Source organism: Polaromonas sp. P1_E3, assembly GCF_056405935.1.
The window spans coordinates 1-56,372 of sequence record NZ_JBFUBD010000003.1 but is presented as its reverse complement, the minus strand read 5'-3'; the positions used below and the strand labels follow the sequence as shown (position 1 = coordinate 56,372).

The 56,372-nt window shown below is 63.2% G+C and carries 50 protein-coding genes (1 of these 50 running past the window's edge); 24 read left to right on the top strand and 26 right to left on the bottom strand.

Annotated features, from left to right (window positions below; genetic code table 11):
- Both AC1D0Z_RS01350 and AC1D0Z_RS01345 read right to left on the bottom strand, forming a co-directional pair.
- A protein-coding gene (locus tag AC1D0Z_RS01350) for an aldose 1-epimerase (protein ID WP_477656450.1) crosses the window boundary here: on the bottom strand, positions 1-821 show its 5' portion. The gene continues 106 nt to the left of window position 1, outside the view; the window shows 821 of its 927 coding nt (coding positions 1-821); it begins with the start codon at positions 819-821; its stop codon lies beyond the left edge, outside the window.
- A gap of 80 nt (positions 822-901) precedes the next feature.
- Positions 902-1,780 carry an SMP-30/gluconolactonase/LRE family protein gene (locus tag AC1D0Z_RS01345; RefSeq protein WP_477656493.1) on the bottom strand — a complete coding sequence of 293 codons (879 nt, stop codon included), beginning with the start codon at positions 1,778-1,780 and terminating at the stop codon, positions 902-904.
- A 187-nt stretch (positions 1,781-1,967) separates the two neighbouring features.
- Between AC1D0Z_RS01345 and AC1D0Z_RS01340 the strand changes: the two genes are divergently transcribed.
- Complete coding sequence (locus tag AC1D0Z_RS01340) at positions 1,968-2,780, top strand: SDR family NAD(P)-dependent oxidoreductase (RefSeq protein WP_477656449.1); 813 nt, start codon at positions 1,968-1,970, stop codon at positions 2,778-2,780.
- Between the two features lie 189 nt (positions 2,781-2,969).
- Here the strand turns inward: AC1D0Z_RS01340 and AC1D0Z_RS01335 are convergent, their stop codons facing one another.
- On the bottom strand, positions 2,970-3,929 hold the full coding sequence (locus AC1D0Z_RS01335; RefSeq protein ID WP_477656448.1) for a LysR substrate-binding domain-containing protein: 960 nt from the start codon (positions 3,927-3,929) through the stop codon (positions 2,970-2,972).
- A gap of 104 nt (positions 3,930-4,033) precedes the next feature.
- Here AC1D0Z_RS01335 and AC1D0Z_RS01330 point away from each other — a divergent pair, with 104 nt between their 5' ends.
- From AC1D0Z_RS01330 to AC1D0Z_RS01285, 10 genes are all read left to right on the top strand, one after another.
- Entirely contained in the window at positions 4,034-5,485 is a 1,452-nt protein-coding gene (locus tag AC1D0Z_RS01330; RefSeq protein ID WP_477656447.1) for an aldehyde dehydrogenase family protein, read from the top strand.
- A gap of 53 nt (positions 5,486-5,538) precedes the next feature.
- Positions 5,539-6,504: an ABC transporter substrate-binding protein gene (locus AC1D0Z_RS01325; RefSeq protein WP_477656446.1), complete on the top strand. Its 966-nt coding sequence runs from the start codon at positions 5,539-5,541 to the stop codon at positions 6,502-6,504.
- A gap of 65 nt (positions 6,505-6,569) precedes the next feature.
- Positions 6,570-7,640, top strand: a complete 1,071-nt coding sequence (chvE, locus tag AC1D0Z_RS01320; RefSeq protein ID WP_477656445.1) for a multiple monosaccharide ABC transporter substrate-binding protein — start codon at positions 6,570-6,572, stop codon at positions 7,638-7,640.
- A 129-nt stretch (positions 7,641-7,769) separates the two neighbouring features.
- Positions 7,770-9,278, top strand: coding sequence for a multiple monosaccharide ABC transporter ATP-binding protein (mmsA, locus tag AC1D0Z_RS01315; protein WP_477656492.1), 1,509 nt, complete (start codon positions 7,770-7,772; stop codon positions 9,276-9,278).
- A 149-nt stretch (positions 9,279-9,427) separates the two neighbouring features.
- Positions 9,428-10,651 carry a multiple monosaccharide ABC transporter permease gene (mmsB, locus tag AC1D0Z_RS01310; protein WP_477656444.1) on the top strand — a complete coding sequence of 408 codons (1,224 nt, stop codon included), beginning with the start codon at positions 9,428-9,430 and terminating at the stop codon, positions 10,649-10,651.
- 55 nt (positions 10,652-10,706) lie between these two features.
- Positions 10,707-12,233 (top strand): sugar ABC transporter ATP-binding protein, encoded by a 1,527-nt coding sequence (locus AC1D0Z_RS01305; RefSeq protein ID WP_477656443.1) that lies wholly within the window; start codon positions 10,707-10,709, stop codon positions 12,231-12,233.
- Positions 12,226-13,281: an ABC transporter permease gene (locus AC1D0Z_RS01300; RefSeq protein ID WP_477656442.1), complete on the top strand. Its 1,056-nt coding sequence runs from the start codon at positions 12,226-12,228 to the stop codon at positions 13,279-13,281. The genes AC1D0Z_RS01305 and AC1D0Z_RS01300 overlap by 8 nt, the downstream gene beginning before the upstream one ends.
- 35 nt (positions 13,282-13,316) lie before the next feature.
- On the top strand, positions 13,317-14,321 hold the full coding sequence (gene yjfF, locus AC1D0Z_RS01295) for a galactofuranose ABC transporter, permease protein YjfF (protein WP_477656491.1): 1,005 nt from the start codon (positions 13,317-13,319) through the stop codon (positions 14,319-14,321).
- 10 nt (positions 14,322-14,331) lie between these two features.
- A complete protein-coding gene (locus tag AC1D0Z_RS01290) occupies positions 14,332-16,065 on the top strand; it encodes an IlvD/Edd family dehydratase (protein WP_477656441.1) in 1,734 nt (577 codons plus the stop codon).
- Between the two features lie 50 nt (positions 16,066-16,115).
- The gene (locus AC1D0Z_RS01285; RefSeq protein WP_477656440.1) at positions 16,116-17,045 is read left to right on the top strand and encodes a dihydrodipicolinate synthase family protein; all 930 of its coding nucleotides are present in this window, start codon (positions 16,116-16,118) and stop codon (positions 17,043-17,045) included.
- Between the two features lie 87 nt (positions 17,046-17,132).
- On the opposite strand, the gene AC1D0Z_RS01280 is transcribed toward AC1D0Z_RS01285, so the two are convergent.
- From AC1D0Z_RS01280 to atzF, 8 genes are all read right to left on the bottom strand, one after another.
- A complete protein-coding gene (locus AC1D0Z_RS01280; RefSeq protein ID WP_477656439.1) occupies positions 17,133-17,864 on the bottom strand; it encodes a GntR family transcriptional regulator in 732 nt (243 codons plus the stop codon).
- On the bottom strand, positions 17,861-18,241 hold the full coding sequence (hpxZ, locus tag AC1D0Z_RS01275) for an oxalurate catabolism protein HpxZ (protein ID WP_477656438.1): 381 nt from the start codon (positions 18,239-18,241) through the stop codon (positions 17,861-17,863). Before hpxZ ends, AC1D0Z_RS01280 begins: the two co-directional genes overlap by 4 nt.
- Entirely contained in the window at positions 18,238-19,674 is a 1,437-nt protein-coding gene (locus tag AC1D0Z_RS01270) for an AtzE family amidohydrolase (protein WP_477656437.1), read from the bottom strand. Before AC1D0Z_RS01270 ends, hpxZ begins: the two co-directional genes overlap by 4 nt.
- The gene (locus AC1D0Z_RS01265; protein WP_477656436.1) at positions 19,671-19,880 is read right to left on the bottom strand and encodes a DUF4089 domain-containing protein; all 210 of its coding nucleotides are present in this window, start codon (positions 19,878-19,880) and stop codon (positions 19,671-19,673) included. Before AC1D0Z_RS01265 ends, AC1D0Z_RS01270 begins: the two co-directional genes overlap by 4 nt.
- Positions 19,881-19,884: 4 nt before the next feature.
- Complete coding sequence (locus tag AC1D0Z_RS01260; RefSeq protein WP_477656435.1) at positions 19,885-20,706, bottom strand: ABC transporter ATP-binding protein; 822 nt, start codon at positions 20,704-20,706, stop codon at positions 19,885-19,887.
- 151 nt (positions 20,707-20,857) lie between these two features.
- Positions 20,858-21,700 (bottom strand): ABC transporter permease, encoded by an 843-nt coding sequence (locus tag AC1D0Z_RS01255; protein WP_477656434.1) that lies wholly within the window; start codon positions 21,698-21,700, stop codon positions 20,858-20,860.
- Positions 21,697-22,716, bottom strand: coding sequence for an ABC transporter substrate-binding protein (locus tag AC1D0Z_RS01250; RefSeq protein WP_477656433.1), 1,020 nt, complete (start codon positions 22,714-22,716; stop codon positions 21,697-21,699). Before AC1D0Z_RS01250 ends, AC1D0Z_RS01255 begins: the two co-directional genes overlap by 4 nt.
- A gap of 51 nt (positions 22,717-22,767) precedes the next feature.
- Positions 22,768-24,468, bottom strand: a complete 1,701-nt coding sequence (gene atzF / locus AC1D0Z_RS01245) for an allophanate hydrolase (protein WP_477656432.1) — start codon at positions 24,466-24,468, stop codon at positions 22,768-22,770.
- A gap of 249 nt (positions 24,469-24,717) precedes the next feature.
- On the opposite strand from atzF, the gene AC1D0Z_RS01240 reads away from it, so the two are divergent.
- From AC1D0Z_RS01240 to AC1D0Z_RS01215, 6 genes are all read left to right on the top strand, one after another.
- Positions 24,718-25,425: a haloacid dehalogenase type II gene (locus AC1D0Z_RS01240; protein ID WP_477656431.1), complete on the top strand. Its 708-nt coding sequence runs from the start codon at positions 24,718-24,720 to the stop codon at positions 25,423-25,425.
- A 56-nt stretch (positions 25,426-25,481) separates the two neighbouring features.
- Entirely contained in the window at positions 25,482-27,713 is a 2,232-nt protein-coding gene (locus tag AC1D0Z_RS01235; protein WP_477656430.1) for a malate synthase G, read from the top strand.
- A 515-nt stretch (positions 27,714-28,228) separates the two neighbouring features.
- Positions 28,229-30,772, top strand: coding sequence for a DUF1631 family protein (locus AC1D0Z_RS01230; RefSeq protein WP_477656429.1), 2,544 nt, complete (start codon positions 28,229-28,231; stop codon positions 30,770-30,772).
- 95 nt (positions 30,773-30,867) lie between these two features.
- Positions 30,868-31,686: a fused MFS/spermidine synthase gene (locus tag AC1D0Z_RS01225; RefSeq protein ID WP_477656428.1), complete on the top strand. Its 819-nt coding sequence runs from the start codon at positions 30,868-30,870 to the stop codon at positions 31,684-31,686.
- Between the two features lie 178 nt (positions 31,687-31,864).
- On the top strand, positions 31,865-32,302 hold the full coding sequence (locus AC1D0Z_RS01220; protein WP_477656427.1) for an OsmC family protein: 438 nt from the start codon (positions 31,865-31,867) through the stop codon (positions 32,300-32,302).
- A 33-nt stretch (positions 32,303-32,335) separates the two neighbouring features.
- Positions 32,336-32,614 (top strand): hypothetical protein, encoded by a 279-nt coding sequence (locus AC1D0Z_RS01215; RefSeq protein ID WP_477656426.1) that lies wholly within the window; start codon positions 32,336-32,338, stop codon positions 32,612-32,614.
- Between the two features lie 19 nt (positions 32,615-32,633).
- Here the strand turns inward: AC1D0Z_RS01215 and AC1D0Z_RS01210 are convergent, their stop codons facing one another.
- A complete protein-coding gene (locus tag AC1D0Z_RS01210) occupies positions 32,634-32,969 on the bottom strand; it encodes a hypothetical protein (protein WP_477656425.1) in 336 nt (111 codons plus the stop codon).
- 122 nt (positions 32,970-33,091) lie between these two features.
- Positions 33,092-34,543, bottom strand: a complete 1,452-nt coding sequence (locus tag AC1D0Z_RS01205) for a zinc-binding metallopeptidase family protein (protein ID WP_477656424.1) — start codon at positions 34,541-34,543, stop codon at positions 33,092-33,094.
- Between the two features lie 204 nt (positions 34,544-34,747).
- Between AC1D0Z_RS01205 and AC1D0Z_RS01200 the strand changes: the two genes are divergently transcribed.
- Genes AC1D0Z_RS01200 through AC1D0Z_RS01190 form a run of 3 tightly spaced genes read left to right on the top strand, consistent with a single transcriptional unit; the run spans position 34,748 to position 37,255 of the window.
- Complete coding sequence (locus tag AC1D0Z_RS01200) at positions 34,748-34,969, top strand: 4-oxalocrotonate tautomerase (RefSeq protein WP_477656423.1); 222 nt, start codon at positions 34,748-34,750, stop codon at positions 34,967-34,969.
- A 14-nt stretch (positions 34,970-34,983) separates the two neighbouring features.
- Entirely contained in the window at positions 34,984-36,459 is a 1,476-nt protein-coding gene (locus tag AC1D0Z_RS01195) for an MFS transporter (RefSeq protein WP_477656422.1), read from the top strand.
- Position 36,460: 1 nt separating this feature from the next.
- Positions 36,461-37,255: a class II glutamine amidotransferase gene (locus AC1D0Z_RS01190; RefSeq protein WP_477656421.1), complete on the top strand. Its 795-nt coding sequence runs from the start codon at positions 36,461-36,463 to the stop codon at positions 37,253-37,255.
- Between the two features lie 46 nt (positions 37,256-37,301).
- On the opposite strand, the gene gshB is transcribed toward AC1D0Z_RS01190, so the two are convergent.
- The 3 genes from gshB to AC1D0Z_RS01175 are packed head-to-tail and all read right to left on the bottom strand — an operon-like array spanning position 37,302 to position 40,565.
- A complete protein-coding gene (gene gshB / locus AC1D0Z_RS01185) occupies positions 37,302-38,267 on the bottom strand; it encodes a glutathione synthase (protein WP_477656420.1) in 966 nt (321 codons plus the stop codon).
- On the bottom strand, positions 38,264-39,511 hold the full coding sequence (locus tag AC1D0Z_RS01180) for a benzoate/H(+) symporter BenE family transporter (protein ID WP_477656419.1): 1,248 nt from the start codon (positions 39,509-39,511) through the stop codon (positions 38,264-38,266). Before AC1D0Z_RS01180 ends, gshB begins: the two co-directional genes overlap by 4 nt.
- 55 nt (positions 39,512-39,566) lie before the next feature.
- Positions 39,567-40,565 (bottom strand): LysR family transcriptional regulator, encoded by a 999-nt coding sequence (locus AC1D0Z_RS01175; protein WP_477656418.1) that lies wholly within the window; start codon positions 40,563-40,565, stop codon positions 39,567-39,569.
- 166 nt (positions 40,566-40,731) lie between these two features.
- On the opposite strand from AC1D0Z_RS01175, the gene AC1D0Z_RS01170 reads away from it, so the two are divergent.
- Positions 40,732-42,183 (top strand): MFS transporter, encoded by a 1,452-nt coding sequence (locus AC1D0Z_RS01170; RefSeq protein ID WP_477656417.1) that lies wholly within the window; start codon positions 40,732-40,734, stop codon positions 42,181-42,183.
- On the opposite strand, the gene AC1D0Z_RS01165 is transcribed toward AC1D0Z_RS01170, so the two are convergent.
- On the bottom strand, positions 42,173-43,102 hold the full coding sequence (locus AC1D0Z_RS01165; RefSeq protein WP_477656416.1) for a DMT family transporter: 930 nt from the start codon (positions 43,100-43,102) through the stop codon (positions 42,173-42,175). The genes AC1D0Z_RS01170 and AC1D0Z_RS01165 overlap by 11 nt on opposite strands.
- Positions 43,103-43,158: 56 nt before the next feature.
- On the bottom strand, positions 43,159-46,197 hold the full coding sequence (gene uvrA, locus AC1D0Z_RS01160; protein WP_477656415.1) for an excinuclease ABC subunit UvrA: 3,039 nt from the start codon (positions 46,195-46,197) through the stop codon (positions 43,159-43,161).
- 212 nt (positions 46,198-46,409) lie between these two features.
- Between uvrA and AC1D0Z_RS01155 the strand changes: the two genes are divergently transcribed.
- Both AC1D0Z_RS01155 and ssb read left to right on the top strand, forming a co-directional pair.
- Entirely contained in the window at positions 46,410-47,642 is a 1,233-nt protein-coding gene (locus tag AC1D0Z_RS01155) for an MFS transporter (protein WP_477656414.1), read from the top strand.
- A gap of 54 nt (positions 47,643-47,696) precedes the next feature.
- Positions 47,697-48,188: a single-stranded DNA-binding protein gene (gene ssb / locus AC1D0Z_RS01150; protein WP_477656413.1), complete on the top strand. Its 492-nt coding sequence runs from the start codon at positions 47,697-47,699 to the stop codon at positions 48,186-48,188.
- Between the two features lie 76 nt (positions 48,189-48,264).
- On the opposite strand, the gene AC1D0Z_RS01145 is transcribed toward ssb, so the two are convergent.
- From AC1D0Z_RS01145 to AC1D0Z_RS01135, 3 genes are all read right to left on the bottom strand, one after another.
- Positions 48,265-48,654, bottom strand: coding sequence for a nuclear transport factor 2 family protein (locus AC1D0Z_RS01145; RefSeq protein WP_477656412.1), 390 nt, complete (start codon positions 48,652-48,654; stop codon positions 48,265-48,267).
- Between the two features lie 4 nt (positions 48,655-48,658).
- Positions 48,659-49,558 (bottom strand): MBL fold metallo-hydrolase, encoded by a 900-nt coding sequence (locus AC1D0Z_RS01140; protein ID WP_477656411.1) that lies wholly within the window; start codon positions 49,556-49,558, stop codon positions 48,659-48,661.
- 63 nt (positions 49,559-49,621) lie between these two features.
- Positions 49,622-50,260 carry a DsbA family protein gene (locus AC1D0Z_RS01135; RefSeq protein WP_477656410.1) on the bottom strand — a complete coding sequence of 213 codons (639 nt, stop codon included), beginning with the start codon at positions 50,258-50,260 and terminating at the stop codon, positions 49,622-49,624.
- 96 nt (positions 50,261-50,356) lie between these two features.
- On the opposite strand from AC1D0Z_RS01135, the gene AC1D0Z_RS01130 reads away from it, so the two are divergent.
- Positions 50,357-51,316 (top strand): LysR family transcriptional regulator, encoded by a 960-nt coding sequence (locus AC1D0Z_RS01130; protein WP_477656409.1) that lies wholly within the window; start codon positions 50,357-50,359, stop codon positions 51,314-51,316.
- A 110-nt stretch (positions 51,317-51,426) separates the two neighbouring features.
- Here AC1D0Z_RS01130 and AC1D0Z_RS01125 read toward each other — a convergent pair whose 3' ends face one another.
- The 5 genes from AC1D0Z_RS01125 to AC1D0Z_RS01105 all read right to left on the bottom strand — a co-directional run.
- Positions 51,427-51,888 carry a universal stress protein gene (locus tag AC1D0Z_RS01125; RefSeq protein WP_477656408.1) on the bottom strand — a complete coding sequence of 154 codons (462 nt, stop codon included), beginning with the start codon at positions 51,886-51,888 and terminating at the stop codon, positions 51,427-51,429.
- 136 nt (positions 51,889-52,024) lie between these two features.
- On the bottom strand, positions 52,025-52,978 hold the full coding sequence (arcC, locus tag AC1D0Z_RS01120; RefSeq protein WP_477656407.1) for a carbamate kinase: 954 nt from the start codon (positions 52,976-52,978) through the stop codon (positions 52,025-52,027).
- On the bottom strand, positions 52,975-53,973 hold the full coding sequence (argF, locus tag AC1D0Z_RS01115) for an ornithine carbamoyltransferase (RefSeq protein WP_477656406.1): 999 nt from the start codon (positions 53,971-53,973) through the stop codon (positions 52,975-52,977). Before argF ends, arcC begins: the two co-directional genes overlap by 4 nt.
- Before the next feature lie 41 nt (positions 53,974-54,014).
- Positions 54,015-55,223: an arginine deiminase gene (locus AC1D0Z_RS01110; RefSeq protein ID WP_477656405.1), complete on the bottom strand. Its 1,209-nt coding sequence runs from the start codon at positions 55,221-55,223 to the stop codon at positions 54,015-54,017.
- The coding region (locus tag AC1D0Z_RS01105) for a basic amino acid/polyamine antiporter (protein WP_477656404.1) at positions 55,223-56,372 on the bottom strand (1,150 nt) is incomplete at its 5' end. The genes AC1D0Z_RS01105 and AC1D0Z_RS01110, both read right to left, overlap by 1 nt.

Here is a 56,372-nt window from a genome sequence, read left to right as displayed (position 1 = left end):
TCAATGGGCTGTGTGATGGGCTCAAAACAAAACGCGGACCCCTGTGGTGGCCGGTAGACCAGGCAGAAGTGCTGCGCAGCACCGCCATCGCGTGCAAAGTCCGGCATTCGGGCCGTGACCTGCAGGCCCAGTTCGGGCCAGGCGATGCCGGCCTTGCCGCCCCAGCCGGTGTAGCCGTTGTCAATGAGCGGGCCGTTGGCCGGCGCGCCTTTGTTCAGGTCCCAGCCTGCCGGGAAGGTGGTGGTGTGCGCGACCGGCATCGGATCCTCAGCGCAGAGCCAGACCCCCTCTACCGGCGCGGTGATCCGCGTTTGCGGGGTGCGGGGGAACCAGGGATGCACGCCCAGGCCATACGGCAGTGGCGTAAGGCCCAGGTGGCGCACCTGCACCTGCTGGTCCAGCCCGCCCTCGACAAGCCGGAAGGTCTGCACGGCTTCGTAGTCATAGGGGTTGCCGTCAAAGCCCTGTGACACCAGTGTCATCACCAGGGTGTTGTCCTGCGGTTGCGAAATTTGCCAGGGCTGCAACCAGCCGTCGCCGTGGATGGGATAGGGTTCGCCCGCGCGGTTGAGGCGCATGGCGTGAAATTGCCCTTCATGCGTAAACCCGCCGCCGCTGATACGGTTGGACCACGGCACCATGGCGAATGAAGCGGTCTGGTAGAGGTCTTCCGTTTGACCATCCCAGGGCCGCCAGAGATCCAGCGGGCCTTGCGGGCGGTCCAGCTGCCAGGCGGCCACGCTGCCGCCGAGTGAAGGCACCAGCCCCAGGCGCTGGCCGGCATGGCGCAGCCAGACAACAGGGTGTGTGGAATCGGTCATGGAAGAACTTTCATGGCGGGATATTGAAGAACCAGGAATACAAGAACGTATGCGAACGTAAAGGAAGTTTTGTACAAAAGTCAGCCGCCAAACAGCCCGGCCGGCACACCGGGGCTGTCGATGGCCACCGCGAAAAGCCCGCCCGCCAGCGGCTGCGCGGCGAGCTGTTCAGCGGTGAGCCCGATGCGGGCGCTGGTGATGAAGAGTGTGCGCATGTCCGGCCCGCCAAAGGCACAGTTGGTCACCTGGCTTGCGGGCAGCGGTACACGGCAAAGCTCCTCTGCGGTGACCGGGTCGTGGCAGCTGACGCAGGCGCCGCCCCAGTGGGCGATCCACAGCCGTCCGGCGGCATCCGTGGTCATGCCATCGGGCACGCCGTCCTCCGTCGAAAAGGCCAGCCAGAGGCGCTTGTTGGACAAGGTCCCCGCCGCACCATTGAAGTCATAGGCATGGATGCGGTTGTTAACGGTGTCGTTGAAATAAAGTGTGCGGCCATCGGCGGACCAGGTGGGGCCGTTGGTCACGGCGAAACCCTCGTCATGCCGCGTACAATTGCCGTCTGGGTCATAGCGGTATAGCGCGCCCGTCGGGGCCAGACAGTCAAAGTCCATGGTCCCGGCCCAGAAACGGCCCTGTGCATCACACTTGCCGTCATTGAAGCGATTGCCCGGTAGCGCCGGCTCCGGCTGGTGCAGGTAGCGTGGCCGCTGGTCGCCCAAAGCCGGGTCAAACAACGCAAAGCCGCGCCGCAGCGTCACAATGAGGCCGGGCGCATGGGTTCGTTCGGCCACCGCAGAAATTTCCTCGTCAAAGGCCCAGGTGTTGCGTTCGCCGGTAGCTGGGTGAAAGCGGTGCAGGCGGCGTGAGAGGATGTCGACCCAGTACAGGCACTGTTCACGGGGCGACCACAAGGTACCTTCACCGAGCAGGGCGCCCGCGGGATCAAGGCAATGAACCATGCCGGGAGCAGGTGTGGCTGGCCGCTGCCGATGCGTGACCGCAGGCGTGTCCGGGATCAATGTCACTCACGTCTCCATGTTGCGGGCCCATAGTGCCGACCCTTGGCCTCTTGACGCGATGGATGATATCAATGCATAGTGATGTTGGAAACTTATTATTTTTTAATTGATTGATACATAAATTGCAATGTCGAACATTTCCAGCTCCATACCCATGCGCACCGCTCCTTCAACCGAAACCCTGTCCGTCTTTCCCAGCCTGAACAAGCGGTCCGTTTTTGTCACCGGGGGCGGAAGCGGCATAGGCGCCGCCATCGTGACGGCATTTGCGCAGCAGGGCGCGCGCGTGGCCTTCATTGATGTCGCCGGCGAAGCCAGCGAGGCGCTTGCGCAGCAGCTGGCGGATGCGGGGCATGCCCGTCCGTGGTGGCGCGCTTGCGATGTGCGGGACGTGGCCGCGCTGCAGTCGGCCGTCGCCGATGCGGCAAGCGCATTGGGCGACTTCTCGGTGTTGGTCAACAACGTTGCCAGCGACGACCGCCACAGCCTGGAATCCGTCACCCCCGCTTATTACGACGACCGCATCGCGATCAACGAACGGCCGGCTTTTTTTGCGATCCAGTCGGTGGTGCCCGGCATGCAGCGGCTCGGCGCCGGCTCCATCATCAACCTCGGCTCCACCGGCTGGCAGGGCAAGGGAACCGGCTACCCGTGCTACGCCATCGCCAAGTCTTCCGTGAACGGTCTGACGCGCGGGCTCGCCAAAACACTGGGCCGCGACCGCATCCGCATCAATACCGTGTCGCCGGGCTGGGTCATGACAGAGCGGCAGATCAAGCTCTGGCTGAATGCCGAAGGCGAGAAGGAACTCGAGCGCAACCAGTGCCTGCCCGACAAGCTGTTGCCCCACGACATCGCGCGCATGGTGCTGTTCCTGGCATCCGATGATGCCGCCATGTGCACCGCGCAGGAGTTCAAGGTCGACGCCGGCTGGGTGTAGGCCAACCTCCCCCGAAGCGCCTGCGGCGCCCCGTACCGTCGCCCGAGGCGACGGCTCTTCGGAGCCGTCCAAGCCTGCGCGGGCAGGCTTGGAGCCGCGGCTCTCAGCCCCTCAGGGGGCGGTACCAGCGGCCCGGCAAAGCCGGTTCCGCGGTGTCCTGGCCCGGGCGGTGAAGGGTGGCGAAGGTTTTTAATCCGCTTCCAGCTTACGGCCGTAGAGTGTCAGGCTTGCTGTCTTCAGCGCTTTCATCATGACCTTGGCGGCCGGCGATGGCAGCCGGTCGGTGCGGGTGATGATGCCGAAGGCGTCCATGTGGCAGGGCATCTCCAGCGGCAGCACCGAAACGATGCCGTGCGCTGCGTAATACCGCGCCACATCGGCCGCGACCACGGCCACCATGTCGCTTTGCTGGAGCATGCGCGTAATGAAAAGCAGCGCTGAAGACTCCACCACATTGATCGGCGGTGCGAGCCCGTCCTCCCGGAACATCAACTCAAACCGGTGCCGCAGGACGCTGCCCGCAGGGGGCACGATCCAGGCAGCCGCGACCACATCCCGCAGGGTGAGACCCGAGACCCCCAGCAGCGGATGTCCCGGCCTTGCCATGGCGCATACCGGCTCTTCGATCAGGGGCTCATAACGCAGGTTGGTCTTGTCATGTTCGGCAAAAAGCCGCGCTACCAGGATGTCCAGCTTGCCCTGCTCCAGCCGCTCCAGCAGCACCGGGCTGGTTTCGATGTCCAGTGAAATGCGCAGGCTGGGGTGCTCCTGCTTGACCACGGCCACTGCAGACGGCAGCAAGGCCAGCCCGGGCGATGTGATTGCACCGATGCCCACATGGCCGAAGTGCCCGGTTTTGAGCGCGGTAAGTTCATCATGGGCCTGGTTCAGGCTGGCCAGTGCCATGCGTGCATGCCTGATCATGGTTTCGCCGTACCAGGTAGGCCGCATGCCGCGGGGCAGGCGCTCAAACAGTGACACCTCGAGCACGTCTTCCAGATCTTTGAGCAGCTTGGAAGCCGCTGGCTGGGTCATGCTGAGGACCTGTGCCGCGCGATGAATGTTGCCTTCCTCCGCCAATGCGACCAGCAGCAGCAACTGCCGGGTTTTGAGCCGTGCGCGGATGAACCAGTGGTTGTAAGTGCTCATGGGGTTTTCCAGAATGCGTAGAACGATATCTATTTTGGCAAAAAAATGATTGGATTGATATCAAAACTGATCATAGACTGCGAAGCTATGAAAACGAGGCTTTCATGAAATTCGGCGAACTGCAGCAAAACGCCAGGCTTTATATCAATGGGCGTTGGGAAACGGGCACCACCACAGGTATCAGCACCAACCCCTCGGATACGCGGGAAGTGGTGAGTGAATATGCGCGCGCCGACCGCACCCAGACCGAGGTTGCCATCCGGGCGGCTGCGGAAGCCCTGCCGCACTGGAGCCACAGCACCCCGCAACGCCGGGCCGACGTGCTTGACCAGATCGGCACCGAAATCCTGGCGCGCAAGGATGAGCTGGGCCTGCTGCTCGCACGGGAAGAGGGAAAAACACTGCCCGAAGGCGTGGGTGAAGCGGCAAGGGCCGGCCAGATCTTCAAGTTTTTTGCCGGTGAAGCGCTTCGCGTTCAGGGGGAGACCATGGCGTCGGTGCGCCCCGGCGTCCAGGTCGACGTGACGCGTGAACCGGTCGGTGTGGTGGGCATCATTGCGCCGTGGAATTTCCCGCTGGCAATTCCGGCCTGGAAGATTGCCCCCGCAATGGCCTACGGCAACACGGTAGTCTTCAAACCGGCCGAACTGGTCGCCACCTGTGGCTGGGCGCTGGCCGAAATCATCAGCCGTTGCGGGTTGCCGGCGGGTGTGTTCAACCTCGTCATGGGCAGCGGCCGGGAAGTCGGGCAAACGCTGGTCGACCATCCGCTGGTCAATGCACTGAGCTTCACGGGCTCGGTGACAACCGGCGAGCGCCTCCTCCAGTCGGCTTCTGCGCGCCGCGCCAAGGTGCAGCTTGAAATGGGCGGTAAAAACCCCCTGGTGGTGCTGGCCGATGCCGACCTTGACCAGGCTGTCGAGTGCGCTGTGCAAGGCTCGTACTTTTCGACCGGCCAGCGCTGCACCGCCTCAAGCCGCCTCATTGTGGAAGCGCCGGTGCACGATGCATTCGTTGCGCGCCTGCGCCACCGCATTGCCGCGCTTAAGGTGGGCCATGCGCTGGAGCGGGGCATTGAAATGGGGCCGGTCGTTGACCGCGGCCAGCTCGAGCAGAACCAGTCGTACCTCGATATAGGGCGCAACGAGGGCGCCGAGCATGTCTGGGGCGGCGAGCTGCTGGAACGCCCGACACCAGGTTATTACATGAACCCGGCGCTTTTCCTGGCCCGGCCGGAACACCGCATCGCGCGCGAGGAGATATTCGGGCCGGTAGCCTGTGTCCTGCAGGCCGATGACTTTGACCACGCACTGGCCATGGCCAACGACACGCCTTTTGGCCTGTGCGCAGGCATCTGCACAACCTCGCTCAAGCATGCCATGCACTTCAAGCGCCATGCCGAGGTCGGTATGACCATGGTGAACCTGCCGACAGCGGGTGTCGACTTTCACGTACCGTTCGGTGGCCGCAAGGGATCGAGTTATGGTGCACGTGAGCAAGGCCGGTACGCCGCCGAGTTTTACACCACCGTCAAAACCGGATACGTTCTGGCCTGAGCAATTGAGATTCAAGAGAGAGCTGTCAGTTCCATTTCAACCAAGGAGACAACATGAAAATCCAACGCCGTACCCTCGCTGCCGCACTCGCCTGCGCCCCTATTGCCGGCCTGCTGCCGGTTTCAGCATGGGCGCAAAAGCCTATTGTGCTGGGCTTTAGCCAGGTCGGCGCGGAGAGCGAATGGCGCACCGCCAATACCGAATCCATCAAATCAGCAGCAAAAGACGCCGGCATCGAACTCAAGTTCTCGGATGCGCAGCAAAAGCAGGAAAACCAGATCAAGGCAATCCGCTCCTTCATTGCACAAAAGGTGGACGTGATCGCGTTCTCGCCTGTGGTCGAGTCGGGCTGGGAAACCGTTCTGCGTGAAGCCAAGGCCGCCAAGATTCCCGTGGTGCTCACCGACCGCTCCGTCAACGTGAAGGACACCTCGCTGTATGTTTCCTTCATGGGTTCGGACTTTGTCGAAGAAGGCCGCAAGGCAGGCCGCTGGCTGGTCGAAAAAATGAAGGGCACAAGCGGCCAGGTCAATATCGTCGAGCTGCAAGGCACGGTAGGCTCCGCACCGGCCATCGACCGCAAAAAAGGCTTTGAAGAAATCATCAAGGCCGACCCGAAGTTCAAGATCATCCGCTCCCAGACAGGTGACTTCACCCGGGCCAAGGGCAAGGAAGTGATGGAGGCGTTCCTCAAGGCCGAAGGCAAAAAGATCAATGTGCTTTTCGCGCATAACGACGACATGGCCATCGGCGCAATTCAGGCGATTGAAGAGGCAGGCATGAAGCCGGCAAAGGACATCACCATCATCTCGATCGACGCCGTCAAGGGTGCTTTCGAGGCCATGATGGCCGGCAAGCTCAATGTCTCTGTGGAGTGCAGCCCCTTGCTGGGCCCGCAACTGATGGCGGCCGTAAAAGACATCAAGGCCGGCAAGCCGGTTCAGAAACGTATCGTTACTGAAGAGGGAATTTTTCCGATGGAAGTGGCAGCCAAGGAATTTCCCAAGCGTAAATACTGATTTGTGCGCTGCAATAGCGCACGGATACTTGAAAAATTCATTCATAACACTCAAGGAGACAATTCATGAAACGTACTTTTCTGAAAACTTTGCTGGCCGGGATGGTCTTGGGCGCCGTGGGTGTCGCACCGCTCGCGCAGGCGCAGGACAAGGGCAGCATCGGCATCTCGATGCCGACCAAGTCCTCGGCCCGCTGGATCGCCGACGGCGACAACATGGTCAAGGTGCTCAAGGAGCGCGGCTACAAGACCGACCTGCAATATGCCGATGACGACATCCCGAACCAGCTCGCCCAGATCGAGAACATGATCACCAAGGGCGTGAAGGTGCTGGTGATTGCCTCCATCGACGGCACGACCTTGTCCAAGGCACTGCAAAATGCGGCGGACAAAGGCGTCAAGGTCATTGCCTACGACCGCCTGATCAAGGGATCGAAGAACGTGGATTACTACGCCACCTTCGACAACTTCCAGGTTGGCGTGCTGCAGGCCACCTCAATTGTCGACAAGCTGGGCCTGAAGCAGGGCAAAGGGCCTTTCAACATCGAGCTTTTCGGCGGCTCGCCTGACGACAACAATGCGTTTTTCTTCTACGACGGTGCCATGAGCGTGCTCAAGCCCTACATCGACAGCGGCAAGCTGGTGGTGCGCAGCAAGCAGATGGGCATGAACAAGGTAGGCACGCTGCGCTGGGACGGTGCGGTCGCACAGGCACGCATGGACAACCTGCTGTCGGCCTACTACGGCAAGGAGAAGGTTCACGCAGTCCTGTCGCCCTATGACGGCCTGTCCATCGGCATCCTGTCCTCGCTCAAGGGCGTCGGTTACTGCACGGCGCAGCAGCCCTGCCCCGTGGTCAGCGGCCAGGACGCCGAAATTCCTTCGGTGAAATCCATCCTGAAGGGTGAGCAGTACTCGACCGTTTTCAAGGACACGCGCGAGCTGGCCAAGGTGACGGCCAACATGGTGGACGCCATGCTCTCCGGCAAGCAGCCCGAGATCAATGACACCAAGACTTACAACAACGGCGTGAAAGTGGTGCCCTCTTACCTGCTCAAGCCGGTGGCTGTTGACGCATCCAACTGGAACCAGGTGCTGATAGGCAGCGGTTACTACAAGGAATCGCAGATCAAGTAAGCCTGATCGGAAAGCAGGACGTCCCGTGCCGCAAGGCACGGGACTGTTGACGCTTTCGGGTGTCAATCACCTTTGTACTGGTTTGTTTTTTTTTGTATCGAAGGACAGGCGTTGGAAACGATTCTCGAGATGCGCGACATCCGCAAGACCTTTCCGGGGGTGGTCGCGCTGAACAAGGTCAACCTGCGCGTGCGCGCCGGTGAGATCCATGCCATCGTCGGCGAAAACGGCGCGGGCAAATCGACCTTGATGAAGGTGCTCTCCGGGGTCTATCCCCACGGTTCCTACAGCGGCGACATCGTCTACGAAGGACAGGAGCGTCAATTTCTTGGCATCCATGACAGCGAACAGCTGGGTGTCATCATCATTCACCAGGAGCTGGCGCTGGTGCCGCTGCTGTCCATCGCAGAAAACATATTTCTTGGCAACGAAACCGCCACGAGGGGTGTCATCGACTGGATGGCTGCCCACAGCAAGACGCAGGCCCTGCTGAAAAAAGTAGGGCTCAAGGAATCACCGGCCACGCTGGTCACCGACATCGGCGTGGGCAAGCAGCAATTGGTGGAAATCGCCAAGGCCCTGTCCCGGCAGGTCAAGCTGCTCATCCTCGATGAACCGACCGCCAGCCTCAACGAGGGTGACAGCCAGGCGCTGCTGGACCTGCTGCTGGAGCTCAAGGGCCAGGGCATCACCTGCATTCTTATTTCGCACAAGCTCAACGAAATTTCACGCGTGGCGGACGCCATCACCATCCTGCGCGACGGCAGTACCGTGGAAACGCTGGACTGCCGCGCCGCCGAACCCATCAGCGAAGACCGTGTGATTCGCGGCATGGTGGGCCGCGAGATGGCCGACCGCTACCCGCCGCGCGAGCCGCGGATCGGCGAAACCGTGTTTGAAGTGCGCGACTGGAGCGTCTACCACCCGCTGCACACCGACAGGCAGTTCATCAAGGGCGTCAACCTGCAGGTGCGGCGCGGTGAAATCGTCGGCATTGCCGGGCTGATGGGTGCGGGGCGCACGGAGCTCGCCATGAGCATCTTCGGCCGTTCATGGGGGCGCCGCATCAGCGGCGAGGTCCTGCTCAACGGCCAGTCCGTCGACGTGGGCAGCGTGGAGAAAGCTGTCCGCCACGGCCTGGCCTATGTGACCGAAGACCGCAAGGGTAACGGGCTGGTTCTGAACGAAGACATCCAGTTCAACGTCTCGCTGGCCAACCTCAAGGGCGTCTCAAGCGCTGCCGTCATCGACAGCGGCCGCGAATACCAGGTCGCGCAAAGCTACCGCGAAAAACTCCGCATCAGGTGCTCCAGCGTTGGCCAGAAAGTCCTCAACCTCTCGGGCGGAAACCAACAAAAAGTGGTGCTCGGGAAATGGCTGTTCACCAGCCCTGAAGTGCTCATCCTCGACGAGCCCACGCGCGGCATCGACGTGGGCGCCAAGTACGAGATTTACACCCTGATGGCCCAGCTCGCGGCCGAAGGGAAATGCATCATCATGATTTCCTCGGAAATGCCCGAATTGCTGGGCATGACGGACCGCATCTACGTCATGAACGAAGGCCGTTTCATCGCCGAAATGCCGACGGCCCAGGCCTCCCAGGAAAAGATCATGCGCGCGATCATGAAAGCCAGCTGAAATGAAAACTCCCCCCCGAAGCGCCTCCGGCGCTCCACCCTCAAGGGGGCGCCACCTGCGGCCCGGCGAAGCCGGTTCCGCGATGGCCCTGGCCTGGGTCACGCCGGCCTCAACGGCTGCAGGTGCGCACCACACAACGAATGACTGACATGAGCCAGATGACCCCCCCCCAGAATGCTACCGCTGCCCGCACCGATGTGACGGCCGCTCACCAGAAATCGCCACTCGACTACCTGAAGCACAACTTCCGCGAGTACGGCATGCTGATCACGCTGGTGGCCATCATGGTGTTCTTCCAGTACATGACCGAGGGCACGCTCATGCAGCCCCTCAACCTCACCAACCTGGTCCTGCAGAACAGCTACATCGTCATCATGGCGCTGGGCATGCTGATGGTGATCGTGGCGGGGCATATCGACCTGTCGGTCGGTTCGGTGTGCGGATTCATAGGCGCGCTGGCAGCCGTGCTGATGGTGGAGTACGGCTGGCATTTCGTGCCGGCCTCGCTGGTGTGCCTGCTCTGCGGCGCGCTGATAGGCGGGGTCCAGGGCTGGTTTGTCGCCTTCTTCCGCATCCCTTCTTTTATTGTCACGCTGGCCGGCATGCTGGTGTTCAAGGGCCTGGCGCTGGCATTGCTCCAGGGCCAGTCGGTCGGCCCCTTTCCGGATTCATTCCAGATGCTGAGCTCGGGCTTCATGCCCGACCTGCTGGGCAGCGAAGGCCTGCGCATGACCTCGCTGCTGCTGGGCGTGGCGCTGGCCGCCATACTCGCCGTGGCCGGCATACGCGCACGGGCCAAACAGCTCAAGCACGGCATCCAGGCTGAGCCCGCTGCCATTTTCTTCGTCAAAACCGCGATGTTCTCGGCGCTCCTGATCTATTTCAGCTACCTGCTGGCTTCCTACAGGGGGCTGCCGAACGTGCTGATCGTAATGGCTGCGCTGATTTTCCTGTTCCACTTCATCACCAGCCGCACCACCATCGGGCGGCGCGTTTATGCGCTCGGCGGCAATGAAAAAGCCGCCAAACTCTCGGGCATCAAGACCGAGCGACTGGCTTTTTATACCTTCGTGAACATGGGTGTGCTGGCGGCGCTGGCGGGCCTTGTGTTCGCCGCGCGCCTGAACACCGCCACACCCAAAGCCGGCCTGGGCTTTGAGCTCGACGTCATCGCCGCCTGCTTTATCGGCGGGGCTTCGGCTTCGGGTGGTGTCGGCAAGGTCATGGGCGCGGTGATCGGCGCGTTTGTCATGGGCGTGATGAACAACGGCATGTCCATCCTGGGCATCGGCATCGATTACCAGCAGGTCATCAAGGGCGTGGTGTTGCTGGCCGCTGTATTTGTTGACGTCTACAACAAGAACAAGGCATGAACCACCCGGCCGCTCCCGAGAGACATACCGCTGCGCATGGCGCGGAGGCCGCTCCGTGACCCCAGCCGATACCGTTCCCGTACTTGAGCTTGCGGGGATCCATAAACAGTTTGCAGGCATCGCCGCGTTGCGTGATGTGCGGTTACGCCTTTACCCTGGCGAAATACACGCCTTGATGGGGCAAAACGGTGCGGGCAAGTCAACCTTGATCAAGGTGCTGACCGGCGTGCTTGAAGCCAGCGGCGGCCAGATGCAACTGGCGGGAAAACCTGTGTGGCCGGGCTCGCCCCTGGCCGCGCAACGCCTGGGTATCAGCACGGTCTACCAGGAAGTCAATCTCTGCCCCAATCTCTCTGTGGCTGAAAACATTTTTGCCGGCCGCTACCCGCGATGCGGCCTGGCACAGGGGTACCGCATCGATTGGGCCCTGGTGAACCGCCGAGCGCGGGAACTGGTCGCGCGCATCGGCCTGGACATCGACGTGACGCGCCTGTTGTCCAGCTATCCGGTCGCGGTGCAGCAGCTTGTCGCCATCGCGCGGGCCATCAGCATTGAATCGAAAGTGCTGATCCTTGATGAACCGACTTCCAGCCTGGACGATGACGAGGTCCAAAAGCTCTTTGAGGTGCTGCGCCGCTTGCGCGACGACGGACTTGCCATCGTCTTTGTCACCCATTTCCTGAACCAGGTCTATGCGGTGTCGGATCGCATCACTGTGCTGCGCAACGGTAGCTGGGTAGGCGAATGGCGCGCCAGCGAACTGGGACCGCAGGCATTGATTGCGGCCATGCTTGGCCGGGAGCTGGCCGCGCAGTCCGCCGGTGCCGCGGTAGCCCCTGCGTTTGATGATGCAGTGCCGGCACTTCTGCAAGCAGAAGGCCTGGGTCAGGCCGGCCAGCTGCAGGCTGTGGATTTCCGCGTGCGCGCCGGCGAGGTGGTGGGCCTGGCAGGCCTGTTGGGTGCGGGCCGCACGGAGCTGGCGCGCCTGCTGTTTGGGCTGGAGACGCCAGACCGCGGCGTGCTCAGGATCAATGGTCAAACGGTTGCTTTCTCCAACCCCGCCGATGCGATCCGGCATGGGCTGGCCCTGTGCCCCGAGGAGCGCAAGACCGATGGCATCGTGGCCGAGCTCTCGGTCCGGGAAAACATTGCGCTGGCGTTGCAGGCCCGCATCGGCATGCGCCGGTTTTTGTCGCGGGCCGAGCAAACCGCGCTGGCCGAACGCTTTGTCCAGGCAATGGGCATCAAGACTGCCAGCGTGGACACGCCCATCGGCCTGCTGTCAGGCGGTAACCAGCAAAAAGCCATGATCGCGCGCTGGCTCGCGACCGAACCGCGCCTGCTGATTCTCGATGAACCCACGCGCGGTATCGACGTGGCCGCCAAGCAGGAAATCATGGAGCAGATCCTGCGCCTGGCAGAGGCTGGCATGGCGGTGATTTTCATCTCTTCCGAAATGAGCGAGGTGGTTCGCGTGGCGCACCGCATCGTGGTGCTGCGTGACCGCCGCAAGGTGGGAGAACTGCCGGCAGGCAGCAGCGAAGACACGGTCTATGAACTGATTGCAGCTGAACATGCCTGAAGAGAAACACCACCCGTCGCCGCTGACCACAGCCATGCAGCATCGGCTGGCCTGGCCATTGCTGACGCTGGCGCTGCTGCTGGCCGTGAACACGGTTTTCAACGCCAGTTTCCTGCACATCGAATGGCGTGACGGCCATCTCTACGGGAGCCTGATCGACATTCTCAACCGGGCGGCGCCGCTGGTGCTGGTGTCGCTGGGCATGACGATGGTGATCGCCACGCGCGGAATCGACATTTCTGTAGGCGCGGTGGTAGCCATCGCAGCCGCCGTGGCCGCCTGGATGATAGGCGGCTCGGTCACGGGAAGTGTGAGCCGGTTCCCGATGCCGCTCGCGATTCTGGCAGCGCTGGGCATCGCATTCCTGTGCGGGCTGTGGAATGGCCTGCTGGTTGCCAGGGTCGGCATGCAACCGATCATTGCCACGCTGATCCTCATGGTGGCGGGCCGCGGTATCGCACAGCTGATCACCGACGGGCAGATCATCACCATCTATTACGCCCCCTTCTTTTTCCTGGGCGGCGGCTACCTCCTGGGCTTGCCGTTCTCGCTGTTCATTGCTGCAACGGTGTTCGTTGCGCTTTATCTGACTGTGACGCGTACCGCCCTGGGCCTGTTCGTCCAGGCAGTCGGTATCAACCCGACAGCAGCCCGCGTGGCCGGGATACAGGCCCGGCGGCTGATCGTTGCCGCTTACGCCTTTTGCGGCGTGTGTGCCGGCATTGCCGGATTGTTGATCAGCTCCAACGTCAAAAGCGCCGACGGCAACAATGCTGGCCAGTTGCTCGAGCTCGACGCCATCCTGGCCGTGACGCTGGGCGGGACCGCCCTTACCGGCGGGCGCTTCAGCCTGGTGGGCAGTGTGATCGGCGCCCTGATCATCCAGACCCTGACTTACGCCATCTACTCTCTCGGCGTTCCGCCCGAGATCAATCTGGTGGTCAAGGCCGCGGTGGTGTTTGTCGTGATGCTGCTGCAATCGCCGGAGTTTCGGGTCCAGGTCGGCACCTGGGTGCGCCGGCCGGCAGCGCGTGAGATGCTGTCATGAGCGGCGCCGTGGCCAAACCCGTGGCTGCAGCGCGCATGCCCACACAGTCGGGGCGTTCGGCAGTGTCTCGCTTCAACCCCAAGTACCTGCCGCTGGCGGCGACCATTTCCCTGTTCGTGGCCATGGCGACCATAGGCTCGGTGCTCTACAGCGGTTTCTTTTCGGCACAGGTCTTCCTCAACCTGCTGGTTGACAACGCTTTCCTGATCGTCGTCGCGGTGGGCATGACTTTCGTCATTCTTTCCGGTGGCATCGACCTGTCCGTCGGTTCGGTGATTGCGCTGACCACCATGGTTTCCGCTTCGCTGGTGGAACACCGCGGCTGGAGCCCGGCCGTGGTCATTCCGCTGGTGCTCGCCATGGGCGCGGCCTTCGGCGCTTTCATGGGCTTTCTGATTGAGCGTTTCCGCCTGCAGCCTTTCATCGTGACGCTGGCCGGCATGTTTCTCGCACGTGGCCTGTGCTACCTGATCAGCGTTGACTCGATCAGCATGACCAACGAGTTTTATTCAGAGATCTCGCAGTGGCGGGTTTCCCTGTGGGAAGGCGCCTCACTCTCCGTGGGTGCGGTGATCGCCGTTGCAGTGCTGTTGGCAGCGATATTCATTGCACACTGCACGTCATTTGGCCGCACTGTTTACGCGATTGGCGGAAGCGAACAGTCGGCGGTGCTGATGGGCCTGCCGGTAAGGGCCACTCTGGTAGGGGTGTATACGCTCTCCGGTTTTTGCTCGGCACTGGCAGGTGTGGTTTTCACTTTCTACATGCTCTCGGGCTATGGCTTGCATGCTGTCGGCATGGAACTCGACGCTATTGCCGCGGTGGTTATTGGCGGCACATTGCTCACCGGCGGCGTGGGTTATGTCGCCGGTACGCTGTTCGGCGTGCTGATGCTGGGGATCATCCAGACACTGATTTCCTTCGACGGCACCCTGAGCTCCTGGTGGACCCGCATTGTTGTCGGTGCTCTGCTGTTCGTTTTCTGCCTGCTACAGCGCCTGCTGACGAGCCGCCGAACCAAATCTCCTGAAATTAATTGACAGACCTCTCATGACAAACACCAAACGAAAACTGCGTTCCACCGAGTGGTTCGGCTCTGCCGATAAAAACGGCTTCATGTACCGCAGCTGGATGAAGAACCAGGGTATCCCTGACCATGAGTTCGACGGACGTCCCATCATCGGCATCTGCAATACCTGGTCGGAACTCACACCCTGCAATGCCCACTTCCGCAAGATCGCAGAACATGTGAAGCGCGGCATTTCAGAAGCGGGTGGCTTTCCTGTTGAATTCCCGGTGTTCTCGAACGGCGAGTCGAACTTGCGGCCCACGGCCATGCTCACGCGCAATCTCGCCAGCATGGACGTCGAAGAAGCGATTCGCGGCAACCCGATTGACGCTGTGGTGCTGCTCACCGGCTGCGACAAGACCACACCGGCGCTCTTGATGGGAGCAGCGAGTTGCGACATTCCCGCCATCGTGGTGACGGGCGGGCCCATGCTCAACGGCAAGCTTGAAGGAAAAAACATCGGCTCGGGCACCGCTGTGTGGCAGTTGCACGAGTCACTGAAAGCGGGGGAAATCCAGCTGCACCAGTTCCTGGCAGCCGAGGGTGGCATGTCGCGCTCAGCCGGCACCTGCAACACCATGGGCACGGCCTCCACCATGGCCTGCATGGCCGAAGCGCTGGGTACCTCTTTGCCGCACAACGCTGCCATTCCCGCGGTGGATGCCCGCCGTTATGTGTTGGCACAGATGTCAGGTGCGCGCGCTGTCGAGATGGCCCGTGAAGGCCTGACACTGTCGAAAATCCTCACGCGCGAAGCGTTCGAAAATGCGATCCGCGTCAACGCGGCGATCGGCGGCTCCACCAACGCGGTGATTCACCTCAAGGCCATTGCCGGCCGCATGGGCGTGCAGCTGAACCTGGAAGACTGGACGCGTACTGGCCGCAACACGCCTACCATCGTCGACCTGCAGCCGTCAGGCCGTTTCCTGATGGAAGAGTTCTACTATGCCGGCGGCCTGCCCGCCGTGTTGCGCCGCCTGGGTGAAAACAGCTTGCTGCCGCATCCCAACGCGCTCACCGTCAATGGCCGGTCGCTATGGGACAACGTGCGGGAGGCCCCGCAGTACAACGATGAAGTGATCCGCCCCCTTGACAACCCCTTGATCGCCGACGGCGGCATTTGCATCCTGCGCGGCAACCTGGCGCCGCGTGGCGCCGTGCTCAAGCCCTCCGCAGCGTCGCCGGAGCTGCTCAAGCACCGCGGCCGCGCGGTGGTGTTCGAGAACCTCGAGCACTACAAGGAGCGCATCGTCGACGAGACGCTCGACATCGATGCCAGCTGTGTGATGGTGATGAAGAACTGCGGCCCCAAGGGCTATCCGGGTATGGCCGAAGTCGGCAATATGGGTCTGCCGCCCAAGCTGCTGCGCCAGGGTGTCAAAGACATGGTGCGAATCTCCGACGCGCGCATGAGCGGCACCGCTTACGGCACTGTCGTGCTGCATGTGGCGCCAGAAGCAGCGGCAGGCGGGCCACTTGCAGCGGTGCGCGACGGCGACTGGATCGAGCTCGATTGCGATGCAGGCCGCCTGCACCTGGACATCAGCGATGCGGAGCTGGCAGAACGCCTCGCCGCTCTGGACAAGGCCCCCGCAGGCATGCGGGGCGGCTACCAGCGCCTGTATGTCGACCACGTGCTGCAAGCCGACGAGGGCTGTGATTTCGATTTTCTGGTCGGCTGCCGCGGCTCTGAAGTTCCCCGGCACTCCCATTAAATCGCTCAAGCAGAGAACTACTGAAATTTATTCAACCTGATCCAGCTCCCATGAACACGCTCCGCCAGCCGCGTTACCGCGGCATCTTTCCCGTCGCCCCCACCACCTTCACCGAAACCGGCGAACTGGACCTTGAAAGCCAGAAACGCTGCATCGACTTCATGATCGATGCCGGCTCCGACGGCATCTGCATCCTGGCCAACTTCTCCGAGCAATTCGTGCTTTCGGACGAAGAGCGTGAAACCCTGACCCGTACCGTCCTCGAACATGTGGCCGGCCGCGTGCCGGTCATCGTGACGACCACCCACTACGGCACCAAGGTCTGCGCCGAGCGCAGCCGCCGGGCGCAGGACATGGGTGCCGCCATGCTGATGGTCATGCCGCCGTATCACGGGGCCACCTTCCGCGTGAGCGAGCCGCAGATTTACGAGTTCTATGCGCGACTGTCAGATGCGGTCAATATTCCCATCATGATCCAGGATGCGCCCGCCAGTGGTACCGTCCTTTCGGCTTGCTTCCTCGCGCGCATGGCCCGTGAGATTGAACACGTCGCCTATTTCAAGATCGAGACCGCCGGGGCGGCCTCCAAACTGCGCGAACTGATCCGTCTGGGAGGCGACGCGGTGGAAGGCCCCTGGGACGGCGAAGAAGCCATCACGCTGCTGCCTGACCTCGACGCCGGCGCCACAGGTTCCATGACCGGCGGCGGTTACCCCGATGGCATTCGGCCCATCATCGAGGCGCACCGCACCGGAGATCACGACAAGGCCTATGCCTTGTACCAGCAATGGCTGCCGCTGATCAATTACGAAAACCGCCAGGCGGGGCTGCTGGCCGCCAAGACCTTGATGAAGGAAGGCGGCGTCATCGCCTGTGAGGCGCCGCGTCATCCTTTTCCGGCCATGCACCCGGACACGCGCGCCGGGCTGCTGGCGACCGCCAGGCGGCTTGATCCGCTCGTGCTGCGCTGGGGACGATAAGCGGGCGAGCCGCCGGCGGGGCGCGCCTAATAGCTCGCTCCTTTTTTAATAGCTGATTGCGCCCGCTGGTCAACGGTTTCGGGCGTTTTATGTCTTGGGCGATGTTCCGGAACCGATCTGGCGCGCGAGGTGCACCTGGTGCAGCGTTATTTTCCGCACCTCGGCCTGGCTGGTTTCTATATGTGCGCGCAGCAACATCGCAGCCTGGTCGCCGCGCTTGGCGCGCACCGCCGTGAGAATCTTGGCATGCTCCTCGTAGGTTGCGTCAATGCGTGGCTGCTTGATGAAGTCAAGGCGCCGGATGATGCGGATGCGGTCGGTGACGTCGCCATGCACCCGGGTCATCTCGGCATTCCCGGCCGCTGCCACCAACGCGCAATGAAATGCCTCATCCCACTGTGCGACCTGCACCATGTCGGTACTGCGCTGGGCCACAGGCACCAGCCAGATGGCCGCCAATTCATCGAGCAATGCCGTGTTGACCGCCTGGCTGCCGCTGCACAAGCGCTGCACCGCGGTGGTTTCCAGCACCATGCGCAGGTCGTAGAGCTGTTCGAACTTGTCGAAGTCGAACGGCAACACGCGCCAGCCGCTGCGAAACAACACTTCAACAAAGCCCTCCTGCTGCAGCCGGAACAAGGCCTGGCGCACCGGCGTACGCGACACACCCAGGCGCTCGCTGACTTCGCTTTCGGTGAAGCGGTCGCCGGGCACCAGCTTGAATTCGGCGATGTCGCGCTTGAGTTCGGCATAAGCCTCGTCGGCGCGCGAATGAAAGGAATTGCCGGCAACAGGCGGGGCGGCAGGCGTGCGGCTCATGCCAGCAGGCTCACGTGGGCGGCCACCACGCGCCAGCCTTCAGGCGTGCGTAACCAGGTCTGGCTTTGGCGCCCGGTCCTGCCGGCGCCCACACGTGCGAACTCCGTGTTGGCCGTGGCGAAGTCGCGACCGTATGTCGTGATGACTGTGGCGCGCAAGGCACGCGCGAGCCCCTGTGGGGAGCGCCCCGCGCGAAAAGCACGAATGGCGTCATAGCCGTAGAGGTTCTCGGTGACGCCATAGCGCAGGGTGTGCTCGCTGTTCCAGAACAGCTCATCGAGCACTTCCACCTTGTTATTGACCAGCGCGTCCTCGTAGCGAAGAAACGCAGCCGTCACTTCAGCATGAACGTCGGGCAGGTTGATGGCATGGATCATGATTTACCGATTGTCAGCGAAGCCAGCGGTGCGCGGGCGATGCCGGCCGCCTCCAGCACGGCGGCCGCGCGAAGCGCGTGGTCTTCACGCCAGGGTGCGGTGACGAGCTGCACGCCCACGGGCAGGCCCTCATCCGGCCACACCGGCACCGCACAGACCGGCAGGCCTATGCACGAAAAAGGCTGGGTCAACAAACCCATGCTGGGGCGCAGCGGCATCCGTTTGCCGTTCAACTCCAGCCACTCCGCCCCTATGGGCGTGGCGGCGCAAGGGGTGGCAGCGGCGAGCAGCACATCGAAATGTTCAAACAGCCCGGCCACGGCCTGGGCATAAAGGCGGCGTACGCGCTGGGCGCGGTCAATCCAGGCAGCCGGCAGCAGGCTGCCCGCCAGAAAACGGTCCCGCGACAGGGGTTCAAAATCGCCTGCGCGGCGCCGCAGGTCGTCCAGGTGCAAGGCGCCGCCCTCGGCATTGGTAATCAGGAAGGCAGCGGCGCGGCCCGCCTCGACCATCGGCAGCGCCACCGTTTCACGGGCGCCCAGTGCCTGGGCTACACGCTGCACGGCGGCCCAGGCCTGTGGCTGGGCATGGGCCTGGAAGTAGCCGCCCAGCACGCCCACGCGCAATCCACCCACCCCTTGCATCAGCGATGGCAATACCGGCTCGGCGGTGCGCTGCGCGCAACCGGGATCGCGGCGATCCGTCTTCTCGGGCCCCTGCATGAGGTCATAAGACAGGGCCAGGTCGCGCACGGAACGCGCAAACGGCCCCAGGTGATCCAGGCTGGAAATAAAGGGGTAGCTGCCAGTACGCGGCAGCCGGCCAAACGTGGGCTTGAGCCCGAACACCCCGCACAGCGAGGCCGGCACGCGGATGGAGCCATTGGTGTCCGAGCCCAGCGTCAGCGGAACCTGCCCCGCAGCCACTGCGGCGCCTGAGCCGCCGGATGAGCCGCCGGCAATGCGCGTGAGGTCGTGCGGGTTGCGGGCCGGGCCGGCATGGCTGTTTTCGGTGGTAAAGCCGTAGGCGTATTCGTCCATATTGAGCGCGCCCACCAACACCGCGCCGGCCGCCTCCAGCCGCTGCACCAGCAGCGCGTCGGCCGCGGCGGGCGCCCGTCCACGCTCAATGGCCGAACCCGCCAGCGTGGTCAGGCTTTCAATGTCGAAGAGGTTCTTCACGGCAAAGGGCACGCCTAGCAGGGGCAACTCCGCGAAGCCTGGCGCATCGCCGGCGAGTTGTCGGTCCAGCAGGGCCGCGCGTTGCCGTGCCCGCGCGGCGGTGACTTCAGTAAACGCGTTGACGCGGCCGTTGGTGGCGCTGATGTGCGCGAGGCTGGCTTCGACCAGCGCACCGGCGCTGATTTCTCGCGCGCGCACGGCGTGCGCCATGGACGTTGCGTCACCGCGCAGGTATTCGGCGGCGTTGCTCATCCGGTGGCCTTGACGGAAAGCTCGACAGGCACAAACACTGTCGCGGGGTCGTCATGCGCGTCCAGCGGTACCGCCTGCAATTGCTCTGCAAAGCCGGCGGCCAGCGCGAAAAATTGCAGAACGCCGGGCCGATGCTCCGCGCTCAGCGGCAAGCCCAGCGCCGCCGCGGCGGCATCGACATAAGCCTCTATTTGCGGCGGCGTCATCATGTCAGCGCCTGACTTCGCGCTGGAAGATCTCCAGGCTCAGTTTTTTGGTGCGGATAAAGCTGGCCTCGGACAGCGTTTCCACCGTGCGTGGGCGCGCATCGCCGTAGGGCAGGATCTCGGCCACGCGCGTCGGGCGCTTGGTCAGCAACAGCACCTGGTCGGCCAGATAGACGGCCTCTTCGAGGTCGTGCGACACCAGCAGCATCGTGGTGCCGGTCTGCATGAAAACTTCCTGCAATTTTTCGCGGATGAACAGCGTCATCTCGAAGTCCAGCGCCGAGAACGGCTCGTCCAGGAACAGCACCTCCGGATTGGGCGCGAGCGCTCGCATGATGGAGGCCGTCTGTTGCTGGCCGCCCGAGAGTTCATAAGGGTAGCGGTTCAGGTCGAACTTCACGTCGAAGGAGGCCACGAGTTCGGCCATGCGCCTGTCGACTTCCGCCTTGGACCTGCCTTCGAGCTTGAGCGGGTAGGCGATGTTGTCGATGGTGCGCATCCACGGGAACATGGCTTCGCGGTAGTTCTGGAAGACGTAGCCGATCTTGGTGTCCTTGAGCGACTTGCCGTCGAACAGGATCTCGCCCGCATCGATGGGGATCAGGCCCGCGATCATGTTGATCAGCGTGGACTTGCCGCAACCGTTGGGCCCGAACACCGAGACGATCTTGTGCTTGGGGATGTCCAGGTTGAAGTCTTCATACAGCGGCCAGCCGGCGAAGTACTTGGTCAGCCCGCGTATGGTGATGTGCGTGCCGGCCGGGCCGGGCTGGAATTCGCGCACCGGAACATCGGCGAAGACAGGGGCGTTAATTACAGCGGACATGGCGCACTCCAGCAGGTTTCACAATTGAAGAATAGGCGGGCGGTCCTCTCCTTCAAGCAGGGGCCGCGGAACTGGCTTTGCCAGGCCGCAGGCGCAGCGGCCCCCTCGGGGGGCAGAGAGCTATACGCAGTGAGCGAACGTGGGGGCCACATCACCTTCCGCTCCAGTGAACGATGCGTCGCTCGGCGACTAAAAACAGGATGTTCAGCGCATAGCCCAGTGCACCCGCAGCCAGTATGGACGCATACATGTCCTTCACGTTCATGACCTGCTGCGAGTTGATGATGCGGTTGCCCAGGCCGGTGTCGGCGCCGATGAACATCTCGGCGACGATGACGATGACCAGCGCCATCGACACCGCCGAACGCAGGCCGACAAAACTCGGCTGCAGGCTTTCCCAGATCAGCACGTCCTTGAACACCTGCCAGCGGGAAGCGCCCATGACTTTCGCAGCCATCACGCGCTGCTTGCGCGCGTTGATCACGCCGTAGGCGCTGTTGAAAACCACGATCAGCAGCGCGCCAAACGCGGCAATCGCGACCTTGTTGATGTCCGACACGCCGAAGATCATCAGGAACAGCGGGATCAGCGCTGAAGACGGGGTGGAGCGGAAGAAGTCAATCAGGAACTCCACGCTGCGGTAGGCTTTTTCATTGCTGCCCAGCAGCACGCCCAGCGGCATGCCGACGGCGGCGGCGATCATGAAGGCCTGGACCGTTCGCCACACGGTGACTGCAAAGTCCTTGAGCAGCGGCCCGCCTGCCAGGCCGCTAAGCAGCGCGCCCAGCGCGTCGATCGGTGGTGGCAGCAGGATGGCTTTGATGAAGCCCAGCCGCACCGCCAGATCCCAGATGATGAAGAGTGCCACCGGGCCGATGAAGGGCAGGGCCTTGTCCAGCACCGGTTTGCGCTGCAGGGCGGCCGCCGGCGCGGCAGGAGGCGTCCAGGGTTTGGCGGCAGACGCCGCTGTTGCAGGGGCGGTCATTTTGCTCATCCCTTGTAAAGCATGGTGTCGACCATGAGGCGCGAGCTGAAGATGCCTTTTTCGGAGAACAGGTCGAAGAACTTCTGGAAGTGCGCGACGTCGGCCGGGGTGAATTCGTTGTACATGGTGTAGGCGGCCAGCGGCACTTCGCCGGTCAGCGGACCTTCAATCGCGGTGTAGCCTTTGAGGTATTGACGCGCCTCGACCGATTTGCTGCGCACGTAAGCCACGCCCTTGCCGTAGGCGGCGACGAATTTTTTCGCGGCATCGGGGTTCTTCTTGATGAAGTCCGAGGACAGCGAGGCCGAGCCGCCGAACCATGGCGCCATCGGGTCGCCCAGCACGTACCGCGCGATCACGCCGGCCTCAAGCACACGGGTCGTGCCGTTCATGCGGCCTATGGTGCCGGTGGGCTCCAGCGTGTAGGCACCGTCGATCTGGCCGGCGGCGAGCGCGGCCACATGCTGGCCGATAGGCAGTTCGACCACGGTCGCGCCGGTGGCGCCGCCGCGTTCCAGCACGGTCTTGGCCAGCGTCACGTTCTGGATGCCGGGGCCGGAACCGACCCGCTTGCCTTTGAGGTCGGCCATTACCTTGGCGGGACTGGCCGCCGGCACGATGACCTCGTCGAGCACGTTCTTCACGTTGCTGGGGTTGGAGCAGAAGATCTTGAAGGTGCCTGGCTGGGCAATCTCGCCGATGGCGATGTTGGCCGAGCCGGTGCCGTTGGCGGTACCGTCGGCACGGCCCGAGAGCACCGCCTCCATCACCTGCTGCGCGCCTGCGAACTTCAGCGGCTCGACGTCCAGGCCGGCGTCCTTGAAGTAGCCCAGCTCTATGGCTGAGTAGAAGGGCAGGCCGGCGGCGATGGGCCAGTAGCCGATGCGGATTTTCGGTCCACCCTGAGCGCGCAGGATGGCAGGCATGCCCAGCATCCCCAGCGCCGCGCCGGCGGCCGTGGCCTTGATCAGCGTGCGGCGTGCCGGGCCGGAGGTGGCGGATTGCGATGTGGGAAAGGGCTTCATGGAATGCTCCTGCAGGTGATGGATAAGCGGTGGATGGAAATGAGTGAAAGGTCAGGCGGTTGTGCTTGTTTTCAGTGATGCGAGGTAAGCGCGCCAGCCACCCAGGTGGGTGATGTCTTCTGCGCCTTGCACGGCATGTGCCTCGCAGACAAAGCCCTGGATGCTGCCGCCGTCCTCCAGCGCCAGCGTGCCTATGCCCAGCGGCGCTGGGATCAGCGCGACGAAAGAGCCGTAGTGCTGCACCGGCATCTCCCAGATTTCCAGCGCAATGCCCGCGCCCTCATTGGGTGCCACGCGCAACAACCCAGGCTTGGGCGGCACCGTGCCCGGCAGGGCATAAAAGCGATAGTCCGGCGCGGTACGTGCCGCGCCGACCAGCCTGGCGCCGCGCGCTGTCAGTTGGCTGTTCAGCGGCATGCCGGAAAGATGCGCGCCCACGACGGCCAGCCTGACAATGCCAGCCGGCTGGATGCCCGGCAAGGCCGCGGGTGCGGGCAATGCTTCGTTCAAGGCGCCCTGAGGCAGGCCGGTGGCATGGTGATAGCGCTGGCCCAGTTCAGCCAGCTGCCAGTCACTGCCCGCCAGTCCTACCAGCGTGATGCCAAAAGGCAGGCCGTCAGGCCGCAGGCTGCTGGGCACGGAGAGGGCCGCATAGTCCAGCAGGTTGACGAAGTTGGTGTACGTGCCCAGGTGGCGGTTCAGCACGACGGGGTCGCGCTGCATGGCCTGCAACGTGTAATGCGTGGGCGCGGTCGGTAACAGCAGCACGTCAATGTCATGCCACATGGCGGCCGCCTGGTGACCCAGTGCTTGCAACTTAGTCTGGGCCGCGAAGAGGTCAGCGGCGCTGTATTGACGGCCGGCGCCGATGATGCTGCGCACCGGTTCGATCACCGCGTCTTCATGCGCGTCGAAGAAATCGCGCACGGCGGTGTAGCGTTCGGCCACCAGCGCGCTTTCATAGAGCAGCGCGGCCGCCTCGGCCAGCGGCGCGAAGTTGATGGCGACGGGCACGCCGCCCAGCGCCTCCATGCGCAAGGTGGCTTCTCCAAAAGCCTGTTCGGCCAGCGCATCGCCATAAAAATTCAGCACCGAGGGCACACCGAAGCGAAAGCCTTTCGGCAAAGCTGAGCTGGCCATCACCAACTGCCGCGAATACGGATCCAGTGGGTCATAGCCCATGGCTGCTTCAAGCACGCGTGCCGCCGTGGCCACGGTGCGCGCGAAGATGGATACGCAGTCCACGCTCTGCGCGGCCGGCACAACACCGCGCGTGCTGATCAGGCCTTTGGAGGGCTTGAGTCCAACGATGTTGTTCAGGCCCGCCGGTACGCGTCCCGAGCCCGCGGTGTCTGTGCCCAGCGCAAAGTCGGCCTGTCCCGTCGCCACCACGTAGGCCGAGCCCGAGCTGGACCCGCCTGATATATAGGCGGAGTTGATCGCATTGGGAACAGCGCCGTAAGGTGAGCGCGTGCCGTTCAGGCCGCAGGCGAACTGGTCCAGGTTGGTTTTTCCCAGCAGCTGCGCACCCGCATCGAGCAGCTTTTGCACCACGGCGGCGTGCGCAACGGGGGTGTATGCGAAGGCAGGGCAGGCAGCAGTGGTGGGCACGCCCGCTACATCGATATTGTCTTTCGCCGCAAATGACAGCCCGGCCAGCGCACCAGCTTGGCCAGGAGGAAAGGACGGCGTCCTTGTAATCCAGGCCTCCGGCGCCCATTGCGGGGTTCCCGCACCCGGAACTGCCGTCACGGCAGAAGAGACGGAAGGCCCGGGAGGCGTCAGCGGTAAAGAGTTATGCACCAATTGAAAGCATCCATACTTGTGTACAAGTTGAGATGCAAGAGCTGTGCCAATTCCGTCTGAATGTTGTTGGCGCACTATTTATAGGGATTCACCAAAAAATCGCATGCTTGAGGTTGTATTAGCTACAAAAATGTCATGGATAAAGCGATTTATCGGTAATTAATCGTGCATGTTGTATCAAATACAGTAGAGGCCATGGAAAAGCCTCGCCCCAATCCGCAGCCCAAGCTTCGCGCCGTGCTGTTTGATGCCTACGGCACGCTGTTTGACGTGTACAGCGTCGGCTTGCTGGCGGAGCAGTTTTTTCCGGGCAAAGGTGAGGCGCTGGGCATCTTGTGGCGCGACAAGCAGATTGAATACACGCGCCTGGTCACTCTCAGCAATGCAGGGGCTCACTACCAACCTTTCTGGGATCTCACGCGCGCCGGCCTGCGTTATGCAGGAAAGCGCCTGGGGCTGGATCTGGGCGGTGGCCGCGAAGAACAGCTCATGAACCAGTACCGCCACCTGTCGGCATTCCCGGAAAACCGGGAGGTGCTGCAAGCGCTGAAGGCGCGCGGCGTCACGACCGGTATCCTGTCCAATGGCGACCCCTCCATGCTGGAGGTGGCCGTCAAGTCGGCGGGGCTGGAAGGCCTGCTGGACCACGTGATCAGCGTGGACAGCATTCGTAAATACAAGACCGCGCCTGAAGCCTACGCGCTCGGGCTGAAAGCCACCGGGCTGGATGCGAAACAGATCGCCTTTGTGAGCTGCAACAGCTGGGACGCGCTGGCGGCTACCTGGTACGGCTACCAGACGCTGTGGGTCAACCGCTACCAGCTGCCGTTTGAAGAGCTGGGCACGCAGCCCGTGCATACCGGCAGCAGCCTGCGCGACGTTCTTTCGCTGCCGCTGCAATGACCCGGTGCCTCCGATTTTTAACCTGAATTTTTGATTTTTTGATTGAAGGGACGACCATGACCACCACAACCCACACGCCACGCACTGCCAGCCACCGCTTGCAGGTCGCGACCACGCTTTACCGTTTCATTGAAAACGAGGTATTGCCGGGCACTGGAGTGGCCGCCGGCGCTTTCTGGAAGGGCTTTGACGCCATCGTGGCCGACCTGGCGCCGAAAAACCTCGCCTTGCTGGCCGAGCGTGACCGCCTGCAGGCAGAAATGGACACCTGGCACAAGGCCAACCCCGGCCCGATCAGCGACATGAAGGCGTACCGCGGCTTTCTGGAAAAAACCGGCTACCTCGTGCCTTCGCCGAAGAAGGTCACCATCACCACTGCCAACGTGGATGCCGAACTCGCCAAACAGGCCGGCCCGCAACTGGTGGTGCCCATCCTGAATGCGCGTTACGCGCTCAATGCTGCCAACGCGCGCTGGGGCAGCCTGTATGACGCACTCTATGGCACCGACGTCATCCCCGAAGACGGCGGCGCCACCAAGGGCAAGGGCTACAACCCTTTGCGCGGCGCCAAAGTGATCGAGTACGCACGCTATGTGCTTGACCGCACCGCGCCCCTGAAGAAGGGCTCGCACATCGATTCGACCGGCTACGCGGTCAAGGGCGGCAAGCTGGTCATCACCCTGAAAGGCGGCAAGACCACGGTGCTGGAAGACGCCAGCCAGTTCATCGGCTACCAGGGCAACGCCTCCGCGCCGTCGTCCGTGCTGCTGCAGCACAACGGCCTGCATATAGACATCCGCATCGACCGCACCACACCCATCGGAAAAACGGATGCCGCCGGTGTGAGCGACCTGGTGGTCGAAGCCGCGCTGTCGACCATCATGGACCTGGAGGATTCCGTGGCCGTGGTGGACGCCGACGACAAGGTGCTGGCCTATCGCAACTGGCTCGGCATCCTGCAGGGCACGTTGACTGAAAGCGTGACGAAAGACGGCAGGACGTTCACGCGCGGCCTGAACCCGGATCGCGAATACACCTCGCCAAAAGGCGCCAAAAGCAAACCCGTGGTGCTGCACGGCCGCTCGCTGATGTTCGTGCGCAATGTCGGCCACCTGATGACCAACCCGGCCGTGCTGTACACCGCAGCCGACGGCAGCACCCAAGAGATTCCGGAAGGCATCCTCGACGCGGTCGTCACCACCGCCATCGCGATCCATGACCTCAAACGCAAGGGCAAGCCTGGCATCAGGAACTCGCGCAAGGGCTCGGTCTACATCGTCAAGCCCAAAATGCACGGCCCGGCCGAAGTCGCCTTTGCCGACGAGCTCTTCAGCCGCGTCGAAAAAATGCTGGGCCTGCCGGGCAGTACGGTCAAGCTCGGCATCATGGACGAAGAGCGCCGCACCAGCGTCAACCTGAAGGCCTGCATCGCAGCAGCCTCCAGCCGTGTGGCTTTCATCAACACCGGTTTCCTGGATCGCACCGGCGATGAAATGCACACGTCCATGCACGCAGGCCCGATGATCCGCAAAGGCAACATGAAAATCAGCGCCTGGCTCAGCGCTTATGAGCGCAGCAACGTGCTGGTAGGGCTGGCCTGCGGGCTGCGCGGGCGCGCCCAGATCGGCAAGGGCATGTGGGCCATGCCGGACCTGATGGCTGACATGCTCAAGGCAAAGATCTCCCATCCGCAAGCCGGCGCCAACACCGCCTGGGTGCCGTCGCCCACCGCTGCGACGCTGCACGCGCTGCACTATCACCAGGTCAACGTGGCTGCGGTGCAGAAGGACATGGAAAAGAAGATCGACCTGCGCTCCGAGATTGCCCGGCTGTTGCCCGAGTTGCTGCAGGTGCCGGTCTCGCCCGACGCGAAGTGGACGCCCGCCGAAATCCAGCAGGAGCTGGACAACAACGCCCAGGGCATCCTCGGCTACGTGGTGCGCTGGATCGACCAGGGCGTCGGTTGCTCCAAGGTGCCGGATATCCACAATGTGGGCTTGATGGAAGACCGCGCCACCCTGCGTATCTCGAGCCAGCACATGGCCAACTGGCTGCTGCACGGCGTGGTGACCAAAGCGCAAATCCAGGAAACCTTTGAGCGCATGGCCGCCGTGGTCGACGGCCAGAACGCCGGGGACCCGCTGTACAAAAAGATGGCAGGCAACTTCGGGACGTCGGCAGCCTACAAGGCGGCCTGCGACCTGGTCTTCAAGGGACTGGAGCAGCCCAGCGGTTACACCGAGCCGTTGCTGCACGCGTGGCGGTTGAAGGTCAAAGCCGGGTCGTAGGTCGCCAGACCCCAGGGGGCGGCGGGTTCTGCGCCCGCCTGTTGCCCCCTTTGTCGCGTCACACGCGTCATGCTGCATTTGCGTGGCCGCTATTGATTTGATAGCTGCTTGCGCTTGTCCGTATTGGGCTGCAGCCTTAATCCCTAACTGGAGGGCGCACAGTGGTGGCGGGCGGCCCCTGTCAATGGCGTGGCCGCCTAGGTCTTTTGATGCGTCTTTTGATGCATTGGTATGGCAGAGGTGTTGCGCCAAACCGACCTTTACAAAGGCCCGTCGATCCCGCCAGAGCGTCCGCTCATCGCCATTCGCGGGATTTAGGGACTGTTTGCGGCCCGTTACCGGCCGGAAGCCTTGTAATTCATATGTATGCATTGGAAACCAAGTGAAACACTTTGCAAGTACTCCAATGAAATCCCGGTTGCCCCTTACCCTAACGTCTCCCCCGTCTCCGGCCACAGAATGGTTGCAAGCTGGCCGGTAAAAAGTGATTAATACCAATTTCCCCGAACTCCCCGATGGCTTCGCAACCTGACGTCCTCCAATCCTGTCTCCAGGCGGCTGCCAAAGCGGCGCGTCCTGCGCTGGAACGGTGCCTTGATGATGCCGTGGCGGGACTGCAGATTGCTGAATCGCAAAGCCAGAAAGTGGCGGAGCGCGACGAACTGGCAGCGGCCTGGCGGGGGCTCCAGCAAAACAAGCTCATCTGGGTGGTGCAATACCCGGCCGACCTGCTGGTGCATTTCAAGGCCAATGTGGCTGTTGCGGCGCAAGCAGTGCGTACGCCGATGGCGTCGCCGGACCAGCTCGCTGCGTCGGCCGCCGCTTCGTCAAGCGCCTTTGCCGCCTTGTCTTATGCCAACTTCGCTCTTGTCGACGACGAGGATGTCTCCCAGGCCATTGAATCGTCCCGGCTGCTCCAGCTGGTTTTGCCGGCGGTTGATCACGTCCTCGCCGAGCTGAACAAGCTGATCAGCACCGTGCAAGGGCTGCCGAATGTGCGCCCGGAACTCAATCCGCTGCGACCGGAAGTGTTTGCCCAAACTTTGCGCGAAATGATCAGCGCAAGCAATGCGAGCCCCGCCATCGTCTCCCTGTGGCTCAGGTATCTCGCCGATCCGCTGGGGCGCGAGCTCAAGCAGGTTTATGAGCGACTGGTCAACCAGCTCGAACTCGCCAATGTGCAGGGCGCCAGCTACCGCGTGCTGCAAACGCCTGCGAGCGCCGCCGGAGGCCACGCCAAGGGAGCCGGCGGGCACCGTGGCCTGGGCTCCGGCAACGGAGGCGGAGGCGCAGGCGCAGGCGGAAGGGGAAATGGAGAGGCCGGTGAATCCGGGCGCCACCAGCCACCCCCGCAATATGCCGACCTCTCCAACTACGAAATCCGGGACGAGTTGTTCCAGGATTTCCTGTTTCATGGCGGCAGCAACGCCCACCACGGGCTGGCGCCGTCCTATTACGAAACCGTCGAGGAAGAGCTGGTCGCCCTGCGGGAGGCGCCCGACTCGTCCGGCGCCCCGTTGGGTGATGCAGAGGGCACGCCTGCGCACGAATACCAGAGCCTGCCGGCGGTAGACCGTCCGCAGCGGATGGTTGATGAACGCAGCCAGCTGAGTCCGCAGCTGTGGGGTTCCTATGCCCGGCCCCGCGAGCGCGCCATCGTCCGGACCCAGCTCAAGAAGGAAGCAAAACAGGTTGGCCAGGTGCTGGGCCTGGAAGTGGTGCGCAAGCTGGTCAACCAGGTCGCGCAAGACCCGCGCCTGCTGGTGCCGGTGCGCGAAGCCATCGTGGCGCTGGAGCCCGCACTGTTGCGCCTGGCCATGGTGGACCCGCGCTTTTTCAGCGATGAAGGCCACGCCGGACGCCGCGTCATGGAGCGCGTGGCCCAGCGCAGCTTCAAGTACAACGACGAATTCAGCCCTGAATTCCTGGCATTTTTTGAACCGGTCACGCGTGCATTTAACGGCCTCAACAATCTGTCGATTGACGATGCCCAGCCGTTCGCGATGGCATTGGCCGAGCTGGAATACGGCTGGGATGAGCAGGACCAGCTCGAATCGGAAAACCGGAACAACGTGCTGCAGGCCCTGCGGTTCGCCGAGGAACGCCAGACGCAGGCCGACCAGATCGCCTTTGAGCTGAGCACGCGCTCGGACCTGGACAAGGTTCCAGGCCTGGTGCTGGATTTCCTGTTCGGCCCCTGGGCGCTCGCCATGGCGCACGCCAGGCTCTCCGATACGCGCAACCAAGTCGATCCGATGGGCTTCGGTTCTGTAGTGCCCGACCTGCTCTGGAGCGTCAAGCGGGAAGTCACGCTGAAGCGTCCGGCCAAACTGATCGAGATGATCCCCAGTCTCCTGGGCAAGCTGCATGAAGGGCTTGAGCTGCTGGGGCAGGACCCGCGCGAAAGCGAGCCCTTCTTTGAGGGCCTGATGATGCTGCATCGGCCCGTGCTCAAGCTGCGCCGCCTCAAAAGCCGGCGTGATGCGGAAGAGTCGGGCGCAGTACCGCTGGAATCCGAAGAAGATACAGCCACACCCGAACAACGGCTGGCCAAGGCCGCCGCGCATCCCTGGCTTGCGCGCGACGATCTGGACGCCGCCGGATTCGAAGACACCCTGCCTACCGTGCCCGGAGAACTCGCCCCGCTCGAGGAAGACGAACCGCCGCCGATAGAACCCATGCAAGCGGCAAATGAGCCCGACTCCAGCCATCCTGAATATCTCGCTGCGGCGGCAGCCTCGGCAAATGCGGTACCGGCCATGGCCCAAAGCGAAGCCGAGCGCTTGCTGCTCAGCCTGCGGTCCGGCCACTGGGTGGATATGTACTCCAGGCGCCGCTGGCTGCGTGCCCAATTGATCTGGGCCAGCACCAAGGGAACGCTTTTCATGTTCGTGAGCCATGGCGGCCAGCCGCATTCGATGACCAAGCGCAGCTGCGAACGGCTGATCCGCGAACGCCTGCTCAGGCCGGTAGACAGCCAGGGCGTGGTGGCTCAGGCCCTTGATGCGGTTGCGTCGGAAGTAGCCACGACCGCGCAGCCGGAATCCCAGCCGTTCTGAAATAATTTCCCGTGCGGGCGGCGCGGCAGCCTCGTATCGCCCGCATGGCGCGAATCACGCATAGTGCCCGTGGGCGCTAACGCCTCACAAGCTCCATGACCTCCTGGCCCGACCTCACACCATTTCCTGCTGCCCCTGTCTCAACGGGCCCCGCAGGATTGCTGCCGCAGGCACATGCACAGCCTTTTGTGCATGACGACGGAAACACCCGCTCACTTCACTTCACGATGGGCGAGCTGCAAAGCCGCATGCTGCTGCACCACCCGTGGCACCTGGAGGTGGACTACACGCTGACCATGATGGGTTTCCTGCTCTTTCGGCCCGCACCGCTGCACATCGGGATGATCGGCCTGGGCGGCGGCTCCCTGGCCAAGTTCTGCCACCGTGAGCTGCCTTCCAGCCGAATGACCGTGCTGGAAATCAATCCGCAGGTGGTGGCGCTGCGGCGTGAATTCCACGTACCGGACGATGACGCGCGGTTTCGCGTGATCGAGGCTGACGGAGCCTTTTTTTTAAAGGCCGGCACACCCCGGTTCGACGTTCTGCTGATCGACGGGTTCGACCACCAGGGTCAGCCGCCAGCCCTGTCGACCCAAGGTTTTTATGACGACTGTTTTTCCGCGCTTTTGCCGGGCGGCGTGCTGGCGGTGAACCTGCACTACGATGACCCGGACTACCCGCTGCTGGCGGGGCGCATTGCGCGCAGCTTTAACGGCAATTTCGCAGAAATTCCTGCCGCAGAAAAAACCAACAGCATTGTGTTTGCCTTCCGCGGAAAGCCTGTGCCAGTGCGCGGGCTTTCCGTGGCGAAAGCCCTGTCCGGACTCGCGGACGACGAGGGCCGGGCCCAGCTCAGGGCCGAACTCGGGCGCATCACCTGGCACATGAAAGACCCCGGCGCAGACGACGCCTGACGCAGCGCAGCCATCGCCGCGCCTCAACGCATCCGTGCGGCGCTGGGCCTTGCCGCGCTTACCCCAAGGTGCGGCCTTGTCCGACGGCGGGCAACTCAAATCGCAGGCACCCTGGGGCGTTGCATCTTTCAATGCATGCATTCCGGCCGACCTGCGCCTCACAAACCTGGAGAACTCCATGACCGAAAAAACTGCATCCGTTCACTGGGAGGGCCGAGGCAAAAAAGGCCAGGGTCAGATCAGCACCGATACCGACGCGCTCAAGGCGTATCCCTACGGCTTTGGCAGCCGCTTTGAAGACGACCGCAGCGGTACCAATCCGGAAGAGCTGCTGGGCGCAGCGCACGCCGCTTGCTTCACGATGGCGTTCTCCTTTGCTTGCGACAAAGCCGGCTTCGACACCCGTTCCATCGACACGCGCGCCCGGGTCCGTCTGGTGCCGCAGGGCGATGGTTTCCTGATTGACCGCATCGCCCTGACTTTGGAGGCGGTGATTCCGGACATTGACGAAGCAACATTCCGGGAACTTGCCGAAGGTGCCAAAAAAGCATGCCCGCTTTCCAGGGCGCTCGCCAGCGTTCCCGAAATCACGCTTTCAGCGACCTTGCGGCAATAGCCAGTAACTTCCGGCCCAAGAAGGACACGCGACATGAATCCCCGGACAAATTTTTCTTTTGAGCTTCAGTACCTGGCGCAGTCAGCCGCCACCCAGGACGAGCGCGAAGGCGTCATGGACTCGCTGGGCCCATCCCTGCAGAAGCTGTTTGCCGCAGACGACCCTTCGGCCACCGTGACGGTGAGCGACAGCCACAAAGGAGAGGGCAACAAGATCGTGGAGCTGACAACGACCTTGCAAGACCCCCAGGTCGCTGCAACACTGCAGGCCTTTTCCAGCCGGTACGGCGTGGCCGTGAGCGCGCTGGAATAAGCGGCCCGGCGCAGCGCCCTTAGGCCTGCCAGACGCCGTAACCTGCCTCACGCAGGCCGATGCCAAGCTCCACCTCCATGTCACGCGCTGCGTCGTAGGGCATGGGGTTGTACATGGCGTACAGCTGGGGCAGAAGGCGCAGGCCAAAGTCCCGTGCAAAGCGGTTGGACTGGATCCCGGCCTTGTGTTTGTCAAAGCGTACGTCCGGGTCCAGGCCGGTCATGCCGACATACACAAAGGGCTTGCCCAGCTGGTAGTCGGGGTTGGCCCGGCGAAACCGGGGAATGTCCCAGACTTCAGGCGCCAGTTCGATCACATACACGCTGTAGTGATGGCTTCTTGGAATGGAGGGCATGATTTGCCGATGGGACCGGTAGGAGGGTCCCACTTTAACGCATGCCGATGCGCCGCAATTGCTATCAAATAAGGAGCTGCTTGCGCGCGTCAATATTGGGCTGTAGCCCGTTTCATCTGGAACTAGGGTTGTCCGCCGTTTTGCAGCGGCTGGGCGGCGGCATCTTCTGACACTGCCGTGTCATTTGCTGCGTCCGCATTCGCATCCGGGCTGGGCTCCTGCTGCTCCGGGCGGGGGTCTGTGGTTTGTGCCGGGGCTGCTTCTTCCAGCCAGCTTTTTGAGCTCACCAGCAAATGGATGAAATGCAGTTTTGCCACCACTTCGCGCGGCAGCACGAAAGGATAGAAGTCGGGCTGGCCCATGCTGCGAGACATCTCGTTGAGCATGGTGGTCAGGCGCGTCCAGTGGTTGAGGAAGGCCAGAAACTGTTCCGCGCCGGGATGCTCGGGCTGGTACAACGCATCGATCGTGAAGGGCGTGAACTCCAGGTCAAAGCGGTCGACACTGAGCCCGAAGCTGAGCGCCGTGTCGATCGCGTCGCGCATATGCAGGTAGTGCGCCCAACACTCGGCCCAGTCTTCCCAGGGGTGGGTGCTGGCATAGGCGCTGACAAAGTGCAGCTGCCAGTCGGCCGGCGGCCCTTCGTCGTAGTTGCGTTTGAGGCTGGCCGCATAGTCGGCCGACTCGTCGCCGAAGAGCGCATGGAAGCCCTCGAGCCAGGCCGTGCCATTGATCAGCCTGTCCCAGTAATAGTGGCCAATCTCATGGCGGAAATGGCCCAGCAAGGTGCGATACGGCTCGTGCATGGCCTTGCGCACGGCTTCCCGCTTGGCGTCATCGGCTTCGTCGATGTTGAGCGTGATCAGGCCGGTGTTATGACCGGTCATGACATGCGGGCCGTTCACCGGTGACCGCAGGAAATCGAACATGACACCGCGCTCCAGGTCTTCGCTGATGCGCGAGGCGACCGGCAGCTGCAGAAGGATCAATGACGAGACCAGCCGGCGCTTGGCCAGCTCGACGAGGCCCCACAAGTAGCCGTTGTCCGGCTGGGCCGGATCCGTCAGGTCGGGGATGGTGCGGTTCAGCCGGCAGGCGCGGCACATATCCTGCGGATCCTGCGCTGCAATCAGCCAGTTGCAGGACGCTGGGGTGGACAGGTTCAGGCAGCGCTTGTAAAGCCGTGCTCCCCTTCTTTCCGTTTCGCCGTTTTTGCCCGAATCCTCCGTAGGCGCGTCGGCGGCTTCCTGCGCCTCCTCGGCACGGGCGTTGGCGTGCGGCACATCGTCGGCCGATTCCTGGCCGGGAATCTCTTCAAGAGACGGGGGTTGCGGATTGTCCGGCGGAGCGACGGCCGGCGCGCCAGAGGCTTGCCACTCTTGCCACGTGTCCGGCTGGGGGCCCGGCATCAACGGCAGCAGCAGGCCCTGCTCACAGTCGTAACCGAGCGGCGTACCGCACACCAGGCATTTGCTGTTGCGGAAAAAAACCGGTTGACCACACTGGCAGTGGTAGTTGCGCCCAGCCAGAAGAGGCAGGGGCTGCTCGGTCGGGCTTGAAAAAGGGGAAGCCAAGGAATGCCTGACAAAAACGCGACTGTGAAAGAACTGGACATGGGGCGCTGCAGCCGGATAGCAGCACAGTGAAGTGTCCCATGCATGCGCGGCATGTGGTGTCCCGTGCGGCTTGCGCGCCTGTCAGCGATCGCTGACACCGCTTGACAGCCAACCGCGCGATGCCCCCTGTGGACCCTGCCCTCCTGATTGCTTTTATCATCCATGTATCCCAACCACACGCCAAAGGACACCATGCCCACCTACCACGTTGAAATGATGGAAGGCCGAACCATCGAACAGAAGAAGAAGCTGGTGGAAGCCATCACCCGCGTGAGTGTCGAGATCCTGGGCGGCCAGCCTGATTCCGTAGACATTCTGATTACCGACATCAAGCGCGAAAACTGGGCCACGGGCGGCAAGCTCTGGTCCGAACCGAGAGACTGAGCCGGACGCCCTGCATGACCGCTTCCCTTGCCAGCCTGCAGGCGCGCCACGGACCGCGCTACCGCTGGCTGCTGCTGCTGTCGGTCATGATCGGCACGATGGCCTCCATCATGTCGTCGACCATCGTCAATGTGGCGATTCCCGACATGAGCCACCATTTCACCCTGGGGCAGGAGCGCGCGCAATGGGTGAGTTCGGGTTTCATGGTGGCCATGACGGTTTCCATGCTGACGACACCCTGGCTGCTCGGGCGCTACGGTTATCGCCGTACCTACGTGGGCACCATGCTGCTGTTGGCGGCCGGCGGCGTGGTCGGCGGGTTGTCCAACCATTTCAGCCTGGTGCTTGGCGCGCGCGTGGCCGAAGGGCTGGCGGCGGGCGTTGTGCAGCCGATTCCCGCGATCATCATCATGCGCGCTTTCGGGCCGCATGAGCAGGGACGGGCCAGCGGCCTTTTCGGCATGGGCGTGGTGCTGGCCCCGGCGCTGGGGCCCAGCATAGGCGGCGTGCTGGTAGACCTGTTCGGCTGGCGTTCCATCTTCTTCATGGTGATACCGCTGTGCCTGGTTTCACTGTGGATGGCGTACCGCTATGTGCCGGATTCCGCACCCGGCGGCGTGGCAGCCAACCGCAACGGCGCCATGATCGACTGGCGCGGCCTGCTGCTGGGCGGGGTGGGCACGCTGTGCCTGCTCAACGGCATGGTGGAACTGCACGGTGCGGACCGCATGCAGGCCCTGGTGCTGCTGGGCGCCGCCCTCGCCGCGCTGGCGGCATTTATCTGGTGGCAGCACCGGCTCGCCGCCACCGGCGGTGCGCCGCTGATGAACCTGGCCCTCTTCGGCTACCGCCCGTTTGCCATGGGCAGCATCGTGGCTTTTATTTATGGCACCGCCCTGTTTGGGTCCACCTACCTGCTGCCGGTTTACCTGCAACTGGGGCTGAACCTGTCGGCCTCGCACGTCGGCACTATTTTGCTGCCCGCCGGGCTGGTGCTGGCCGCCACCATTGCAGGCGTGGGCCGGCTGGCCGACAAACACCCGACGTGGCTGCTGGTCAGCACAGGACTGGCGCTGCTGGCGGCCTCGTTCGCGCTGATGCTCACGGTAAGCCTGGCGTCCGGACTCTGGATGCTCGTGATGTGGGCCACGCTGGGGCGTATCGGGCTGGGATTTATCCTGCCTTCACTCAACCTGGGCTCGTTGCGGCCACTGCATGAGCATTTGCTGTCGCAGGGCGCAAGCGCCATCAATTTCCTGCGCATGCTGGGCGGTGCCATCGGCGTGAGCCTTTGCGGCATTGTGCTGGAGTGGCGGCTGGCTGCCCACGGCGACTCACTGGCCAACGCCACCAGCAGCCCGGCACGGCTGGCCGCCTTCAACGAGGCCTTCCTGATGCTGGCCGCGCTTTGCCTTCTGGCCATGGTCGCGGCATGGCAATTGCGCGCTTCTCCCCTTGATCCACTCGCCAACAAGCCGGAAGCCAGCTGATATGTGCCAACTGCTTGGAATGAATTGCAACGCCCCTACGGACGTGACCTTCAGCTTTCGGGGCTTCGCGCAGCGCGGCGGCCACACCGACCACCATGCCGACGGCTGGGGTATCGCGTTCTTTGAAGGGGATGACAGCGTGGCCGATGGCAGCGACCGTGGCCTGCGCCACTTCGTCGACCACCAGCCGGCCTGCAGTTCTCCGGTGGCTGAATTGATCAGCCGCTACCCGATCAAAAGCCGCAACGTCATCTCGCATATCCGCAAGGCCACGCAGGGCCGTGTGGCGCTGGAGAACTGCCACCCCTTTGTGCGCGAACTCTGGGGACGCTACTGGGTGTTTGCGCACAACGGCGACCTGAAGGACTTTGCGCCCCGCCTGCACGGCAGTTTCCGGCCCGTCGGCACCACCGACAGTGAGCGCGCTTTTTGCTGGATCATGCAGGAGCTGGCCAAGTCACACGCAGGGGTTCCCAGCGTGCAGGAGCTGAGCATCACGCTGCGCGAACTGGCGGCGCACATCGCCACCCACGGCACTTTCAACTTCTTGCTCAGCAACGGCCAGGCGTTGTGGGCACACGCTTCCACCAACCTGTATTACGTGGAGCGCAAGCACCCTTTTGCGCATGCGACGCTGAGCGACGAGGACGTGAGCGTGAACTTTGCCGAACACACCAAACCCACCGACCGTGTTGCCGTGGTGGTGACGGCTCCACTCACCACCAACGAAGCCTGGACGGCATTTGCGCCCGGGGAGCTCAAGGTGTTTGAAGGCGGCGCGCTCATCGCTGCCTGACAGCGGCCGAGCATCCCTGCCGCTCCGGCGCGGTGCGGGGTCCAGGCTAGGCTCTTGAGGCGACGAGCGCCGCTTCCAGCGCATCAATGAACATGGCCGCCACGTCAAAGCCGGCCTGGTCGTGGATTTCCTGAAAGCAGGTCGGACTGGTGACGTTGATCTCGGTCACGTAGTCACCGATCACATCGACACCTGCGAGCAACAGGCCGCGTGCCGCCAGCACCGGGCCCAGCGCTTCGGCGATTTCGAAATCGCGCTTTGACAGCGGCTGGGCAACCCCCAGGCCGCCGGCCGCCAGGTTGCCGCGCACCTCGCTGCCCTGGGGGATGCGCGCCAGGCTGAAGGGAACCGGCTTGCCGCCGATGATCAACACGCGCTTGTCGCCCTTGACGATTTCGGGCAAAAACTTCTGCACCATGACGCTTTGCGCGCCGCCCTGGTTCAGTGTCTCGGTGATGCTGCCCAGGTTCAGGCCGTCTTCCTTGACCCGGAAGATACCCATGCCGCCCATGCCATCCAGCGGCTTGAGGATGATGTCCTTGTGCTCGGCATGAAAACGCTTGATGTCGGCGGCGCTGCGCGTGACCAGCGTCGGGCCGCTGAATTGGGCAAATTCGAGGATGGCGAGCTTTTCAGGGTGGTCGCGCAACGCACGCGGCTTGTTGAAGACCCTGGCGCCTTCGCGCTCGGCCTGCTCCAGCAAATGGGTGCTGTAGAAGTATTCGCTGTCAAAAGGCGGGTCCTTGCGCATGACCACCGCATCAAAACCTGCAATGGCTTCGCGGCCGTCGGGCCGCGCAGCATCAGCCGTGAACCAGGCACCCGCGTCGCCCGTCAGCGTGATGTGGCGCACCTGGGCCGTGACTTTCGCGCCGGTCTGCCAGGCCATGTTGGCCGGCTCGCAGGCGCTGATGCGGTGTCCGCGCCGCTGCGCTTCGCGCATCATGGCAAACGTGGTGTCCTTGTAAATCTTGAATGATTCAAGCGGATCGGCGACAAAAAGAAGGTTCATGGTGTGGAGCGTGTCCCTGGGTTTTGCGCGGCCCCGGAACGGGCCTCGCGGCGCTGCTGGCCGTATTGTTGTACAAAGAGCGCCATCGCGCCCGCGACGACGCCCCAAAAGGCCGAGCCCACACCGGCTATTACGACGCCCGACAAGGTAACAAGAAAAGTGATAAGGGCCGCCTCCCGATGGGGCTCATCTTTCATCGCCGTGGCAAGCCCGTTGCCGATGGTGCCCAGCAGTGCCAGGCCGGCAATAGCCAACACCAGCTCTTTCGGGAAGGCCGTGAGCAAGCCGGTAATCGCCGCTCCGAAGGTGCCGATCACGATATAGAGGGCGCCGCAGCAGACGGCCGCGGTGTAGCGTTTGGCCGGGTCTTCGTGCGCTTCCCTGCCCATGCAGATGGCTGCCGTCATGGCGCTCAGGTTGAGGGCGAATGCACCGAACGGCGCCAGGACCAGCGTGGCCAGGCCGCTCAGCGTGATGACCTTGGACACGGGGATACCGCCGTCCAGGCTGTCGGGCCCGTAGCCGGCAGCATGGATGGCCGCCACGCCCGGCAGGTTTTGCGAGGCCATGGTCACCACAAACAGCGGAATGGCCAGGCTGACGGTGGCGGCCAGTGTGAACTCCGGCATCACAAAGACGGGCGCTGCCAGCGAAAAAGCAACTCCTGACCAGGCAAGTTGCCCGCGCGCGGCGGCAAAGACAACAGCCCCGACCAGCGTCAACACCACGGCATAACGCGGCATCAGGCGTTTGCCCAGCAAATAGACCGACAGCATCAACAGCACCAAAGGCAAAGCCGTTTGCGCTGCGGCAAAGGCCTGAATGCCAAAGCGCGCGAGCACGCCCGCCAGCAAGGCCGAGGCAATGGCCACGGGAATGCGGTTCATGAGCTTTTCAAACCAGCCGGTAACGCCAAACAGCGTGATGAGCGCCGCGCTGACCATAAACGCGGCAACCGCCTCTCCCATGGAGAACCCGCCGGCCAGCCCCGCAGCGGCCAGCACCGCCGCACCCGGTGTTGACCAGGCCACCATCACCGGTTTCTTCAGCCATAGCGACGGCACAACAGAGCACACACCCATGCCGATGCCTAGTGCCCACATCCACGAGGCAATCTCCGCAGGGGTGGCGTTGAACGCAAGGGCTGCCTGAAAAACAATGGCAACTGAACTGGTAAAGCCGACCAGGACAGAGACGAAGCCTGCGGTGAAGGCTGCGAGGTTAAGGTCTTTGAAAAATTGCATTCGGAGGATTTTGGCAGGGTTGGCCACGCCCCGATGCTTGAGGCCATCTCTCCTGTTATGTGCGGCGCTTTTCCGCAACCGTGTTTTCTGCGAGTAGGTTTGCTTCGTCCACGTGCTTCTTGCCGAGGCTTGCCGGTGCGGGCATCGAATGACGGGGATCGGAGCTTCCCGCACAAATGTCCCGGACACAACCCCGAAGCCACCGATGCCCCGGATCCGCATCCAGCCGCGGGTGCCAGAGCATCGACACAGTGATCTCCGGTGTGCTGACAGGCAGCGCAAAACTGTGCATTCCGGCACGCAGGTTGCCGGTGTGCCGCTCGGGAACCGTGGCGATCAGGTCTGAGGCCCGGGCAAGGGCCAGGGCTGCCGCGAAGCCGCCGACGATGGTGGCGATCTCCCTCTCCAGTCCGAAAGGGCGCAAGGCTTCATCCACCGGTCCCTTGCCCAGGCCTCGCCGCGACACATCGATGTGCCTGCCGGCGGCGTAGCGGGCGGAGGTGATATCGCCTTCGCCCAGCGGATGCCCCCTGCGTACGACGCCGACAAAACGGTCACGGAACAAGGCCTGCACGCGCAGTTCCGGTGCAGCCGCCTGTCCCACCACGCCAGTTTCCAGGTCAACGAGCCCGTCGCGAAGTGGTGCGCTGTCCTTGTCCAGCTTCTGCACAAAGCACAGGCGCACGCCGGGCGCTTCCCTCGCGACACGCGCAATGAGGTCCGGGCCGAAGTTCTCCACAAAACCTTCGCGCGTGCGCAGCGTGAAGGTCCGGACCAGCTGCTTGAGCCTGAGCCTTTTGGCAGGCCGCAACACGGCTTGTGCCTCCTGTACAAGCTGGCTGACCCGTTCGCGCAGTTCGGTGGCCCGCGGTGTGGGAACGAGGCCGCGGCCTGCCCTGACCAGCAACGGGTCGCCCGTCGTTTCGCGCAGCCGCGCCAGCGCCCGGCTCATCGCAGACGGGCTCAGCCGCAGGCGCCGTGCCGCGCCCGCCACGCTGCCTTCGGCGAGCAGTACATCCAGGGTGACAAGCAGGTTGAAATCGGGGGTAGCCATGCATCGACCTTACCGCAATTTGACGGTGACATGGCGTTAAACGCATTCATAAAGTGCAAATGGTGCGTCTTCCGCCATGACAGGCAAAGAACTACGCTTCAGACAGCTCCATACAGGGTGCTGCCCCTCTCCGCCAAAACCGACCGACCCTTTCTCTGGACCCATCTTGACCACTTCCCACATACCTACGCACTTGCCCGGAAAAGCCGACGCCGCTCCGGCGCCGTCCCCATCTGTGCGGTGGGTGCTCGCCAGCCTCTCGCTATCGATGCTGCTGTCCTCGCTTGGCACCAGCAGCGCCAATGTAGGCTTGCCGACACTGGCACAGGCATTCAACGCGTCCTTTCAGCAAGTGCAATGGGTCGTCCTCGCTTACCTGCTTTCCATCACCGCCCTGATCGTCGGTGCCGGACGGCTGGGAGACCTCGTAGGCCGCAAGCGCCTGTTGCTCGGCGGCATCCTCCTGTTTTCGGTGGGATCCGTTCTGTGCGGTATCGCGCCGGCGCTCTGGCTGCTGATCACCGCCCGTGCGGTGCAGGGCCTGGGGGCGGCCGTGATGATGGCGCTCACCATGGCGTTTGTGGGCGAGGCAGTGCCAAAGGCCAGGACTGGCAGCGCCATGGGGCTGCTCGGAACGATGTCCGCGGTCGGCACCGCGCTGGGGCCTTCGCTGGGCGGGGCCCTGATTGCCGTGTCGGGCTGGCGTGCGATTTTCCTGGTCAATGTGCCGCTGGGTATCCTGGCTTTTGCCCTGTCCTGGCGCTACCTTCCCGTTGACCTCAAGAAGCCGGAAATGATTCGTCCGCGCTTTGACTATCTGGGCACGTTGCTGCTGGCCCTGACACTCGCGGCTTATGCTCTTGCCATGACCATGGGGCGCGGCAATTTCGGTCTGTTCAATGTGGCGCTGCTGGCAGCGGCTGCGCTGGGCACCGGCCTCTTTGCGTTGGTCGAGTCGAAAGCGAAGTCCCCTTTGGTCCGGCTCGCGGTGTTCCGCAATCCCGGTTTGCGCGCCAGCCTCCTGATGAACTCGCTCGTTGCGACGGTCATGATGGCGACGCTGGTGGTCGGGCCGTTCTACCTGTCCCGTGCGCTCGGGCTCAACGCAGCGCTGGTGGGCATCGTCATGTCGGTCGGTCCCGTGATTTCCGCATTGAGTGGCGTTCCGGCCGGCCGCATGGTGGACCGCCTGGGTGCGCCGTTCATGGCCCTCGCGGGACTGATCGCCGTGGCCGCCGGCGCAGGGGCGCTGGCCGTGCTTCCGGCCGTGTTCGGTGTTGCGGGCTACCTGGTTGCCCTCTTTATCCTGACCCCGGGCTATCAGCTGTTCCAGGCCGCCAACAACACGGCTGTCATGACGGACATCTCTTCGGACGAGCGCGGGGTCATTTCCGGCATGCTCAACCTCTCGCGCAATCTGGGGCTCATGACAGGTGCCTCCGCGATGGGCGCCGTGTTCGCGTTCGCATCGGCGGCCACCGACGTCACGGCGGCGAGTGCCGGGGCCGTCGCTACCGGCATGCAGGCCACGTTCGCGGTTGCGGCGGTGCTGGCTGCCATTGCGATCGTCCTCGCCGCCAGGGGCTGCGTGCGCGAAAAATCCAGGCTCAGCCGGTAACTTTCTCCTCTTTTGTCACCAGCCAGATCCCGTAACAAACCAGCAACAAGGCCAGGCCGTTTTTCCACTCCAGGAAGCGCTCATCCAGAAACACCGCCGACAGCAGTGTCCCAAAAATCGGCACCATGAAATTGAACACCGTGATCATGCTCACGCGGTTGTACTTCAGCAAGATCGTCCATAGCGAAAATGCTGCGGAAGACAGCACCACAAGGTAAATCATCAGCAAGGTGGACTGAAGCGTGAAACCGGTCAAGGTTCCGCCGGTGGCAACACCGATAAGCAGCAGGGCCAGGCCGCCAATGGCCAGCTGCCAGCCCGTCAGCACCACCGAGTCCACACGCTGTGACACTTTTTTGCCATAGATGCTGGCGGCCGACAGCACAAAGGCTGCGATCACCACAAAGCCTTCTCCGAGCAGCGTGAAGTCAAACGTCAGCAGGCCTTCACTGAAGTTCACCACCATCACGCCGGCAAAACCCACCACGCAGCCCAGCACCTTGTTGAAACTGAGCCGGTCGTTCTTGTAGATGTAGTGCGCCAGCAGCACGCTGAAGAAGGTGCCCGTTGCATTCATGATCGAGCTCTTCACGCCGGTGGCGTACGCCAGGCCGATGTAGAAGAACACGTACTGCAGGCTCGTCTGCGTAAGTCCCACCAGCGTCACCTGTCCGAAGGTGCGGCGGTCCAGCTGGAACACCGGCTTCTTGCTGATGACCGCAAACACTAGCAGCACCAGGCCGGCAAAAATAAAGCGCCAGCCAGCAAACACCAGCTTGGAGGGAATATCGTTGGCGGCAATATGAAACAGCGCATAGCCGTTCTTGATGGCCGGGTAGGCGCTGCCCCAGAGCAGGCAGCACAGTGAGGCCAGCAGGAAAACCACTTTGCGCTGGGTGAAAAAGGTGGAGCTGTTCAAAACCGAGTTTCTCGAAAAAAATGGCGCCCCGCGCGGTGGGCACCTTGACGCGGCGATCAGAGCAGGCGTGCGAGGTAGCGCCCGGTGTGGCTGGCTGGGTTGACCGCGATGTCTTCGGGCGTACCCACGCCTACTACCGTGCCGCCACCCGCGCCGCCTTCCGGACCCATGTCGATCAGCCAGTCGGCCGTCTTGATGACGTCCAGGTTGTGCTCGATCACCACAATCGTGTTGCCTGCATCGCGCAGCTGGTGCAGGACCTTGAGCAGCAGGTCGATGTCGGCAAAGTGCAGGCCGGTCGTCGGTTCATCGAGGATGTACAGCGTACGGCCGGTGTCGCGTTTGCTCAATTCCAGTGCAAGCTTCACGCGCTGCGCTTCGCCACCCGAAAGCGTGGTCGCGGCCTGGCCCAGCTTGATATAGGACAGGCCCACGTCAAGCAGAGTGTGCAGTTTGCGGGCAATCGTGGGCACGGCCTTAAAGAACTCGGCGGCTACCTCGACGGTCAGGTCCAGGATCTGCGCGATGTTTTTGCCCTTGTACTGCACTTCAAGCGTTTCGCGGTTGTAGCGCATGCCTTTGCAGACATCGCAGGGCACATACACGTCGGGAAGGAAGTGCATCTCGACCTTGACGACGCCGTCGCCCTGGCAGGCTTCGCAACGGCCGCCGGCCACATTGAAGCTGAAGCGGCCGGCGCCATAGCCGCGCTCGCGCGCCGTGTTCATCTCAGCCATCAGCTCGCGGATGGGTGTGAACAGGCCGGTATAGGTCGCCGGGTTGCTGCGCGGCGTGCGGCCGATGGGCGACTGGTCAACATTGATGACCTTGTCGAAATGCTCGATGCCTTCAATCGCTTCGTGTGGCGCGGGCTCTTCATGGGCGCGGTACAGCGTGCGCGCCACGGCGGTGTATAGCGTGTCGTTGACCAGTGTCGATTTGCCGGAGCCCGATACCCCGGTCACGCAGGTCAGCAGCCCCACCGGGAATTCCACGCTCACGCCTTTGAGGTTATGGCCGGTGGCGTTGATCACGCGCAACGCCTGCATGTCGCCCAGCGTGGCCTGATGAATGGCTTCACGCGCGGCACGGCGTTCTGCGGCCGGGCTTTGCGGAAAGCGTGAGGCTTTTTTCTTCTCAGCCGTTTCCACGGCCTTCACCGTCGGCAGCCAGGGTGTGCGGCGTTTGGGAACGGCGATCTTCAAGGTCTGCGCGAGGTATTTGCCCGTCAGTGAATCGGGGTGGTTCTTCACCTCGTCAAAGGTGCCCTGGGCCATCACGCGCCCGCCGTGGATGCCGGCGCCCGGCCCCATGTCGATCACATGGTCGGCCGCGCGGATCATGTCCTCGTCGTGCTCGACCACCAGCACGCTGTTGCCGATGTCGCGCAAATGCTTGAGCGTGCCGATCAGGCGGTCGTTGTCTCGCTGGTGCAGGCCAATGCTGGGCTCGTCGAGCACATACATCACGCCCGTCAGGCCGGAGCCGATCTGCGAGGCCAGGCGGATGCGCTGGGATTCGCCGCCTGACAGTGTCTCGGCGCTGCGGTCCAGGCTGAGGTAATTGAGGCCCACGTCGTTGAGGAATTTCAGGCGCAGGCCGATTTCACGCACCACCTTGGCCGCAATTTCGGCCTTGGCGCCCTGCATTTTCAGCGCGTTGAAGTACTCGAAGCTTTCACGCAGTGTGGAATGGCTGATTTCATAAATCGCCTTGCGCTGGGGCTGGTTGCCGCCGCGCACTGATGCATCGCTGGCGTCTTCGGGCGCGCTGACCAGGTACACGTGGCGCGCCTCGGTGCGCAGGCGCGTTCCTTCGCAGTCAGGACAGGGCTGTACGCTGCGGTAGCGGGCCAGCTCCTCGCGCACGGCGGCGGAGTCGGTTTCGCGGTAACGCCGTTCAAAGTTAGTGATGACGCCTTCGAACGGATGCTTCTTCGCGATCTTCTTTCCGGCGAAATTGCCCGAGTCCATCACATAGCTGAACTTGATTTCTTCCTCGCCCGAGCCATACAGAACCACTTGCCGCACGTTGTCGGGCAGGTTTTCAAAGGCGGCGTCGATGTCGAATTTGTAGTGCTTTGCCAGGCTCTCCAGCATTGAGAAGTAGTAGCCATTGCGGCGGTCCCAACCCTTGACCGCGCCACTCGCCAGGCTCAGCGATGGGAAAGCCACCACGCGTGCCGGGTCGAAAAATTCCATGTGGCCCAGGCCGTCACAGGTGGGGCAGGCGCCGACGGGCGAATTGAACGAGAAGAGCCGCGGCTCCATTTCGCTCAGGGAATAGTCACAGACCGGGCAGGAAAACTTCGCGCTGAAGAGATGCTCTTTGCCGGTGTCCATTTCCATGGCAATCGCCTTGCCGTCGGCCAGCCGCAGCGCCGCTTCAAAGCTTTCGGCCAGGCGCTGCTGCAGGTCCGCGCGCACCTTGATGCGGTCAATTACCACATCGACATTGTGTTTTTCGGTTTTCTTCAGCTTGGGCAGATCGTCGTATTCATACGCCGTGCCGTCAACGCGAAAGCGCACATAGCCTTGCGACTGCATCTCTGCAAACACGTCGACGAATTCGCCCTTGCGGTCGCGCGCCACCGGCGCCAGGATCATCAGCTTGGTGTCTTCCGGCAGCGCCAGCGCCGTGTCGACCATCTCGCTGACGCTTTGGGCCTGCAGCGGCAGGTCGTGGTTCGGGCAATAGGGCGTGCCGGCCCGCGCGAACAGCAGGCGCAGGTAATCGTGGATTTCAGTAACAGTGCCCACGGTGGAACGCGGGTTGTGCGAGGTCGCTTTTTGCTCGATGGAAATCGCGGGCGACAGGCCTTCGATCATGTCAACGTCGGGCTTGTCCATCAGCTGCAAAAACTGGCGGGCGTAGGTGGAAAGGCTTTCGACGTAGCGGCGTTGGCCTTCGGCATACAGCGTGTCAAAGGCGAGAGACGACTTGCCCGAACCGCTCAGCCCGGTGATCACCACCAGCTGGTTACGCGGAATATCGAGATCGATATTTTTGAGGTTGTGCGTGCGCGCCCCCCGGATGCTGATCCGCTGAGCCGCAAGCGCTTTGGCAAGGTATTTGCTGTCGTCAGGAGAGTTCAAGATGTGCCAGCCGCAAAACTCTCCATCATAGTCCGAAGCACCGTTTCAAGCACAATAGCCGGTTAGGCAAGCCGGGTGCGGCCGGGGCTGGCCGAGCCCAAGTCGGTCAATCCCGGGTTATTGCCCTGTTTTGGAGCTTTTTTAGCTGTTTTGGCCGTTTTCCCCCTTTTTAACTTCCCTTGACTGCGCCTAAAGCCCCCATGTCGTTCCCCATGACCGCTACCGAGCGGCGCGCCAGCGCTTCGCTGGCTTCAATCTTTGCGCTGCGCATGCTCGGCCTCTTTTTGGTGCTGCCAGTGTTTGCGCTGGAGGCGGCCAAATATCCGGGGGGCGACGATCCAGCACGCATCGGTTTGGCCATGGGCATTTACGGACTTACGCAGGGGCTGTTGCAGATCCCCTTCGGCATCGCTTCCGACTGGTGGGGCCGAAAACCGGTGATCATTTCCGGCCTGCTTTTATTTGCCCTGGGCAGTTTTATCGCAGTCTGGGCCCCCGATCTGAACTGGCTGGTCGCTGGCCGCGCGCTGCAGGGCGCAGGCGCCATTTCGGCCGCTGTCACCGCGCTGCTGGCCGATTCCACGCGCGATGAGGTGCGCACCAAAGCCATGGCGCTGGTGGGCGGCAGCATCGCGCTGATGTTCGCGCTCTCGCTGCTCGTCGCGCCGTTGCTCGCGGCCTATATCGGCCTGCACGGCCTGTTCGCCCTGACCGGCGCGCTGGCCCTGGCCGGCATCGCGGTGGTCGCCTGGTGGGTGCCGCCCGAGCCGTTGGAACATGCGAGCCGCCCTCGCGGCAGCCTGCCCGAAGTCCTGAAAGACCCCGCCTTGCTGCGGCTGGATTTCGGGGTGTTCGTGCTGCATGCGGTGCAACTGGCCATGTGGGTGGCGATTCCGGCGCTGCTGGTGACTGCCGGACTGGACAAGGCCGGCCACTGGCAGGTCTACCTGCCGGCGGTGCTGGCCTCATTTGTCGTGATGGGCGCGGTGCTGTTCCCGCTGGAGCGCCGCGGCTACCTGCGGGCGGTGTTCCTGGGTGCCGTGGTCCTGATCCTTGTGGTGCAGCTGGGGCTGCTGTGGGTGGCCTCATCGGGCCCGGTGCCGCACGGCCTGGGCGCACTGGCCGCCTTGCTGTTCCTGTTTTTCTGTGGTTTCAACGTGCTGGAGGCCACCCAGCCCAGCCTGGCCTCCCGGCTCGCGCCGGCGCATGCGCGCGGCGCGGCCCTGGGGGTGTACAACACCCTGCAATCGCTGGGGTTTTTTGCCGGCGGGGCCGTCGGCGGCTGGGTCACCAAAATGCACGGTGCCCCAGGGCTTTTTGGGGTGTGCGGCGCCCTGATGCTGGCCTGGCTCCTGGTGGCCTGGCCCATGCGGGCACCCGGGCGGCAGGCGACTGCGGCCGTCCCGGGTGGCGATGCTTTGCCGGGCCGGCCAGTTAAACTGTGAGTTATTCATAAATAGCAGGGCCCCGCTCTGTAGATCAGCTCAGGAGAACCCTTCATGGCATCCGTCAATAAAGTCATCGTCGTCGGCAACTTGGGCCGCGACCCCGAAATGCGCAGCTTCCCGAGCGGCGACCAGGTCGCCAATGTCACCATCGCCACCACCGACAAGTGGAAGGACAAGCAGACCGGTGAAATGAAGGAGGCCACCGAGTGGCACCGCGTGGTGTTCAATGGCCGCCTGGCGGAAATCGTCGGCCAGTACCTGCGCAAGGGCTCGCAGGTCTATGTCGAAGGCAGCCTGCGCACGCGCAAGTGGACCGACAAGGATGGCCAGGAAAAGTACACCACCGAAATCCGCGCCGACCAGATGCAGATGCTCGGCAGCCGCCAGGGCATGGGCGGCCCCGGCAGTGACGACGGTGGCGGTTACGAAGCGCCGCGCCAGTCCGCACCTGCGGCACGCCCGCAAGCCGCTGCACCGCGGCCCGCCCCTGCAGCCAAGGCCGCCAGCGGCTTTGACGACATGGACGACGATATCCCGTTCTAAATACGGGAAGTCTTGGTCGATAGCGGCCCGCTCTTCGCAAGGAGAGTGGGCTTTTTGTTTGCAGGCGTCCGGATTGTCAGCTCATCGCCTGACGGACAAGCAGCGTATCTGTGAACTGCTCAAAGGCCACGACCTTTCCGTCCTGCAGGTGCCAGACGTGGGCCACACGGGCCTGCATGGCTTTGCCCGTGGCGCGGTAAGTGCCGTAGTAGCTTCCCATACCGATGATGTGGTCGCCGGCGTCGATGAGGCTTTGCAGTTCGAAGCGATAGCCGATCCAGTCCCGGCCCAGCACGGCAAAGACGTTGTCGACAACCGCTTGCGGCCCGACCCAGGTGCCCGCGCAGGGGAAGCCCGCCATCTCGGTCCAGCGCACCTGCGGTGAAACATGGGCCATCATTTCGTCGATGTTTCCCTGGCCCGACGCCGTGTAGTGGGCACGGACGATGTCGAGATTCGACATCATGGCTTCAGCCCCACTTCATCTCGCCTTTGGCGACCTTGGCGCCGATTTGCAGCGCCACGCCCATGCCGGCGTTCGGGTAACGCTTGGTCATCGCCGCGATGAGGGCGGCGCTGTCCGCGGCCTTGGCCAGCTCTTCCTCGAAAGCCACAAGATAGTCGCGGGTGTATTTGATCGCGCTTGCATCCACCGCCGCCGTGACCGCCATGTGGCCGGGGACGACCACGGCGGGTTTGCGCGCGGCCATGGCGTCAAGCGCCTTCACCCATGCGGCACGGCCTTCGGCGCCCTGCGTGTCGGCGGTCCATACGTGAACGCCGGAGAACAGCAGCACGCCGCCGAAGATGGCGTTCAGCGAAGGCACCCAGATGTAGCGTCGGTTGGCGAGGCCGGCGGCGTCGGCGATCTCGAGGGTCTGGCCTTCCAGGGTGAGGCTACGGCCGTCAAAGGCTTCGGGCATCACGATGTCCGCCAGCGCCTGCGGACCGTTTTCCTTGAGCTGCGGGCCCCAGGTGGCCAGTTTCTTTTCCACGTTGCCCTTGATGGCCGCGATCGTGGCCGGTGCCGCGATCACCTTGGCTTCGGGAAACGCCGCCTTGATGGGCGCCAGGCTGAAGTAGTAGTCAGGATCACTCTGGCTGATGTAGATGGTCGTGAGCTTTTTCCCGGTGGCCTTGATGGCTTCGGCCAGCGCCTTGCCGTCGGGAAGCGTGAAGCCCCCGTCGATCAGGACGGCTTCACGCTCGCCGGAGATCAGTACCGGGGCACGGAAGAATCCGTGCTCGCCGGCGGGGAAATGTTTCCAGGTCAGGTTGGTATTGGCAGCCATAGCGCTTTTCACTCCTAGGATGGCCGTCGCGACAGCCGCGCCGGCTACAGTTTTGATTGCTTCTCTTCGTGTTGTCATGGTTTTTCTTCCTAGCGGTTAATTCAAAAGGGATGCGGAGATGGGCAGGGGCTGCGGCCGGTATCAGGCAGCTTCCAGTTCGCCGACCAGCGCGCGCGGGTTGGAATAAAAATCGGCGTGGTTCACGACCCAGCGCCGGGCGCCCGATTCGACCACCAGGGTGGGCACGCCACGCGCGCTGAACTCCTGCATCAAGGCCCGAGCGCGATCCATGCGGGTCTGGTTGGCCGCGAGTAAATCTTCATCGTGCTGCGCCACCCTTGCGGCGGCCTGTTCGAGGCCGAGCCCGCGCAGGACGCCGGCCAGTGTTGCCAATGAGGTCGTGTCCTTGCCGTCCACGTAGCGCGCACTCTGTATTGCCTTGAGGGCTTCCAGTTCCCTGGTCGGCGCTGTCAATGACACGGCAGTCAGCGCCACCGTGGCGGGGCCGCTGTCAAACAGCCGCTGGCGATCTCCGAGAACCCGCTCCCGATACTGCTCGGTGAAACGTTGTCCCGTCAGGCGCTCGATGCGCTGGTCGTTGGACCAGGCATAGGCGGCGAACTCACCGGTCATGGGCCGTGCGCCCCCGCCAGCGAACAGCCCGGTGGGCAGCAATTCGATATGGACAGCGGGAACTTCGCGCAATGCCGAGAGTGCCGGTATGGCGCCGTAGCACCAGCCGCACAGCGGGTCGAACAGGTAATGGAGGGTCGTGGTCATGAGGTCTTCTTGGTGTTCTGTTGTGGTTTTGCTCACTGGCTTTGATCGTAGGCACTATGCATTGACTGTTAAAGACGTATCTGATAAACACAATGTATGCTTAAAGTAAACAATCAAGATGAAGGCGGCCTCGGGGGGCTGGGAAACCTGAGGCGCCTGGCCTACTTCGCGGCGGTAGTGGAAACTGGCTCCTTCACTGCGGCGGCGGACCGTCTGGGGATCACCAAGGCGGTGGTCAGCCAGCAGGTTGCCCGGCTGGAGCGCGAATTCCGGACATCGCTGCTCGTCCGCACCACACGCAAGGTGCAGCCCACCGAACAGGGCCAGGCCTTCTACCTGCGCTGCGCGCTGATCCTGCGCGAAGCCGGAGATGCTTTCGACGACCTGGCTGAAACCTCGGCGGAGCCTTCCGGCATGCTGCGGCTCACCGCGCCTTTCGACTATGGTGTCGGCGTGGTGGTGCCGGCCATCGCCGCCTTTACCCGGCGCTATCCTGCGTGCAAGGTCGATGCCGCCCTTACCGACCAGACGCTGGACCTCATGTCGGGCAACATCGAACTGGCGATCCGTGTCGGCTGGCTCGCGGAAACCAGCCTGCAGGCGCGAAAAATCGGTTCTTTCCGGCAACTGCTCGTGGCGTCGCCGACCATGAAGCCCCAAGTGGCGCGGTTGACCGGCCCGCAAGACATCGCCGGCCTTCCCTTCATCGCCAACACCGCGCTTCGCGACCACCTGACGTGGAGTTTCTCGCTCAACGAGGGAGAGCGCCAGGCCGTGAGCGTGCAGGCCTCGATTTTTCTCGACGCCACGCTTGCCGTGCGCGAAGCCGTGTTCCAGGGCGCGGGGCTTTCGGTGCTGCCGGACTATGCGGTAGCGGGTGATCTTGCGGCCGGCCGTCTCATCCAGGTGCTGCCACAGTGGCATCTGCCTTCGGGCGGTATCCACGCGGTTTTTCCGGCTGCGCGCTTTCGACCCGCGAAGGTCCGTGCCTTTGTCGACTTGCTGGCAGACAGGGAACAACAACGGCAGGCCATCAGCGCGTCAAATGAAAGCTGACGCCCGGCCTGGCGCGTGGTCGACCTGGCGACGATACCCCGCTCCGAGGATTTGCTATTATTTTGATAGCTACTCGCGCACGTTAGTCATGCCCTGCAGCTATTTTTCGTTTAAACCTGCGCCGAAGGTGAGTCGCGGACGACCAGGACAGGCACCGGCGCCAGCCTCAGGATCTGTTCGGCGCCACTGCCCAGCAGCACCCGCCCCAGGCCGCGCCGGCCGTGGGAGCCGACCACAATGAGATCGGCATTCCAGAGCCTGGCCGCCTCGGCCACCGACTCTCCCAGGCGTTTGCCCGGCTCATCGCAAAGTACCTGGCTTGCCGTGACGCCGGCTGACCCGGCGATGGCCGTGGCGTCCGTCAGGACCTTGGCGCCGCTTTCGCGCATCATGCCAACCAGATCGGCCGACCAGGTGCCATAGGGGTCGACTCCACCCAGGTAGGCTGCCTCATTGAAGGCGTGCAGCAGCCGTACGCTGGCGCTGGTCTCGCGCGCCATCGCCAGACCGGCGACAAGGGCCTTGTTGGAGGTGTCGCTGCCATCCACGGGAATCAGGATTCGCTTGAACATGGTCAATGCCTCATGTGAGTTGAAACGTTATCCATGGTGGCTTTTTTTTGGAGCCGCATGTTGATGCGGGTCAAATGTGGACAGATTCGTGGCGGACGGCAGGGCTTCCAGCCGCAGTCAATCGATTTGCTGCGTTTCACGCACTGGCCGCAATAACCGGGTCCTGGCCCGCGGTGTCTCCGTGGGGGCTGACCTCGGTACCGGCGCGGCCCGCCAGCATCTCCTCGATCTGGGCCAGTGAGCCTATCAGCGCCTTCTTGCCGGTCTTTGACACAAAGCCGGTAGCAGCCTGCACTTTGGGGCCCATGGAGCCTGCGGGGAAGCTATGGCTCAGCAGTTCCTCCGGCCTCACCTTGCCAACGGCGCGCTGCGACGGCGTTCCCCAATCAAGATAGACCGCATCCACGTCAGTGGCAATCACCAGGCAGTCGGCCCCCAGTTCCTGCGCGAGCAGGGCGCCCGTCAGGTCCTTGTCGATCACGGCGTCGATGCCTTGAAGAGAACGCCCGTCGGCAGCGCGCACCACCGGGATGCCGCCACCACCCGCCGCGATCACCACCGCCTCATGCTGCAGCAGCCAGCGGATCGGGTCCATGCCCAGCACACATGTTGGGAGAGGCGAAGCCACGACGCGCCTGAAGCCTGCCCCGTCCGGCGCAACATGCCAGTGCATGGCTTGTTCAAGCCGTTCGCCTTCCTCCTTCGTATAAACAGGCCCTATGGGTTTGTTGGGCCTCCCGAAAGCCGGGTCGGCCGGATCGGCTTCCACGCGCGTGAGCAGGGTGACCACGGGGCGCCGGGGTGGAAGGTGGTTGGCAAGTTCCTGCTCCAGCAGGTAGCCGATCATGCCTTCGGTTTGTGCGCCCAGGATATCGAGTGGATAGGGCGCCACTGCCGCGTAGGCCGAGTTCTGCAGGGCCAGCAGGCCTATTTGCGGCCCGTTGCCGTGCGTCACCACCAATTCATGCTGCAGTGCGACGCGGGCCAATTGGGCCGCCACGCCCTGGATGTTTTCCAGCAGGTGCTGCGCGCTGAGTGACTGGCCCCGGCGCAGCAAGGCATTGCCGCCCAGCGCCACGACCAGCTTCATGCGAGGGTGGCCACGAGCACGGCCTTGATGGTGTGCATACGGTTTTCCGCCTGCGTAAACACAATGGACGCATCGGACTCGAAGACCTCATCGGTCACTTCGATTTCGCGGAGCCCATAGCGCTCGTGGATTTGGCGCCCCACCTCGGTATCCAAGTTGTGAAAGGCCGGCAGGCAATGCATGAAGCGGGTCCTCGGCTTGCCGGTGGCCTTCATCAGGGCGCTGTTGACCTGGAAGGGCAGCAGTTGCTCGATGCGCAGTTTCCAGGTGTCGTCGGGCTCACCCATGGACACCCAGACGTCGGTGTAGAGAAAGTCCGCGCCCTTGACCGCTTCGGTTGGATCGTTGCTGAGGGTGATGCGCGCGCCTGTTGTCCTTGCCAGTTCGCGCATTTCGCTCACCAGCGCGGGCGGTGGCATCAGCGCGGAGGGTGCGGCGATACGAACGTCCATGCCCATCTGCGTGCCGCCCACCAGCAGCGAGCAACCCATGTTGAAGCGGGCGTCGCCCAGGTAGCAAAAGGACAGTTCGTGCAGCGGCTTTTCGCCGAACTCCTGCATCGTCAGCAGGTCTGCCAGCACCTGGGTCGGGTGCGACTCATCCGTGAGCCCGTTCCAGACGGGGACGTGCGAGAAACGCGCGATTTCTTCCACCACCGTCTGGTGAAAACCCCGGTACTCAATGCCGTCGTACAGCCTGCCAAGTACGCGAGCCGTATCCTTGAGAGACTCCTTGTGCCCCAGCTGTGAGCTGACCGGGTCGATGTAGGTCACGTGGCCGCCCTGGTCGTGCACGGCGACTTCGAAGGCGCAGCGCGTGCGGGTGGAGGCTTTCTCGAAAATCAGCGCGATGTTTTTCCCCCTCAGGCGGGCGAGTTCATTGCCCGCGTATTTGGAGCGCTTGAGCTCGGCGGCCAGGTCCAGCAGGAAACGGATGTCCCGCGGGGAGAAATCCTTGAGGTCCAGCAGGCTGCGGTTGTGAAGGTTGAAGCTCATGAATGGCCGTCTTTCGTGGATGCCTCAATGGCGGGAAAGGATCAGGCCGCGTCGCGCTCAATCGGGCAGGACATGCAGTGGCTGCCGCCGCGGCCGCGCCCCAGCTCACCGCTGGGGATGGTGATGACTTCGACGCCGGCCTTGCGCAGCAAGGTGTTGGTGTGGGTATTGCGGTTGTAGGCCATGACCACGCCGGGCGACAGTGCCAGCACGTTGTTGCCGTCGTCCCACTGTTCGCGCTCGGCTTCATAGGCATTGCCGCCGGTGGCGACAACGCGCAGTTTCGCAATGCCCAGCGCCTGGGCGAGCACGTCAAGAAAGGGTCCGGTTTCCGCCCTGACGTCCAGTGCACCAAGTGCATCGCCGGGTCTGAGGCTGAACACGCGCACGGCCTGCACGATCTCCGGGAACACCGTCACTAGGTCGCGGTCGCAAAAAGTCAGCACCGTGTCCAGGTGCATGGCCCCGCGCGACTTGGGCAGCTGGGCGGCCAGCACCCGGGTCGCCGCGCCGCGGGCAAACAGGCTGCGCGCCAGCTGGCTCACGGCCTGCGGCGAGGTCCGCTCGCCCATGCCGACCAGCACCAGCCCATTGCCCAGGGGCATCACATCGCCGCCTTCGAGCGAGGCCTGCGCGTGCGGCTGGCCGGGGTCGCCCCACCACTCGGCGACCTTGCCGGCGAACGCTGGGTGAAAACGGTAGACGGCCGCCATGAGCAGGGTTTCCTGCCGGCGTGCGGGCCAGTACATGGCGCCCAGCACCACGCCGTCGCCTATCCAGCAACTGCTGTCGCGCGTGAACAGCGTATTGGGAAGGGCGGGCAACAGCAGGTCGGAGGCGCTTGCGCATGCGGCCGTGAGACCCGGTAGCTTGAAGGGCAGGTCCGCCGGTGTCAGCCCCCCAATCAGGAATTCGGCCAGGCGGGCGGACGGCAGTTCTTGCAGCCAGGGCCGCAGCACGGCAGCGGCCTGCAGGTCGATGCCGGTCAGCTTGCGGTCCAGCAGCCAGTCGCGCACCGCCGGGTCGCTGACCGTGACCGCGAGAAGGTCGTGCAGTTCCAGCACTTCCACGCCTTGCTCCGTCATGGCGCTGGTGAATGCATAGTGATCGTTTTTGGCTTGCGCGACCCACATCACGTCATCGAACAGCATGCCCTGGCAGTTCGCGGGTGTCAGGCGCATGTGCGCCAGTCCCGGCTTGCAGACCAGCACCTTGCGCAGTCGGCCCGTTTCCGAATGAACGCCGGCCATCACAGGCTCAGCTGGCCGGCGGCGAGCATCCAGCCGGCCACTGCCGCGAGCGCGAGCAGCGCCGCGAGCATGGCTTTTTCGCCTGCGCTGACGGCGTGCTTGCCGGCCTGCTGTTTGGCGAAGAAGTACAGCGCCGCGCCGGGGGCGTAGAGCAGGGCGCTCAGCAGCAGGTATTTGGTGCCGGCGGCATACAGCAGCCAGAGGCAGTACACCGACGCGAGCGCGGCCACTGGCAGGTCCAGCGACCCGCCGGCGGTGGCTTCCCCCGTTGGGCCCTCGCCGCGCAGCAGCACCTTCAGGCCGTAAAGCGCGCTGAACAGGTAAGGCAGCAAAATCATCGCGGTCGACAGCGAGATCAGCGCCAGGTAGGAGGCCTTGGATACCAGCGTGACGATGAGGAAAACCTGCACCATGGCGCTGCTCAGCCACAAGGCGTTGGCCGGCACGCCCTTGCCGCTCTGGCGACCCAGCCACGCAGGCATCACGCCGCTGTTGGCCGGCGTGAAGAGCGACTCGGCGGCCAGCAGCGTCCAGGCCAGGAAGCCGCCGCCCACGGAAACGATAAGCCCTATATAGATGAGCACCGCGCCCCAGGTGCCGACGGCTTTCTCCAGCACGCCCGCCATGGAGGGGTTTTTCAGCCCGGCCAGTTCCGGTTGCGTGAAGATGCCCAAGGACAGTAGCGAGACCGCCATCAGCAGTGCCAGGCAGATCGAGAAACCAATTACCGTGGCCTTGCCGACGTCCTTGCGCTGCCGCGCGCGCGCTGAATAGACGCTGGCGCCCTCGATGCCGATAAAGACCCACACCGTCACCAGCATGGTGCTCCTGACCTGGTCGAGCACCGAGCCGAGTTTGGCGCCGCCCCAGAAGTCCAGGCTGAAGGTGGACGTCTGGAAAGCGGCCGCGGCCAGGATGATGAACAGCAGCAAGGGGATGACCTTGGCGACTGTGACAATCGCGTTGACCCAGGCGGCGGTGTTGATGCCGCGCAGCACCAGCGCATGGACTACCCACAGCACCACCGAAGCGCAGGCAATAGCCGCAGGGGTGTTGCCCTCGCCAAACGCCGGGAAGAAATAACCCAGTGCGCCGAAAGCGGCCACCAGGTAACCGACGTTGCCGATCCAGGCGCTGATCCAGTAACCC

Coding starts and splice junctions, on each gene's coding strand:
- AC1D0Z_RS01235 (WP_477656430.1), top strand. CDS start 25,482: ATGACCACCACAACCCACACGCCACGCACTGCCAGCCACCGCTTGCAG.
- AC1D0Z_RS01280 (WP_477656439.1), bottom strand. CDS start 17,864: ATGAGCCGCACGCCTGCCGCCCCGCCTGTTGCCGGCAATTCCTTTCAT.
- AC1D0Z_RS01135 (WP_477656410.1), bottom strand. CDS start 50,260: ATGACCACGACCCTCCATTACCTGTTCGACCCGCTGTGCGGCTGGTGC.
- AC1D0Z_RS01330 (WP_477656447.1), top strand. CDS start 4,034: ATGAAATTCGGCGAACTGCAGCAAAACGCCAGGCTTTATATCAATGGG.
- AC1D0Z_RS01345 (WP_477656493.1), bottom strand. CDS start 1,780: ATGGTTCATTGCCTTGATCCCGCGGGCGCCCTGCTCGGTGAAGGTACC.
- argF (WP_477656406.1), bottom strand. CDS start 53,973: ATGAGCTTCAACCTTCACAACCGCAGCCTGCTGGACCTCAAGGATTTC.
- AC1D0Z_RS01335 (WP_477656448.1), bottom strand. CDS start 3,929: ATGAGCACTTACAACCACTGGTTCATCCGCGCACGGCTCAAAACCCGG.
- AC1D0Z_RS01145 (WP_477656412.1), bottom strand. CDS start 48,654: ATGATGTCGAATCTCGACATCGTCCGTGCCCACTACACGGCGTCGGGC.
- AC1D0Z_RS01200 (WP_477656423.1), top strand. CDS start 34,748: ATGTATCCCAACCACACGCCAAAGGACACCATGCCCACCTACCACGTT.
- AC1D0Z_RS01300 (WP_477656442.1), top strand. CDS start 12,226: ATGCCTGAAGAGAAACACCACCCGTCGCCGCTGACCACAGCCATGCAG.
- AC1D0Z_RS01240 (WP_477656431.1), top strand. CDS start 24,718: ATGGAAAAGCCTCGCCCCAATCCGCAGCCCAAGCTTCGCGCCGTGCTG.
- gshB (WP_477656420.1), bottom strand. CDS start 38,267: ATGAACCTTCTTTTTGTCGCCGATCCGCTTGAATCATTCAAGATTTAC.
- AC1D0Z_RS01140 (WP_477656411.1), bottom strand. CDS start 49,558: ATGACAACACGAAGAGAAGCAATCAAAACTGTAGCCGGCGCGGCTGTC.
- AC1D0Z_RS01155 (WP_477656414.1), top strand. CDS start 46,410: ATGACCGCTACCGAGCGGCGCGCCAGCGCTTCGCTGGCTTCAATCTTT.
- AC1D0Z_RS01195 (WP_477656422.1), top strand. CDS start 34,984: ATGACCGCTTCCCTTGCCAGCCTGCAGGCGCGCCACGGACCGCGCTAC.
- AC1D0Z_RS01325 (WP_477656446.1), top strand. CDS start 5,539: ATGAAAATCCAACGCCGTACCCTCGCTGCCGCACTCGCCTGCGCCCCT.
- AC1D0Z_RS01190 (WP_477656421.1), top strand. CDS start 36,461: ATGTGCCAACTGCTTGGAATGAATTGCAACGCCCCTACGGACGTGACC.
- AC1D0Z_RS01130 (WP_477656409.1), top strand. CDS start 50,357: ATGCTTAAAGTAAACAATCAAGATGAAGGCGGCCTCGGGGGGCTGGGA.
- AC1D0Z_RS01260 (WP_477656435.1), bottom strand. CDS start 20,706: ATGTCCGCTGTAATTAACGCCCCTGTCTTCGCCGATGTTCCGGTGCGC.
- AC1D0Z_RS01290 (WP_477656441.1), top strand. CDS start 14,332: ATGACAAACACCAAACGAAAACTGCGTTCCACCGAGTGGTTCGGCTCT.
- AC1D0Z_RS01220 (WP_477656427.1), top strand. CDS start 31,865: ATGACCGAAAAAACTGCATCCGTTCACTGGGAGGGCCGAGGCAAAAAA.
- AC1D0Z_RS01270 (WP_477656437.1), bottom strand. CDS start 19,674: ATGAGCAACGCCGCCGAATACCTGCGCGGTGACGCAACGTCCATGGCG.
- AC1D0Z_RS01210 (WP_477656425.1), bottom strand. CDS start 32,969: ATGCCCTCCATTCCAAGAAGCCATCACTACAGCGTGTATGTGATCGAA.
- AC1D0Z_RS01285 (WP_477656440.1), top strand. CDS start 16,116: ATGAACACGCTCCGCCAGCCGCGTTACCGCGGCATCTTTCCCGTCGCC.
- AC1D0Z_RS01265 (WP_477656436.1), bottom strand. CDS start 19,880: ATGACGCCGCCGCAAATAGAGGCTTATGTCGATGCCGCCGCGGCGGCG.
- AC1D0Z_RS01230 (WP_477656429.1), top strand. CDS start 28,229: ATGGCTTCGCAACCTGACGTCCTCCAATCCTGTCTCCAGGCGGCTGCC.
- chvE (WP_477656445.1), top strand. CDS start 6,570: ATGAAACGTACTTTTCTGAAAACTTTGCTGGCCGGGATGGTCTTGGGC.
- ssb (WP_477656413.1), top strand. CDS start 47,697: ATGGCATCCGTCAATAAAGTCATCGTCGTCGGCAACTTGGGCCGCGAC.
- AC1D0Z_RS01255 (WP_477656434.1), bottom strand. CDS start 21,700: ATGAGCAAAATGACCGCCCCTGCAACAGCGGCGTCTGCCGCCAAACCC.
- hpxZ (WP_477656438.1), bottom strand. CDS start 18,241: ATGATCCATGCCATCAACCTGCCCGACGTTCATGCTGAAGTGACGGCT.
- yjfF (WP_477656491.1), top strand. CDS start 13,317: ATGCCCACACAGTCGGGGCGTTCGGCAGTGTCTCGCTTCAACCCCAAG.
- mmsB (WP_477656444.1), top strand. CDS start 9,428: ATGAGCCAGATGACCCCCCCCCAGAATGCTACCGCTGCCCGCACCGAT.
- AC1D0Z_RS01175 (WP_477656418.1), bottom strand. CDS start 40,565: ATGGCTACCCCCGATTTCAACCTGCTTGTCACCCTGGATGTACTGCTC.
- arcC (WP_477656407.1), bottom strand. CDS start 52,978: ATGAAGCTGGTCGTGGCGCTGGGCGGCAATGCCTTGCTGCGCCGGGGC.
- AC1D0Z_RS01225 (WP_477656428.1), top strand. CDS start 30,868: ATGACCTCCTGGCCCGACCTCACACCATTTCCTGCTGCCCCTGTCTCA.
- mmsA (WP_477656492.1), top strand. CDS start 7,770: ATGCGCGACATCCGCAAGACCTTTCCGGGGGTGGTCGCGCTGAACAAG.
- AC1D0Z_RS01180 (WP_477656419.1), bottom strand. CDS start 39,511: ATGCAATTTTTCAAAGACCTTAACCTCGCAGCCTTCACCGCAGGCTTC.
- AC1D0Z_RS01340 (WP_477656449.1), top strand. CDS start 1,968: ATGTCGAACATTTCCAGCTCCATACCCATGCGCACCGCTCCTTCAACC.
- AC1D0Z_RS01125 (WP_477656408.1), bottom strand. CDS start 51,888: ATGTTCAAGCGAATCCTGATTCCCGTGGATGGCAGCGACACCTCCAAC.
- AC1D0Z_RS01250 (WP_477656433.1), bottom strand. CDS start 22,716: ATGAAGCCCTTTCCCACATCGCAATCCGCCACCTCCGGCCCGGCACGC.
- AC1D0Z_RS01110 (WP_477656405.1), bottom strand. CDS start 55,223: ATGGCCGGCGTTCATTCGGAAACGGGCCGACTGCGCAAGGTGCTGGTC.
- AC1D0Z_RS01215 (WP_477656426.1), top strand. CDS start 32,336: ATGAATCCCCGGACAAATTTTTCTTTTGAGCTTCAGTACCTGGCGCAG.